The following is a 56,511-nucleotide window of genomic DNA, read 5'->3' as shown; positions in this document are numbered from 1 at the left end:
GCAGCACGGACGAAGGCGAGCGGTGGCGCCGCGGTCGAGGACCGCCCGACCCAGCTGATCGAGATCGCGTCCCGCCTCTTCGCCACCCATGGCTACGCCGGCACCTCGCTGCGCGACATCGCGCAGCAAGCCAACATCACCAAGGCTGCGCTCTACTACCACTTCCCCAACAAGGAAGCGCTTTACGAGCAGATCGTTGTCGACAACCTCCAGGCCCTGATCGATCGCGTGAGCGACGCGGTAGAGCAGGCCGATGGGGCCACCGAGCAGGTGCGCGCCTTTATGCTCACCGCGGCGGACGTCTTTGCGGAAGCGCCCGACGCCTGGATCGCCGCATCCAATGTCTTCTGGTCCAGCATGGGCCCACAGATCCGCGAAGCCGCGGTCGGCCGCCGAGACAGGTTCGAGAAGCTGCTGCGCGCCTGCATCGCCAAAGGGATTGCCTCGGGCGAGTTTCGCGAGGTCGAGGCGGCGACAGCGGGGCGCTTGTTGCTGTCGACACTCAATCAGATGACACGATGGATCAAGCCGGACGGGCGGCTGAAGCCGCGCCAGGTGATCGAGGAGTATCTCGACATCATCCTGGTCGGGATGAAGGCGCCGGGGGCGGCCAAGGGCGCGAAGGCCGCGGGCCGTCGGGCGGCGGCCAAGCCCTGAGGCGCCTCGCTTCAGAGATTGCTCGCTGACCCGGTGTCGTCCGGGCTGCGCGGGGGCTGCGTGGCCGCCAACAGCGCGTGGACCGGATCGTTGCCCCGCACCCCACCGATCGGCTGCCGCGGACCGAAGCGCTCCGCCTCGGTGCCCTCGGGCGTGCCCAGCGGCCGCACCCAGTCGTACACCACCGTGCGCTGCGCGATGCGCCACTCCTCGCCGCGCTTCTCGAAGCGGTCGAGGTAGCGGCCGGCCAGGAAGACCTCGCGCGCCGTGCCTTGCGCATCGCGGTCGCGCTGCAGCGCCGTGAAGTAGGTCTCCACCGCGGCTTGCGTGCCGCGCAGGGTGATCGACAGATTGGCGACGTTGTGCACCGAACGCTCGCCCTGGGTGCGCAGTTTTTCCAGGGCCCAGTCGATGAAGCCTGTGGCGCTGCCTTGGTAGGGCCCGTGGCGGTCGGTGGCGTCAGGCCAGTAGGCGCTGCGCAGGGCCGCCTCGTCCTGGCGGTCGATGCCGCGGCAATAGCGAAACATGCATTCGCGGATGGCCTCGCGGTCCATCAACGCGACCACGCTGGCGTACATCTGGTGACTATCCATAGGGTATCTCCTGATCTTTAAGGCTATGCGAACTTACTAACCGGCCGGTAGAATTTTCTGCAAATAGAGCACGGAAGACAAGCATGGCTTTACGCATGGAAGGCAAGGTTGCCCTGGTGACAGGCGGCGCACAAGGCATCGGACGTGCCATCTGCGATCGATTCGCCGCCGAAGGCGCGATGGTCGCGGTGCTGGACATCAAGGCCGACAATGCCGAGCGCGCTGCGCAGGCGATCCGCGAGCAGGGCGGGCAGGCCGTGGCCTGCACGGGCAATGTGGCCGAACGAGCCACCTTCGAGTCGGCGGTCGCCACCCTCGAAGGTCTGTACGGCCGGCTCGACGTGCTGGTCAACAACGCCATCTGGGTGCGCTACGGCCCCATCGACGCGATCACGCCCGAGGTGCTCGATCGCATGGTCGGCACCGGCTTCAAGTCGGTGGTCTGGGGCACGCAGGTCGCCGCGGCCTTGATGGCAAAGGGCGGGGGCGGCTCCATCATCAACATCGCCTCGGCCGCCGGCTTCCTCGGCATGCCAAACGGGCTGATCTATTGCGGCGTCAAGGCCGGCGTGCTGGGCCTGACGCGCGCCTCGGCGGTCGAGCTCGGGCCGAAGAAGATTCGGGTCAACGCCATCGCGCCCGGCACCATCATGACCGAGGGCGTGAGCATCAACGTTGACGAAGCCGGCATGGCGAAGCGCATCGCTCGCACGCCGGTAGGGCGCCTGGGTCAGGTCGAGGACATCGCGAATGCCGCCGTGTTCCTGGCGGGCGATGACAGCGGCTTCATGACTGGCGAATCGATGCTGATCGACGGCGGTGTGACCCACGCATTCCTCTGATCAGGCATCGCCCATGCATTCGCTCCATCCTCTCTTCTTTCCGTCGTCGGTGGCGATCATCGGCGCCTCGTCCGACCCCGAGCGCATCGGCGGCCGGCCGCTTCGCTTCCTGGTCGAGGCGGGCTTCGCCGGCGCGTTGTACCCGGTCAACCGCAGCGGCGCCGCCGAGATCCAGGGCCTGCCCGCATTCGCCAGCCTGGCTGACGTGCCCGGCGCGGTGGACCATGCCATCGTCGCGGTGCCCGTGCCGGGGGTCGAGGCCGCGCTGCAGGACTGCGCCCGCAAGGGCGTGAAGGTGGTCCAGGTCTTCACCGCGGGCTTCGCGGAGGCCGATGCCGCGGGTGCCGAGCTGCAGGCCCGGCTGGTGCGCATCTGCCGTGAAGCGGGCATGCGCATGGTCGGCCCGAATGCGCTGGGGCTGCTCAATCCGTCGGCGAAGTTCTTCGCGACTTTCTCCACCGCCCTGAACGGCCTGCGGCCCAAGCCGGGCGTGATCGGCATGGCCACGCAGAGCGGCGCCTTCGGCTCGGCCGCGTACGGCATGGCGACCTTGCGCGGCATCGGGCTCAGCCGTGTGATCGCGACCGGCAACGAGGCCGACGTGGACGTGGCGGAATGCATCGACTACCTGGTCGACGACGTCGACACGCGCGTGATCTGCGCCGCGCTGGAGGCCTGCAAGGACGGTGCGCGACTGCGCGCGGCACTGCGCAAGGCGGCCGCCGCCGGCAAGCCGGTGGTCATCATGAAGATCGGCCGGACCGAGGTCGGCGCGGCCGCTGCCGCAACGCACACCGGTTCCCTGGCGGGCAATGACGCGATCTACGACGCCGTGTTCGCCGAATGCGGCGCGCACCGCGCGGCTTCGATCGAGGAGATGCTCGACATCGCGCACCTGTGCGCCGTCACCGGCCGGTTGCCGGCCAACGAGCGCATCGGCATCATGACCGGCTCGGGCGGCATCGGCATCCTGATGGCAGACGACGCGTCCGAACTCGGCATGGCGCTGCCGCCGCTCACCACCGAGTCGGCCGACGCCCTGCGCGCGCTGCTGCCCTTTGCGGTGCCGGCCAACCCCTACGACACCACCGCGCAGGTGAGCTCGGTGCCCGACGGCGTCGCCCGCGTGCTCGAGGCGATGCTGCTGCCCGGCTCGCCCTTCGGCACCCTGTTCGCCTACCTGGCCCATGTCGGCCTGTCGCCGTCGCGTTTCGCGTCGACGGAGCAGCGCATGATCGAGATACGGGCGGCGCATCCGGACCGGCCGCTGGTGCTGGTGATGCTGTCCGAGCAGGGCGTGACCGAGCGGCTCGAGGCCGCGGGCGTCGCCGTCTTCGCCGATCCGTCCCGCGCCGTGCGGGCGGTCGCCGGTGCTGCGCGCATGGCGAGACTGCGGCGCGCGATGCGCGGCGACAGCGCAGCCGCAAGCGGCTCGCAGCCCCTGCCGCAGGCCGCGACGGAAGCCGAGGCCAAGGCGCTGCTCGGCGCGGCCGGCATCCCCGTGCTGCCCGAGCAGACCTGCACCAGTGCCGAGTCGGCCGCGCGGGCCGCGGACGGCATGGGCTACCCGGTGGTCGCGAAGATCGTCTCCGCCGACATCCCGCACAAGACCGAGGTCGGCGGCGTGCTCGTGGGCCTGGCGGATGCCGGCGCGGTCGCGGCCGCCTACGACACGCTGATGGCCCGTGCGGCCGAGCGTGCGCCGCAGGCCCGCATCGATGGCGTGCTGATCGCGCCGATGGTGCGCGGCGGCGTGGAGACCATCATCGGCGTCCACATGGATCCGGTGTTCGGCCCGATGGTCATGTTCGGCCTCGGCGGCACGGCCGTCGAGCTGTTCAAGGACGTGGCCTTCGCCTCCGCGCCGCTCACGCCCGCGCAGGCGATGTCGCTGGTCGACGCGGTCCGTTCGTCGGCCCTGCTGAAGGGCTGGCGCGGCGGGCCGGCCTGCGACACGCAGGCCCTGGCCGATGCGCTCAGCCGCCTGTCGGAATTCGCGCTGCGCCATGCCGACCAGCTGGCCGGCATCGACATCAACCCCTTCGTCGTCAAGCCCCAGGGAGCCGTGTGCCTGGATGCCCTGATTTCCGTGCGCCAAGCTCCCGTCAACCCCAGCCCGAGAGAACACACATGATGGACCTCAAGACACTCCTTCTGACGATCGAGGACGGCATCGCCGTCGTCACGCTGAACCGCCCGCCGGTCAATGCACAGAACGCCGAGATGCGCGCGGAGATCACGGAAGTGTTCGACACGCTCAGCGACATGGACGAGGTCGCCGCCATCGTGTTGACCGGCACCGGCAAGCTGTTCTCGGCCGGCGCCGACATCCGCGAGCGGCCCAACCTGGCGGCCACGCCAGGCGCCTATGGCCGCCACAACCGGCTGGTGCGCGAGTCGTACTACGCGGTGGTCGAATGCGCCAAGCCCGTGATCGCCGCCATCAACGGCGCCGCGCTCGGCGCGGGCTTCGGCCTGGTGATGGGATCGGACATCTGGGTCGCCTCGGAGGACGCCTATGTCGCGATGCCCGAGATCAACGTCGGCCTGGCCGGCGGCGTCACCTTCCTGCAGAAGTTCTTCAGCCAGTCGCGCGCGCGCCGCATGTTCTATACGGGCATGCAGGTGTCGGCGCAGGAGCTGTACCGGCTCGGCCTGGTGGAAGCCTGCGTGCCGGCCGCCGAGCTGATGCCCTATGCGATGGGCATCGCGCGCGAGATCGCATCCAAGAGCCCGATCGCGGTGCGCCTGGCCAAGGAAGCCGCACGCATGACGCTGACGATGCCGCCGCGCGACGCCTATCGCTACGAGCAGGGCAACACGGTGGCGCTGTCGAAGACCGAAGACACCAAGGAAGCACAGCGGGCCTTCTTCGAGAAGCGCAAGCCGGTCTTCACCGGACGCTGAGCCAGGCACTTCGTCCACATTCCACCGTTCCCCTCGCATCGCCATGTCCCAACGCCGAACCGCTTCATCGCCACCCGCCCGCGCGGGCGCGGCCGGCGCGCCGGACACGCGCGAGAACCAGTTGCTGGCCATCGCGCGCCGCCTGTTCGCGCGCGACGGCTACGAGCGCACCTCGATGCGGGACATCGCGGAAGCCGCGGACATCACCAAGGCCGCGCTGTACTACTACTTCCCGAACAAGGAGGCGCTGTACGAGCGGGTGGTGCTGGAGTCGATGCAATCCCTGGTGGACGACGTCTCCGCGGCCGTGGACGCAGAGAACTCGCCGACGGCGCGCATCCGCGCCTTCATGCAATCCTCGGCGGACGTCTTCGACCTGGCGCGCGATCGGTGGATCGCCGGCTCGCGGGCCTTCCGCGAAGGCGGCAGCGGAGGCCAGCACCTGGCCGCGATCGCGCTGCGCGACCGCTACGAGAGCCTGTTGCGGCAATGTATCGCCGAAGGCATCGCCAGCGGCGAGGTGCGCGCGATCGATCCCGCCATCGCGGGCCGATTCCTGCTCTCCGGCCTGAACCAGATGACCAACTGGCACCGGCCCGATGGCCGCCTGGGTGTCACCGAGGTGATGCAGCAGTTCCTGGATATGGCGCTGAACGGCTTGCTCGTCGAAGCGCGTCCGGCAGAAGCGGCAGACGCCAGGCCGCGCAACGCCCGGGGCCCGCGCGCGGCCCGTCCAGCCAAGGCCTGACCCATGAGAACCATGCTTTCCACCTTCTTCGCCTTCGTCACTGACCGGCCGGCAAGTCATCTCAGGCGCCGGGCTGTGGCGACCGCACTGGGGGCCGCGGCCGCGCTGGCCGCGGCGACCGCGCTGCCGGCGATGGCGCAGACCCCGCCGTTTCCCGGCGGACCCGTCACGCTGATCGTGCCCTATGCGGCGGGCGGCCTCACCGACAACCTGGCCCGCGCCCTGGGCCAGCGCCTGGCCGAGCGCTGGGGCCAGCCGGTGATCGTGGACAACCGCGCGGGCGGCGGAACGGTCATCGGCACGGCGGCCGCGGCCCGTGCGCCGGCGGACGGCAAGACCCTGCTGGTGACCAGCTTCGGCTTCACCACCAACCCGTTCATGATGGCCAACCTGCCCTACAAGCAGAGCGCGCTGGAGCCGCTGGCGATGATCGCCGTCGCGCCCGCCATCCTGTTCGTGCATCCCTCGGTGCCGGCCGACGACGTGCCGTCGCTGGTGAAGTACATCAGGACCTCGGGCAAGCCCTTCAGCTTCGCTTCGTCGGGCAACGGCTCGAGCCCGCACATCGGTGCCGAACTCTTCGCCTCGCAGATCGGCGTCAGCATCGTCCACGTGCCCTACCGCGGCAACGGGCCGGGCCTGAACGACCTGATCGGCGGCCAGGTGCAGGCCATGTTCGATTCGAAGGCTGCGCTGTCCTTCGTCAAGGCCGGCAAGCTCAAGGCGCTCGGCATCAGCTCGCTGAAGCCGTCGACCTTGGCACCCGATCTCAAGCCGATCGCGCAATCGGGCGTGCCCGAGTTGGCCAACTTCGCGACCGCGAGCTGGTTCGGCGTGCTGGTGCCCGAGGGCACGCCGAAGCCGATCCAGAACCGGCTCTACGCCGACATCCGGGCGGTGCTGGACACGCCGGACATGCGCGAGGCCATCGACCGCGCGGGCGTCGAGCCGCTGCCCATGACCCAGGCCGAATTCGCCGCCTACCTGAAGTCGGAAGCGGAACGCTGGGGCCCGGTGATCCGGGACAAGAACATCAAGTCGGATTGAGACCATGCAAGCACACGCACCCCTGGCGCTCGCCGACCTGAAGGTCGAGGGTCGCCTCAACGGCCGGCGCATTCTCGTCACCGGCGCTGCCTCCGGTATCGGCCGCTCGGTGGCGGAGCTCTTCCTGCGCGCCGGGGCGTGCGTCGCGGCACTGGACCGGCACCGGCCGACCGATCTGCCCGGCGAGGCGCTCTGCCTCGAAGCCGACGTGACCGATCACTACGCCGTGGAACGCGCGGTGGCCCAGGCCGTCGATGCCTTCGGCGGCCTCGACGGCCTCGTCAACGCCGCTGGCATCGCCAACACCGACTGGGCCGACCAGGTGAGCCTGGCGGACTGGAAACGCGTGCTGGAGGTGAACCTCACCGGCAGCTTCATCGTCTGCCGCGCCTGCCTGCCGCACCTGCGCGGGGCGGGCGCGGGCACCATCGTCAACTTCGCGTCGGGCCAGGGCCTGGCGCCCTTCAAGCAGCGCAGCGCCTACGCGGCCTCGAAGGCCGGCGTGATCTCGCTCACCCGCTCGCTCGCGATGGAATGGGCGCCGCAGGTTCGCGTCAACACCGTCTGCCCCGGCGCCGTCGATACGCCGATGGTGCGCGGCGGCTACAGCCCCGAGGAACTGCGCGAGCAGGTCGGCCCGCGCTACGCGCTGGGCCGCATCGGCGAGCCGCACGAGATCGCGCTGGCCGCGCTCTACCTGAGCAGCGCCGAATCCTCCTTCGTCACCGGCATTGTGCTGGCGGTCGACGGCGGGCGCAGCTACCACTAGATGAATCGGACCAAGGAGACTTCATGAACGGCCTGATGCAACAGCATCCCCTGCTGCTGTCCGGACTCATCGACCATGCCGCGGCCTTCCATGGCGAGCGCGAGATCGTCAGCCACATGCCGGACGGCAGCACCCACCGCAGCAACTGGCGCGAAGTGCAAGAGCGCGCGAAGCGCCTGGCCAATGCGCTGGCGCGCCTGGGCGTCGGCGCGGGCGACCGGGTCGCCACGCTGGCCTGGAACACGCACCGCCACCTGGAGCTGTACTTCGGCGTTTCGGGCATGCAGGCCATCCTGCACACGGTCAACCCGCGACTCTTTCCGGAGCAGATCGCCTACATCGTCAACCATGCCGAGGACGGCTATGTCTTCTTCGACAACAGCTTCGCCGCGACGCTGGCCGAACTGGCGCCCCAGCTGGGCCGCGTGAAGGGCTTCGTCGCGCTCTGCGAGCGTTCGCAGATGCCGGATGTGAAGCTGCCCAATCTGCTGTGCTACGAGGAATTGCTGGCCGACGCTTCACCTGATTTCGATTGGCCGGTGTTCGACGAGAACACCGCCTCGTCGCTCTGCTACACCTCGGGTACCACCGGCAACCCGAAGGGCGTGCTGTACAGCCACCGCTCGACGGTGCTGCATTCCTTCACCGCGTGCACGGCCGACGGCCTGGCCATGTCTGCGCGCGACAGCGTGCTGCTGGTGGTGCCGCTCTTCCATGTCAACGCCTGGGGAGTACCCTATGCGGGCGCGATGTGCGGCGCCAAGCTGGTGCTGCCCGGCCCGCATCTGTCGGGCGAAAACATCTATCGCCTGCTGCGGGAGGAGCGCTGCAATTTCTCGCTGGGTGTGCCCACCGTGTGGCTGGGCCTGTTCGACTACGTCGAGCGCAACCGCGCCTCGCTCGACCTGTCGGAGATTGCACTCAAACGGCTGATCGTCGGTGGCTCGGCGGCGCCGCGCGCCATGATCCAGAAGTTCGAGGAGCTCTTCGGCGCCTACGTGATCCATGCCTGGGGCATGTCCGAGACCAGTCCGCTCGCGACCATCGGCACGCTGCTCGACAAACACAGCGACCTGGCGCTGCCGCAGCGCTACGACGTGCAGGCGAAGCAGGGCCGCGCGATCTACGGCGTGGAGATCGAGATCTTCGGCGAGGACGGCCGGCCGCTGCCGCACGACGGCAAGGCCTTCGGCGACCTGAAGGCGCGTGGGCCCTGGGTTGCTTCGGGCTACTACCGCGCCGACGGCGACGCGACCGATGCCGCGGGCTGGTTTCCGACCGGCGACGTCGCCACGCTCGACGCCCACGGCTTCGTGCAGATCACCGACCGTTCGAAGGACGTCATCAAATCCGGCGGCGAATGGATCTCGTCCATCGACCTCGAGAACGCCGCCGTGGGGCATCCCGGCGTGCAGGAGGCCGCCGTGATCGGCGTGGCGCACTCGCGCTGGCAGGAGCGCCCGCTGCTCCTGATCGTGCCCAAGCCCGACACGCAGCCCACGCGCGACGACATCCTGGCCTTCATGTCAGACAAGGTCGCCAAGTGGTGGATGCCCGACGACGTGGTCTTCGTGGATGCGCTTCCCCATACCGCCACGGGCAAGTTGCAGAAGCTCAAGTTGCGCGAACAGTTCAGATTTCACCAGCTTCCGACCGACGTGGGCCCCAGCGGCCCCGCCGAATGAGGCGCGCGCCCTCCGCGCAGCACCAAGGCTCCCCACCCATGATCCATCTCGACGAAACCCAGACGATGCTGCGCGACAGCGTGCAGGCATTCCATGAGAGGCACCCGGCCCCCGCACGCGTGCGACGCCTCCGAGACCAGGCCATCCCCTTCGACCGAAGCGTCTGGCGCGACATGGCAGAGGCGGGCTGGAGCGGGGTGCTGGTCCCCGAATCGCTCGGCGGCCACGGTCTGGGCGCGGCGGAGGCGATGCTGATCGCCAGCGAACTGGGACGCGGCCTGGCACCGGAGCCCTATGTCGCCTGCGGCTTGATGGTGGTGCAGGCGCTCGTGCCGCTCGCCACCGGCTCGGCGCCGGCCCGTGCGCTGCTCGAGCAGGTGCTGGCCGGCCGGACGCTGGCGGCGCTGGCCTGGCAGGAAGCCGCCGGCGCGCTGGACATCGACGAGGTCCGGATGCGCGCCGTCCGCAGGGGCGAGGGCTGGCAGCTGGAAGGGGCGGTCAAGTGCTTCGTGCCGCTGGCCGACGCTGCCGACGGCTTCCTCGTCTACGCGCTGGAGGACGGCGCTCCGGCGCTGTTCTGGATCACGCAGCCCGCCGCGATCCGCACGACCCGCACCGTCGATGGATTGAACTTCGGCGAAGTGGATGTCGCGGGCCTTGCGCTGCCGGCCGAGGCCCGGCTCGCGAGCGGCCCGGCGGTGCGCGAGGCCGTCTCACAGGCCATCGAGCTGGCGCGGTTGGCCAGCGCCTTCGAACTCGTGGGAGTGGCCGAGCGCGCGCTGGACGCCACGGTGGCCTACACCTCGCAGCGGGTCCAGTTCGGCAAGCCCATCGCGTCGTTCCAGGCGCTGCAGCACCGCATGGTCGACATGTGGATGCATTGCCAGCTGGCGCGCGCCTCGGCCGAGAACGCACTGCTGGACTGGGCGCGCCCGGCCGACGAGTCGACGCGCATCCAGTCGGTGCGCGCGGCGCGTGCCCGCGCCGGCGCCACGGCCCTGCTGGTCGGGAAGAGCGCGATCCAGCTGCACGGGGGCATGGGCATCGCCGACGAGACCGACATCGGCCTGTGCCTGAAGCGGGCGCTGGCGCTGTCGGCCTGGCTCGGCAATCCGCTGTGGCAGCGCACCCGGTTCCTGGACCAGTTGATGAAGAGCGGCCGCGTGCGCCAGTCCGACAACTCGCCCCTGGTGGTGCCCGAGGACGTCGACGTGGCCGAGCTTCCCGACGACGAGTTCCGTCGCGTGCTGGCGACCTGGATCGCCGCCAACTACCCGCCCGAGAAGCGCTTCATGAAGAAGCGCGCCTACTACGCCGACATCTCCGACTGGTACCAGGCGTTGTCGAAAAAGGGTTGGCTCGCACCCGCCTGGCCCAAGACGGCCGGCGGCATGGGCCTGTCGGCGACCAAGCAGGTGATCTACGCCGAGGAGATCGCACGCCATGGCTGCGCGCGCATTCCGGATCACGGCCTCGCCATCGGCAAGCTCCTGCTGATGCACGGCACGCCCGCTCAGATCGACTACCACCTGCCGCGCGTGCTGAGCGGCGAGATCATGTGGTGCCAGGGCTATTCCGAACCCAACGCGGGCTCCGACCTGGCCAGCCTGCGCACGCGCGCCGAGCGTGACGGCGATGTCCTGGTGGTCAATGGCCAGAAGACCTGGACCACGCTGGGTCCGGGGGCGGACTGGATGTTCGCGCTGGTGCGCACCAGCAAGGTCGACGGCGCCAAGCAGCGCGGCATCACCTTCCTGCTGATCGACCTCAAGACGCCGGGCGTGAAGGTGCGGCCCATCGTCAACCTCAAGGGAGAGGGCGAGTTCAGCGAAGTCTTCTTCGACAACGTCCGCGTGCCGGTCTCGAACGTCGTGGGCCGCATCGACGACGGCTGGAGCGTCGCCAACTCCTTCCTTCGCGAGGAGCGCATCTTCTTCGGAACGCCTCGCCAGTGCGAATATGCACTGGCCCAGCTCGACCGGCTGGCCGAGGCCACGAAGGCACTCGCGACGGGCGACTTCCGCGACCGCTATGCGCAGCTCGTGCTCGATGTGCGCGATCTCAAGGCCGCGTTCGAGCTCTTCATGGGGCGACTGCGCGGCGGCGAAGAACTCGGGCCGGAGGTGTCCTACCTCAAGGTCTGGGGCACCGAGACCTACCAGCGCATCACGGACGAACTCGTGCAGCTCGCGGGCGACCACGGCGGCCAGATCGACGACGTGGTCATCGGCGGCATCGCGGCCGACGTGATGAACCAGTACCTGGACTCGCGCATGCCCGCCATCTTCGGCGGGTCGAACGAGATCCAGCGCAACATCCTCGCCAAGCAAATCCTGGCGCTGCCTTCGGGCCGCGCCTGATACCCCGGCCAAGCTTTCACCAACGACAGCAGGAGACACAGAAATGAAGAACTTTCGGCACTCCATCGCGGCCTTGCGTGCCGTGCTCGCCACGGCCGGCCTGGCCGCGATCGCCGGCCTGACGCATGCCCAGATCTCGGATGACATGGTGCGCATCGGCCTCATGGGCGATCTGAGCGGTCCGTATTCCGGCAACGGCGGACCCGGCTCCGTGCTCGCCGCCAAGATGGCCATCGAGGACTTCGGCGGCAAGGTCAACGGCAAGCCGGTCGAGCTGCTCACGATGGACGACCAGAACAAGCCCGACGTCGGTCTGAACGCCGCGCGCAAGTGGCTGGAGGCGGACAAGGTGGACGCGATCGTCGGCGGCTCGGCCTCGTCGATCGCGCTGGGCGTGCAGACCCTGATGAAGGAAAAGCAGAAGCCCTACCTGATCGCCGGCACCGTCACCTCCGACCTCACCGGCAAGGCCTGCTCGCCGATGGCCTTCCAGTTCCTGGTCGACACCTACTCGCTGCCCAAGGCCGGCGTGCAGACGCTGATCGACAAGGGCATCAAGACCTTCTTCTTCGTGACGGTGGACTACGCCTTCGGCGCGGCGCTGCAGACCGAGGCCACGCGCTTCATCGAGCAGGCGGGCGGCAAGGTGGTGGGTTCGGTCAAGCATCCGCTGGGCACCACCGACTTCTCGTCGTACCTGCTGCAGGCGCAGTCGAGCGGCGCCAAGGCGATCGTGATCCTGAACGCGGGGCTGGACCTGTCCAACTCGCTCAAGCAGGCGGCCGAGTTCCGCATCACCAAGGGCGGCCAGAGCGTGAGCGTGTTCGGCATGACGATCAACAGCGTCGCCGCGATGGGCCTGGAGACCGCGCAGGGCCTGAACATCACGGTGCCCTTCTACTGGGACCGCGACGAAGCCTCGCGGGCCTGGAGCAAGCGCTTCATGGAACGCAACAACGGGGTGGTGCCGACCTACATCATGGCGGGCGTCTACAGCGCCGTGACGCATTACCTCAAGAGCGTGCAGGCGGCGGGCACCGACGCCGGCCCGGCGGTGGTGGCGAAGATGAAGGCCACGCCGGTGAACGACTTCATGTCCAAGGACGTGAAGATCCGTGAGGACGGCCAGGTGATGCGCCCGGTCTATCCGGTCGAAGTGAAGAGCCCCGCGCAGTCCAAGGGCAAGAACGACTTCTACACGGTGGGCGCCGCCATCCCCGCCGAGCAGGTGTTCCGTCCGCTGTCCGAAGGCGGCTGCGATTTCGTCAAGAAGTAAGCACGACTGGGGCGGGGTGCCACATGAGCGTACGACACGAGATCATCGGCGACACGCGCGACAGGCTGGGCGAGTGTCCGCTGTGGGACGCACGCGACCAGTCGCTGTACTGGGTCGATTCCAAGGCCAGGCTGGTGCGGCGCATGTCGGAGGGCCGGTACAGCGAATGGGCCACGCCGAGTGACGTGGGCTCGATCGCGCTGACGCGCAGCGGCCGGCTGGTACTGGCGCTCGAGGACGGCTTCCACCTGATGGACCTGTCCACGGGCGCGGTGCGGCGGCTGGCGGAGGTGCGGCACAAGGGCCCGGCCATGCGCATGAACGACGGCCGCACCGACCGCCAGGGCCGCTTCGTCGCCGGCTCGATGGTGATGGGCCGGCACGACACCGATGGCGGCTACTACCGATTGGAGGCCGACGGCAGCGCGACGCCGCTCTTCGACGGCATCGCGCTGGCCAATGCCACCTGCTTCAGCCCCGACGGGCGCCGGCTCTATCACGCCGACAGCCTGAGCGGCAACGTCAGCGTGGTCGACTACGACCCGGCCACCGGGGCGGTCGGACCGCGCCGCACGCTCTTCAGCACCCAGGCGCACGGCTCGGCGCCCGACGGTGCCACGGTGGATGCCGAAGGTTGTCTGTGGATCGCGCTGGTCCAGTGCGGCAAGCTGGGCCGCTTCCAGCCCGACGGCACGCTGCTCGCGCTGCTCGACGTGCCGACGCCGTTCCCGACCTGCCCCTGCTTCGGCGGGCCGGACCTGGACGTGCTCTACCTGACCAGCATCCGCAACACCGGCAACCTGCTGCGCAGCGACCATCCGGATGCGGGCGCGCTGTTCGCCTTCCACGGGCTGGGCGTGCGCGGCCTGCCCGAGGTGCTCTTCGACGACCGGAGCCTCGCATGACGAACCCGGTGCGCGCCAGCGACTGCATCCTTCGCACCGAAGGGCTCAGCAAGGAGTTCCTCGGCTTCCATGCCGTGAAGAACGTGTCGCTGAACATCCGGCGCCACAGCATCCATGCCCTGATCGGCCCCAACGGCGCCGGCAAGACCACCTGCTTCAACCTGCTGACCGCCTTCATCCCGGCCAGCGCCGGGCGCATCTACTACAACGGGCACGACATCACGAAGAGCGACCCGGCCAGCGTCGCGATCGGCGGCATGGTGCGCTCCTTCCAGATCTCGGCGGTGTTCGGCCAGATGAGCGTGCTGGACAACGTGCGCGTGGCGCTGCAGCGCAAGGCCGGCGGCACCTTCGCCTTCTGGCGCAGCGCGCGGGTGCTGGAGCGCTTCACCGGGCGGGCGCGCGAGCTGCTGGCCGCGGTCAACCTCGAGCCCTATGCGGACCATGCCGCCGCCGACCTGTCGTACGGCCGCAAGCGCGCGCTGGAGCTGGCGACCACGCTGGCGCTGGAGCCCGAACTGATCCTGCTCGACGAGCCGATCGCCGGCCTGGGCCACGAGGACATCGGGCCCGTGACGCGCCTGATCGCGCAGGTCGCCAGGGACCGGACCGTGCTGATGGTGGAACACAACATGAAGGTGGTGGCCGAGTTGTGCGACCGCATCACGGTGCTGCAGGCCGGCGAGGTGCTGGCCGAAGGCAGCTACGACGAAGTCTCGAACGACGCGCGCGTGCGCGAAGCCTACGTGGGAGGCGCCCATGCCTGAGCTGAACGTGCCCTGCCTGGAGGTGCGCGGCCTCACCGGCTTCTACGGCGAGACGCAGGCGCTGCACGGCATCGATTTCGTGGTGCAGCCGGGCGAGGCGGTCTGCCTGCTCGGGCGCAACGGTGCCGGCAAGACCACCACGCTGCGCGCAGTGGTGGGCCTGCTGACAAAGCGCCGGGGCCACATCGCGATCAACGGCCGTCCTACCCAGGGAATGGCGCCCGAGGACATCGCCCGCCTGGGCGTCGCCTACTGTCCCGAGGAGCGCGGCATCTTCGCGAGCCTGGACGTGGAGGAGAACCTGCTGCTGCCCCCGGTGCTGATGCCCGGCGGCATGACGATCGATGAGATCTACACGCTCTTCCCCAATCTCAAGTTGCGTCGCAAGAGCCCCGGCACGCGGCTCTCGGGCGGCGAACAGCAGATGCTGGCGATCGCCCGCATCCTGCGCACCGGCGCCAAGCTGCTGCTGCTGGACGAACCCACCGAAGGCCTGGCACCGGTGATCATCGAGAAGATCGGCGAGGCCATCGGCATCCTGCGCCAGCGCGGCTTCACGATCCTGATGGTGGAGCAGAACTTCCGTTTTGCTTCGCGTGTCGGCGACCGCTTCTATGTGATCGAGGAAGGCAGGGTCGCCGAGCATTTCGACCGCCAGACGCTGGCCAGCGACCACGCGCGGATCGAGGCGCTGCTCGGCGTCTGACGCGAATCGACAAGAGAAGACGGAACAAAGAGACATCCTATGCCGGACACCTTGTTTGGATTCCCACTGGCCGCCGTCGCCGGCCAGGTGCTGGTGGGCATGATCAACGGCTCGCTCTATGCGTTGATGAGCCTGGGCCTGGCGATCATCTTCGGGCTGCTGCGCGTGGTGAACTTCGCGCACGGCGCGCAGTACATGCTCGGCGCCTTCGTCGCCTGGGGCCTGCTGGAGTACCTGGGCCTGAACTACTGGTGGGCGCTGGTGCTGGCGCCGCTGGTGGTCGGCCTGAGCGGCGTCGCGCTGGAGCGCACCCTGCTGCGCCGGCTCTATCACGTCGACCATGTCTACGCGCTGCTGCTGACCTTCGGCTTCGCGCTGATCCTCGAAGGCGTGTTCCGCTACAAGTTCGGCGCCACGGGCCAGCCCTATCCGAACCCGATCGCGGGCGGGCTGGACACGCCGATGGCCTTCTTCCCGTGGTATCGGCTGTGGGTGATCGTCGCGTCCATGGGCATGTGCATCCTGACCTGGTTCGTCATCGAGCGGACCCAACTCGGCTCCTACCTGCGCGCCGCCACCGAGAACCCGAATCTGGTGCGGACATTCGGCGTGCGCGTACCGCGCATGCTGATGCTGACCTACGGCCTGGGCGTCGCGCTGGCCGGCTTCAGCGGCGTGATGGCGGCGCCGATCTACCAGGTCAATCCGCTCATGGGCTCCCAGCTGATCATCGTCGTGTTCGCGGTGGTCGTGATCGGCGGCATGGGCTCGATCATGGGCGCGATCGTGGCCGGCTTCGGGCTGGGCGTGATCGAAGGCATCACCAAGCTGGTGTACCCGGACGGCGCCGGGATGGTGGTGTTCGTGGTGATGCTGATCGTGCTTGCCGTGCGTCCGCAGGGCCTTTTCGGCAGCTTGCGCTGAACCGGTAGAAGGAGACAATGTGACCGCAACCCCCTCGTTCTTCGAGCGTCACTGGATGGCCCTGCTGGTCGCCGCCGCGCTTGTGCTGCTGCTGGCGCCGTTCGTGGCGTATCCCATCTTCCTGATGAAGCTGATGTGCTTCGCGCTGCTCGCGGCCTCACTGAACCTGATGGTCGGCTACGTCGGGCTGCTGTCTTTCGGACATGCGATGTTCTTCGGCTCGGCCGGCTACGCGACGGCGCATGCCGTCAAGGTCTGGGGCTTCGATCCCGCGCTGGGCGTGCTCTTCGGGGTGGCCGTGGCGGCGGCGATCGGCGCCACCACGGGCGTGCTGGCGATCCGTCGCGCCGGCATCGCCTTCTCGATGATCACGCTGGCCTGCGCGCAGCTGGTCTATTTCATCGCGCTGCGCTCACCCTTCACGGGCGGCGAGGATGGCATCCAGAACGTGCCGCGCGGAAAGCTGCTCGGCCTGTTGAGCCTGCAGGACAACCTCACGCTCTACTACGTGGTCATGGTCACGGTGGTGGCCGCCTTCTGGCTGATCTGGCGCGTGGTGCATTCGCCCTTCGGCCAGGTGCTGACTGCGATCCGCGACAACGAGCCGCGTGCCATCTCGCTGGGCTACCGGGTCCATCGCTACAAGCTGCTGGCCTTCACGCTCTCCGCCGCGTTGGCCGGACTGGCCGGCGGCATGAAGAGCATCGTGTTCCAGATCGCCACGCTCACCGACGTGAGCTGGGTCACCTCGGGCGAAGCCCTGCTGATGGGCATCGTCGGAGGCCTGCAGACGATGCTCGGCCCGGTGGTGGGCGCCATGGTGGTCGTGACCATGGCCAACCAGCTGTCCGCCTTTGCGGAGGCGGTGCTGATCGTCCAAGGCGCCGTCTTCGTGGTGGTGGTCATGCTCTTCCGCCGGGGCATCGTCGGCGAGATCAATGCCTTCCTGGCCCGGCGCGCGAGACTCGGCGCGCCCCCCGAGGCGTCCGCGATGCCTCCCCGGACCTCGCGCGCCGGCCCGCCCACTTCCGCAACGGCGCCCGAGGGGACCCCATGACCCTGTTTGTCGCCACACGCACCGGAGCTGTCCATGTCTGAGCGTCCCGACGTCCTCCTGTTGCATGGCCGGCTCGCCCTCGTGACCGGCGCCGCCGGCGGCATCGGCCGCGCCATTGCCATTCGCTACGCGCGAGCCGGCGCCCGCGTGGTGCTGGCCGATCTGCGCGCCGAGGATTGCGAGGCCGCCGTGCGCGAGATCGTCGAAGCGGGTGGCAGCGCCTGGGCCTTCGCGCTCGACATCACCGACGTGCCGGCCTGCGCCGAGCTGGCCGAACGGATCGGACGCGAGATCGGTGCGGTGGACGTGCTGGTCAACAACGCCGGCATTCTCCTGCGCGAAGGCATCGACACGCCCGACGCCCATCGCAAGATCCGCCGCGTGTTCGATGTCAACGTGCTGGGCGGCTTCAACGTGCTGCATGCCTTCCTGCCCGCGCTGCGCCAGACCCGGGGTTGCGTCATCAACATTGCCTCGGGCGCGGCGTTCATCGCGCAGGCCGGCTGCATCGGTTACTCGGGCTCCAAGGGCGCCGTGAAGATGCTGACGCAGTCGATGGCGGTCGACCTCGCGCCGGATGGCATCCGCGTCAACGCGATCGCACCCGGCGTGATCGAGACGGCGATGACCGATGCCACCCGTGCCGATCCGCAGCGTCTGCAGGGCTTCCTGCGCCGCACGCCGCTGGGCCGCGTCGGCCGGCCCGAAGAGATCGCCGAGCCGGCGCTGTTCCTGGCCTCGGCGATGGCCAGCTACATCACCGGCGTCACCTTGCCGGTGGATGGCGGCGTGCTTGCCGCATGACGGGAGAAGCGATGGCCATGACCAAGGATTCCCACGGCATGCGGATCATCCTGACCGGCGCGGCGCGCGGCATCGGACGGGCGATGGCCGAGCGGCTGGCGCGCGATTCGCTGCAGCGCCACGGCCTGCCGGCGCGCATGGTGCTGGCCGATCTTCATCGCGATGAACTCGAATCGCTGGCCCGGGAGTTGCGCCAGGACGGCGCCGAGGTGCAGGCGATCGCGGCCGACATGGCCGACCCGGCGGCACCCGCGCGGCTGGTGGCGGCCGCGGCGGAGTTCGGCGGCCTGGACGCCGTCGTCAGCAACGCCGGCTTCGCCATTCCAGCGCCCTTGCTCGAGGCGCGCCTGGAGGACTGGGACCAGGTGTTCGCCGTGCACGTGCGCGCCGCCTGGCTGCTGGGACGCGCGGCCCACCCCCTGCTCAAGGCCGCCCGGGGCAGCATGGTGGTCACGACGTCGATCTCGGGCAGCCACCCGACCGCGCCGCTGGCCGCCTACAGCCCCAGCAAGGCGGCGGCGCTGATGCTGGTGCGGCAGATGGCGCTCGAATGGGGGCCCGACGGCATCCGCGTCAACGCGCTGTCGCCCGGCATCACCGAAACCCCGGGCACCGCGGCGGTCTATGCGGATCCCCAAGCCCGCGCCCAGCGCGAAGCCCGCGTGCCGCTGCGTCGCATCGCCCGGGCCGAGGACATGGCGAACGCGCTGTCTTTCCTGGTCGGCCCCGACGCCGGCTACGTGAGCGGCACCGACCTCTTGGTCGATGGCGCGCTGTCCAGCGTGCTGATGGGCAGCTTGAACATGGCCGGCTGGAACTCCGGCTGACCCGGCCTCGTGCCGAACGAAACCGCCCTGGCGCGGCAACCACTTGTTGACCAGAACCTCCATGGAGATGCGCATGAACGCCGACACTGCAAAGAATTCCCCCGCCGCCTTCGGTCAGAGCGAGCCAGGCACCCGACGCGTCGACGTCCTCGTGGTCGGCGGCGGCTTTGGCGGCATGTACGCCGTCTACCGCTTCCGCGAGATGGGCCTCAGCCTGCAGGCCTTCGAGGCGGGCGGCGACGTGGGTGGCGTCTGGTACTGGAACCGCTACCCGGGCGCACGGGTCGACCTGCCCAGCATCGACTACAGCTACTCCTTCTCGCCAGAGATCGAGCAGGAATGGACCTGGTCGGAGCAGTTCGCGGCCCAGCCCGAGCTGCTGCGCTACATCGACTTCGTCGCCCAAAAACTCAGCCTGCGCCCGCACTTCCAATTCAACACGCGCGTCAACCGGGCCAGCTGGGACGCAGCGCGCGCGCTGTGGGTGCTCCGGACCGACCGGGGCGAGACCTGGGAGGCGCCGTACTGCGTCATGGCGACCGGCCCGCTGTCGATTCCGAAGGAGCCGGACATCCCCGGCGTGAAACGTTTCAAGGGCCGCCTGCTGCATGCCGCCAAGTGGCCGCACGAACCCGTCAGCTACGAGGGCCAGCGTGTGGGCGTGATCGGCACCGGCTCGACCGGGATCCAGATCGTGCAGGAGATCGGCCCGCAGGCCGGCGAACTCTTCGTCTTCCAGCGCACGCCGAGCTTCACCATGCCGATGCGCAATGTCGACCTCGACGCCGAGTACATGGCCGAGGTCAAGCGGCACTACCCGGGCATCCGCGAGGCCGCACGCAACAGCGCCGTCGGCGGCACGCGGCCGCAATCGACGCGGGCCTTCTTCAGCGTCACCAGGGCCCAGCGCCAGGCCTTGCTCGAAGACGCCTGGAAGCAGGGGGGGCTGGCCATGCTCGGCACCTTCTCGGACCTGATGCTCAACGAGGAAGCGAATGAGCAAGTGGCGGAGTTCGTGCGCAACAGGATCCCCGAGGTCGTCAAGGACCCGGTGACCGCCGAGAAGCTCAAGCCCAAGGGCTATCCGATCTTCGCCCGCCGGCCCTGTCTGGACTCCAGCTATTACGAGACCTACAACCTGCCGAACGTGCATCTGAAGGATTGCCTCACCGACCCGATCGTCGAGATCACCGAAAAGGGCGTGCGCACCGAGTCGGGCGAGGTCGAACTCGACATGCTGATCCTCGCCACCGGCTACGACGGACTCACAGGCGCCATGATGGCCTTCGACGTGATCGGACGCGACGGCCGCAAGGTCAACGACAAATGGAAGGACGGCGCGCGTTCGTACCTGGGGCTGATGATGGAGGGCTTCCCGAACCTCTTCATGACCACCGGCCCCAACGGTCCGGCGGCGCTCGCCAACATCATCCGCATCAGCGAGCATGACGTGGACTGGATCGCCGGGGCCATCATGCACATGCACAAGAACGGTCTCAAGACGATCGAGCCCACCCCCAAGGCCGAAGAGGACTGGATGGGCGTCGTGCGCAACCTGGCCAAGCGTTCGCTGATCAACAAGGCCAAGACCTGGTGGGTCGGTGCGAACGTGAAGGACAAGCCGCAAGGGCTGACGCTGTTCACCGGGGGCTTCCATGCCTACCGGCAGTACACGGGGGCGGCCGTGCAGGACGGGTACGCCAGCTTCAGCTTCGGGCCGGCGAAGGCCGAGGCGGAGCCCGAGCCGCGATTCGCTGCGGCGGATCCGGTGGCGGGGGTCTAGGGCAGGCCCTGGCCGTCGCGTCACACGCGAGACGGCATCCTGGCGCCGGCCGCGTTCTAATCGCGGACACCGAGCGCCAGGACCGGACGCCACCCTCAAGAAGCGAAGGACACACCATGTTTGCCGAACCCTCCCCCAAGACACGCGATCTGCTGCAGCGCCTGCGGCAATTCTTCGACCAGCACATCTATCCCAACGAAGCGCGCTATCACGAAGAGATGAATGCTTTTCGTCGCCAGGGCGATGCCTGGCAAGTCTCGCCGCTGATCGAGGAACTCAAGCCGCTGGCCCGCGCCGCCGGACTCTGGAACATGTTCCTGCCGCACGAGCACCGCGGCGTGCCGGGAATCTCGAACCTGGACTACGCGCCGCTGTGTGAAGTGATGGGACGTGTCTCGTGGTCGGGCGAGGTCTTCAACTGCTCGGCGCCCGACACCGGCAACATGGAAACCATCGAACGCTATGGCACCGAGGCGCAGAAGGACCAGTGGCTCGAACCGCTGCTTGCCGGCGAGATCCGCTCGGGCTTCCTGATGACCGAGCCGGCCGTGGCATCCTCGGACGCCACCAACATCCAGTGCACCATCAGGCGAGACGGCGATGAATATGTGATCAACGGCCGCAAGTGGTTTTCGTCAGGCGCTGGAAGTCCGCGTTGCAAGATATTCATCGTGATGGGCAAGACCGACACCGAGGCGCCGCGCCATGCGCAGCAATCGATGGTGCTGGTGCCGCGCGACACGCCCGGCGTGAGCGTGCTGCGGCACCTCTCGGTGTTCGGCTACGACGATGCACCGCATGGCCACATGGAGGTTTTGCTGGAAAACGTGCGCGTGCCAGTCAGCAATATTCTTCTGGGCGAAGGCCGTGGCTTCGAGATCGCCCAGGGCCGCCTGGGCCCGGGACGCATCCACCATTGCATGCGTTCCATCGGCGCTGCCGAGCGCGCGCTGGAGATGATGTGCGACCGGCTTCGTTCGCGCATCGCCTTCGGAAAGCCTCTGGCCGAGCAATCCGTCTGGCATGAACGCATCGCCGAGTCGCGCTGCATGATCGATCAGGCGCGGCTGCTGACGCTGAACGCTGCGTACAAGATGGACACGGTCGGCAACAAGGAAGCGCGTGCCGAGATCGCCATGATCAAGGTGGTGGCCCCCAACATGTCGTGCAAGGTGGTCGACTGGGCGATCCAGGCGCACGGCGCGGCCGGTGTCAGCCAGGACTTCTGGCTGGCCGAGGCCTATGCGCACCAGCGCACCGTGCGCATCGTCGACGGTCCGGACGAAGTGCACCGCAATGCCATCGCCAAGCTTGAATTGTCCAAGCAGCCTGTGGCGTAAAGGAAAAGGCTTCGGCGTCACCCGGGGCCAAGGCGCGGCCGGCGACAAGGAAAACGTTACGGCCGTTCGAGCATCCGCAGCAACCCTATGAATCTTGGTGGTCCACCCGCCTGTGGATTTGCCGATGGACTGGGGGCCGTTCTTTTTAGCACCCCCGTGCCATCGGATGCACCTTCAAGCTTCGAACGATGAGACAGCCACCGGTGGCTCGAAGGCGCGGATTGGAGGCAGCGCGCCGTCATAGCGCTTGATCTGCACGGTGCCGAGTTGCCCCGCGCAACCCTGTGCCAGCGACGAGGTACCGATGTCGCGCGTCAGCACATTGGGATTGCCGTGCGCGCACATCGGGCGGCCCTGGTCGTCCAGCGCCGGGTCGTACCAGGCGCCGGTGGGCAGCTGCACCACGTCCTCGCGCATCTCAACCGACAGGTGGGCGCTGGCCAGGCAGGCGCCGATCTCGTTGAACAGCTGCACGATGTCGCCCTCCTGAATGCCGCGCGCTGCGGCCGTTGCCGTGTGCAGCGTACAGACCTCGCGGCCCTGGCGCTTGCTGACCTGGCTGTGCGCGCCGAAGTCGAGCTGGCTGTGCAGCTTGGTGTGCGGCTGGTTGGCGATCAGCCAGAGCGGGTGCTCGGCGGTCGGGGCGAACTTCGGCGGCAGCCACGCCGGGTGGCCGGGGCAGTCGGCATAGCCGAAGGCGGCGATCGTGGGCGAGCTGACCTGCACTTTGCCGCTGGGCGTGGGCAGCGGCGCGCCCACGGGGTCATCCCGGAAGGCGCGCAGGATGCCGCCGTCGTCGTCGCGCTGTGGCAGCATGAGCTTGCCGCGCTGCCAGAACTCGTCGAAGGAGGGAGCCTCCAGGCCCAGCCCTTCGAGCCCGGCGCGGGTGCGCTCATACAGGTGGGCCAGCCATTCGCGCGTCGTGCGGCCCTCGCTGAAGGCCTTGAGCCCGCCCAGGCGTCCGGCCAGATCGCAAAAGATGTCGTAGTCGTCGCGGCTCAACCCGTGCGGTTCGGCGATGCGGTGCATCGCCACCACCATCGGGTCGGTGGGCGTTGCGCCGATGTCCTCACGCTCCAGCGTCATGGTGCAGGGCAGCACGATGTCGGCGTGCCGGGCGGTCGCGGTCCAGGCGATCTCGTGCACCACGAAGGTATCGAGCGTCCGGAAGGCCTCGGCCAGCCGGGCCAGGTCCTGGTGGTGGTGGAACGGGTTGCCGCCGGCCCAGTACGCCAGGCGAATGTGAGGGTAGCTGCGGCGCTGGCCGTTGTAGTCGAAGGGCTGTCCGGGGTTGAGCAGCATGTCGCTGATCCGCGCGACCGGGATGAACTCCTTCACACCGTTGGTGCCCTGCGGCAGCGCGGCGGCCGGCACCGCGTTGTTGCGCTTGCCGTAGTGGGCCAGGGTGCCGAGCGCGTAGTTGTAGCCGCCACCGGGCAGACCCAGTTGGCCCAGCGCGGCGGCCAGAACCGCCCCCATCCAGACGGGTTGCTCGCCATGCTCGGCGCGCTGAAGCGAATGCGAGACCACGACCAGCGTGCGTTTGCCGACCAGCGAGCGGGCCAGATCCATCAACTGCTGCGCGGGAAGGCCGCAGATTGGGGCGGCCCACGCGCAGTTCTTGGTCACGCCGTCGCTGCGGCCCATGAGGTAGTCCTCAAAGGCTTCCCAGCCGTCGCAGTAGCGGGCGATGAAGTCGTGGTCGTGCGTGCCGTCGCTGACCAACTGGTGCACCAGGGCCAGCATCAGCGCCGTATCGGTATTGGGCACGGCAGGCAGCCATTCGAACTGCGCCTCTTCGGGCAGGTCGCTCTTGAGTGGGCTGATGGAAACGAAGCGGCAGCCGCGGGCCGCCGCGTCGCGCATGGCATTGCGCTCGATGTGGCGGCTGATGCCGCCCGAGGCCACGCGCGAGTTCTTCAGCGCCATGCCGCCGAACGCCAGCACCACGTGGGTGTGCTCGACGATCTGCTCCCAGGTCACGTTGCGGCGCGCCACCTCTTCCATCGTGCCGATGACGTGCGGCAGCATCGGGCCGGAGGCGCCGGCGCTGTAGCTGTTGACCGAGCGCACGTAGCCGCCCAGCGTCGTGTTGAGGAACCGGTGCACCTGGCTCTGCGCATGATGGAAGCGCCCCGCGCTCGACCAGCCGTAGGAGCCGCCGAACACTGCGCCCGCACCGTGCTGGTCCTTCACGCGCTGCAGTTCCTTCGCCAGCAGGTCCAGCACCTCGTTCCAGGGCATGGCGACATAGTCGTCCTGGCCGCGCATCGGGTCGGGCCCCGGGCCGCGCTCCAGCCACCCCTTGCGCACCATGGGCGTGGTGACGCGCGCCCGGTGGTGCAGCGCATCGGGGAAGTTGTCGATCAGCGGGTTCGGGTCCGGATCGTCCGGATTCGGCTTTACCGCCAGCGTATGACCGTCCCAGGCGGCTGAGAAGACGCCCCAGTGGGAGCTATGGGGCAGGAAGATGGGCGTCTCGGTACTCATGATTCTTTCGCTTGAAGCGTTGCGAAGGCTGGGGGCTGTGTCTCCTACTCGGCCTTCAGGTTCCCTCGCTCCACGGCGCGCTTGTAGTTGGCAATGTCCTTGACGATGAAGTCGCGGAACTGGGTCCCGGTCAGCGTGGCTTCCTGGGCGCCGTCGGCGCGATAGACCTTGAGCACTTCAGGATCCTTCATCGCCTCCTTGACTGCGCGCCCGAGGACGTCGATCACCTCCTTGGGCGTGCCGGCTGGCGCGGCCAGTCCGTACCACTGCGTCATCACGACGTCGATGCCGGATTCCTTGAGCGTGGGAACATCCGGCAGCGAGGGCACGCGCCTCGGGCTGCTCACGGCCAACAGCCTGAGCTTGCCGCCGGCGATCTGGCCCATCAGCGGGGTGTACGGCGCGAAGAAGCTCGACACCTGGCCGCCATAGAGGTCGTTGAGCGCCAGGCCCGAACCCTTGTAGGGGATGTGGAGGATGTCGAGTCCGGCGTCCTGCTTGACCATCTCCATCACGATCTGCGAGGAGCCGCCGGTGCCGGTGGAGGCATAGGTGAGCTTGCCGCTCTTGGCCGCGCTCAGGTAGTCCTTCATCGACTTGATGCTGGAGTTGCTTCCCACCATCAGGCCGAAGGGCGTCTCCACCAACTGCGCGATGGGCACGAAGTCTTCGGGCACCTTGTAGGACAGGTTGCTGCGCACCGCGGGGGCGCTGCCCATGTTGCCGCTCATGGCCAGGATCAGCGTGTATCCGTCCGGCCGCGCGCGCGCTACCGTTTCGGCCGCGATGTTGCCGCCGGCACCGGCCTTGTTGTCCACGATGACCGCCTGGCCGATGTGTCGGGCCAACGCGTTGGCGATGGTGCGGCCATACAGGTCTCCGCCGCCGCCGGGCGGGAATCCCACCACCAACTTGATCGGCTGCTCGGGGTAGGCGGCATGAGCGGTGCCGGCAAGAGCGACGAAGCCCGCCACGGCGAACAGGGCGGCCGAGCGGCGCAGGAACTGGCTCCTTGCTCTTGTTTGCATGAAAGTGTCTCCGGATTCATGAGGCTAGGGATAGCAAGCAGGAGCGACAGGAGGGCGTGTCAGGCCGCAGGGCCGGTCGCGATCGGCGCGCCGGGCTGGGCGCTCCACTCGCTCCACGAGCCGGGATAGAGCGCCGCCCCCTTCAGTCCCGCCACCTCCATCGCCAGCAGGTTGTGGCATGCGGTGACGCCCGAGCCGCACTGGTTCACCAGCGCCGATGCAGGCTTGCCGCCAGTGATGGCGTCGAATTCGGCGCGCAGCCGGTCGGCGGTCTTGAAGCGGCCATCGGCGACCAGGTTGTCTTTGAACAGACGGTTCTTCGCGCCAGGGATGTGCCCGCCGACCGGGTCCATGGTTTCGTTCTCGCCGCGGAAACGGTCGGGGGCGCGGGCGTCCAGCACCAGCTTCTCCCCGCTGGCGATGTTGGCCTTCATCTGCTCGTAGGACAGGGTGGAGACCAGGGGGGCGCGCAATGCAAAGTGGCCGGGCGGCCGCGTGGCGGGCGCCGCGGTCGAGATCGCCTGGCCGGCGGCCTTCCAGGCGGCAATCCCGCCGTCGAGCACGGCGACGTCACGGTGGCCGGCCCAGCGCAGCATCCACCACAAGCGCGCCGCATACATGCCACCGGCGTTGTCGTAGGCCACGACCTGGGTGTCGCCATTCATGCCCAACGCGACCATGGTGGCGGCGAAGGCTTCGCGGCTGGGCAGCGGGTGGCGGCCGTTCTTGCCGGTCTTCTCGGCCGACAGGGCGTGCTCCAGGTGAAGGTAGGCCGCACCCGGGACATGGCCCGCGTCGTAGGCCTGCCGGCCTGCGTCGAGATGGGTCAGCTCGAAGCTGCAGTCCAGCACCATCGGGGGCGTGGCACCTTTCTGCGCAGCGGCGAGTTGGTCGACCGAGATGAGGGTGTCGTAGCGCATGCGGTTCATTCCTTGAAATCAGCGAGGGGGTTTACGGGGAGATCTCCTTCATCAGCGCGGGCGTGATCGCGGCCTTGTAGCGCGCGATGTCCTCGACGATGAAGCTGCGAAAGCCGTCCATCGGCAGTTCGCGTTCGGAAGCGGCGTCCTTGCGGATCGCGTTGCGCACCTCCGGTGTGGCCAGTGCGCGGCTCAGGTGGTCGGACAGCACCTTCACCACGGCCTGCGGCGTGCCGGCGGGCGCCACCAGTCCGTACCACTGCGTCACCGGCACGTTCACGCCCAGCTCCTGAAAGGTCGGCACCTCCGGGATCGCCGGATTCCGCTTGGCACCGGTGATCGCCAGCAGCCGCAACTGGCCTTGGCGGACCTGGCCGACCAGCGGCGATGCGGTGGCGAAGAAGCTGTCGACCTGGCCGCCGAGCATGTCGGTGATGGCCGGGCCCGACCCCTTGTAGGGCACATGCAGCATGTCCACGCGGGCTTCTTGCTTGACCATTTCCATGCCGATGTGGGCCGCCGCGCCGGTGCCGGTGGAGGCAAAGCTCAGCTTCTGCGTTTTGGCCGCGTCGAGCAGTTCGCGCGCCGTCTTGAAGCGCGAGTTGTGTCCGACGAAGAGCCCGTGCGGCGCCTCCAGGATCAGGCCGATCGCGGCGAAGTCGTCCGGCACCTTGTAGGGGATGCTCTGCGGCCTGAGCGCAGGTGAGACGGCCAGGTTGCCGCTCATGGCAAGCAGGATGGTGTAGCCATCGGGCTTGGCCTTGGCGACGATGTCGGCGGCAATGTTGCCGCCGGCGCCGGCGCGGTTGTCGACCACCACCGTCTGTCCGAGCGTCTTGCCCATGGCATTGGCGATCAGCCGTCCGTACAGGTCGCCGCCGCCGCCGGGCGGGAAACCGACCACGAGCTTGACGGGCTGCTCGGGAAAGGCGACCTGGGCCGCCGGCGCCGCGCCGGCGATGACGCCGGCAAAGGCCAGCGCAAAGACACCGAGGCGGCGACGGGTCCGGGCAGTGGGGTTCATTTCTGTCTCCTGTCTTTTTGTGATCTGCGGGGCTGTGGTCTGAGGCCCCGCGCGCCGGGCGGTCAGCCCAGCCAGGCCTTCTGTGCGGCCACGACGCGGTCCACCGAGGTGCTGCACTGGCCCAGGTAGGCCGAGGGGTCGGTCAAGTCGCGAATCTCGTTGTCGCTCAGCAGCTTGCCGAGGCCTCGGTGCTGGCGCATGGCATCGGCGAAGGTGAGCTTGCTGGTGATGCCGTGCATCGAGGCCTCGTAAATCCACTCGTGCGCGGTTTGCTTGCCCACGCGTTCCGAGAGCTCCAGCATGACCCGCTCGCTCAGCAGGTAGCCGCGCATCTTGTCGAGGTTGGCGGCCATCGCGTCGGCGTTGACCTTGAGCCCAGCCAGCAGGTTCTTGGCCTGGAACAGCATGGCGCCGGCGATCATGCAGCATTCGGGCACGGCCTTCCATTCCATCTTCCAGGCGATGCCGTCGCGCTCGCCTTCCTGCACCATGCCCTCGACCATCATTGCGGCGTTGTAGCGCAGCGGGCGCGAGAGTCCGGCCAGGTTCTCGGCCGAGGTCGGGTTGCGCTTGTGCGGCATGGTGGACGAGCCCAGCTTGCCTTCGGAGAAGCCTTCCTCCACCTCGCCGAACTCGTTGCGCTGCATGTTGAAGAGTTCGTTGCCGATCTTCGACAGCGTGCTGCCGGCCATGGCGAGCAAGCTCGTGTATTCGGTGAAGCGATCGCGTGCCGGTGCCCAACTGATCATCGGTACACCCAGCCCCAGCTTCTTCAGCGTCAGGGCTTCGAGCTCGATCGCTTTGGGCCCCAGCGAGGCCTGGCTGCCCACAGCGCCGGCCAACATGCCGACCAGCACGCGTGGCGCGGCCTGTACCAGTCGCTCGTGGTGGCGGCCCAACTCGTCGAGCCATAGCGCGCACTTGTGGCCGAAGGTGATCGGCAACGCCTGCACGCCGTGCGTGCGTGCGGCCATCGGTGTGTCGCGGTGGGCCACGGCCAGGCGCTTGAGCTCCTGTCCCACCGCCTTCAGGTCGCGCATCACCACCGCATGGAATTCCTTCAACTGCAAGGCGACGCCCGTGTCCACCACGTCCTGCGTGGTGGCGCCGTAGTGCACCCATTCCCCGTTTTCATTGGAACAGGCGGCCTGCAGCTGCTTGAGCGCGGGCACCAGCGAATGCTTGATGCGGCGGATCTCGGCCGACATCTTGGCGATGTCGATGTTCTCGACCTTGGCCTTCTCGGCGATCTCCTTGGCGGCGGCGGCGGGGATGATGCCGAGCTCCGCCTGCGCGGCGGCCAGCGCGGCCTCGAAGTCGAGCCATTTCTGGATGCGGTTGTCTTCGCCGAAGATGGCGCGCAGTTCGTCGGTGCCCCAGAGATGCTGGAGCGACTGCATGTCGAATACTGAAACGGGCATGAAAATCCTCTTGGTGTTAGACAGAGGTGATGGAGTCCAGCAGCGCGCGTGGCAGCACGCGACCGGGGTTGAAGGTATTGGCCGGATCCAGCGCGCGCTTGATGCGCGCCATGGCCTCGAGTGCGACCGGGGGCTTGTAGTGCAGGAATGCGGCTTGCTTCTGCCGCCCGATACCGTGTTCGGCGGAGATCGATCCGTTCAACTGCGCAGCCGTCGCATGCACGATGTCGTGCACTGCGTCCTCCTGCGCGCGGAAGTCGGCGTCCGCCATGCCGGCGGGCTTGCTCTGGTTGTAGTGCAGGTTGCCGTCGCCCACATGTCCGAAGCAGACGATGCGGATGCCGGGCATCAACTGCTGCAGCGCCGCACCGGCCCGGGCGATGAAATCGGGAATGCGCGAGATGGCGACGGAGATGTCGTGTTTGATCGACGGACCTTCCAGTCGCTGGGCCTCCGGCACGTGTTCACGCAGCGCCCAGAAGGCATGGGCTTGGCTGTCGGAGGCCGCCAGCGCGGCGTCCAGCACCAGGCCGTCCTCCATCGCTGCACCCAGCATGTCCTCCACCGCGGGCTGCAGGTCCACACGCGCCGACACCTCGGACACGTCGAGCAGAACCGACCAGGGCGGCACATTGCCGAGGGGCGCGCGCATGCCCGTCGTGCCGTGCTTCAGTACCAGTCCCAGCGGGCCGTCACCGATCAGTTCGAACGCGGTCACGCGCTCGCCCACCGCATCGGTCAGGCGCGACAGCAGTTCCACCGCGGCGTGCGGGTCGCGCACCGCAACCCAGGCGGTGATCACCTTGCGCGGCCGCGCGAAGAGCTTGAAGGTGACCGCTGTGACGATGCCGAGCGTGCCTTCGCCGCCGATGAACAACTGCTTGAGGTCGTAGCCCGTGTTGTCCTTGCGCAGTGCGGTCAGCAGGTCGAGCACGCGACCGTCGGCCAGCACGACCTCCAGGCCCAGCACCAGCTCCCGGGTGTTGCCGTATCGCAGCACCTGTTCGCCGCCTGCATTGGTGGAGACCACGCCGCCCACGGTGGCACTGCCTTCGGAGGCGAGGGACAGCGGAAACAGGCGGCCAGCCTTCTCTGCAGCGGCCTGTGCGTCGAGCACGGTGCAGCCGGCCTCGACCGTGAGCGTGTTGTCCAGCGGGTCGACGTGCAGCACGGCGCGCATTCGGTCCAGGCTCACGACCACTTCGGTCCGCGAGCCGTCGGGCGTGGAGCCGCCGACGAGGCCGGTGTTGCCACCCTGCGGCACGATGGGCACACCCGTGGCGGCACAGGCCGCCACCACGCGCGACACCTCGCTGGTGGTGGCCGGGCGCACCACGGCGCGCGCGGCGCCGGGATAGGTGCGACGCCATTCGGCCTCGTAGCGGGCCATGTCGGCCGCGACCGTCAGTACATGGGCAGCGCCCACGATGCCGGCCAGTGTCTCAGCCAGCGCGTCAGTGCGTTGGGCGGCGGGATTGTCGATGGTCGTCGTCATGCAGGAACGCGGGTGGCCTGGCACAGCCGCCGGTCCGATGACCTTGGCGCACCGGAAAACACGCGATGTCTCCGTTGTAAAGAACGCTTCTTTGCCGCCCAGGTATGCTGCGTGCACTGCGCGCAAGGGCTGCTTCTTCTTGTCTCTTGGTGTTTCAATGAATGAAATGCATTTCAATTGATGAAATAATAGGCCGCGTGCCTGACCTTGTCAACGGTGTCGGCCCCAGGAGGGCGCGCGGACGCAATATCTACCCATGAGATCTACATCCCCTTTGAACAAGACGGCTGCCCCGACCTCGGCACGCAAGACCGCGCGGCTGGCTCCGGCTGCCACCTCGATCGAGGCACCAGCGGCCGACATCGGCACGTCGCGCCCACCCTCGGGGGTCCTGGAACGCGGCTTGTCCATCCTCGAGTGCTTTACCGAGGATCGGCTGCGCCTGCAATTGCGCGAGCTGGCAGAGTGCACCGGTCTGGACAAGGCCACGTTGTTACGCCTTCTGGGTGTGCTGGTACGGGCGCGCATGGTCCACCGTTTCGACAACGGAAGCTATTCGCCCGGCCCGGCGCTGCTTCACATGGGCATGCTCTACCGTCGCACCTTCGACGTCGGCTCGCGGCTGCAGCCAGCTCTGCTGGAGGTGATGCGGCAGACAGGGGAGACGGTGGCTTTCTACGTGCGCGATGGCGATGAGCGCGTCTGCCTGTACCGCGAGAACAGCAGCAATGAGGTCCGTCACCATGTGGAGGTGGGCGCACGGCTCAAGCTTTCGGCCGGCGGCTCGTCTTCGCATGTGCTGCGTTACTTCACCGGCGGCAACACGCCCCAGGCTGCGGCGATTGCGCGCGACGGCTTTGCCATCACCCGCGAGGAGCGTGTGCCGCAGATTGCATCGGTGGCCGTGCCGGTGTTCGACAGTGACGGTGTCTTTCAGGGCGCGCTGGTGGTGATCGGCCTCGCGCAGCGGCAGAGTGCGACGGCCCAGCGCAAGGCCGTCCAGGTGGCGCAGCAGGCCCTGGCGGAGCAGGGCTTCAGCAGCCGTCCGCCCCGCGACTGGCTTCGATAGGGCGGACCTTGCCAAACAGCGCGCTGGACGGTGCGCCGGCTGCAGCATCTTGCCCTGCATCCGTGAATCCTTCGCACCAGGCCACCAGCGCGGTGGCTTGACCGTCGTCCATCGCGGGCGCGAAGGTGCGCATGCGTTGCTGCACGCCATCCCAGGTATAGGGGTCTTCCGGATCGCCGCGACGCAGCTCGCGGTAGGACGTGAGCTTCCGTCCGTCGTGCAGCGTGATGCTCACGCGGCTCGGGCGTCGTTGCGGAAAGGCCCGCTGAAACTCATCGTTGGGCTGCACCGACATGCGCGCGGCCAGCGCACGCAGCGTGGCGTTGTCGATGTCCGGCGCCTCGGTGTCGGCGATGCCGAGCACGCCTTTTTGCAGCAGCACCGCCAGCACATAGCGCAGGCAAAAGCTGGCCTCGGCCGGCTTGGCGGGCCACTGCACCCCGGCGATCTTGAGTGCGTGCGGGAAGATATCGATCTCCATCGACTGCACATCGGCCGCACCGATGCCGTGCTCCTCGATCAATGCGCGCGTGGCGTCGAGCGGCGTGAACAGCATCGCGCAGGCTGGCCAGGCCTTGATGGTGGCGGTGTGCAGACGCTCCGGATCATCCAGTCCGCTGTCAATGGCGGCCAATGGCCCTTCGCCCGCCAACGCGGCGTACATGCCGCGCCGGCCGGTGAAGAATGCTCGGGCTCCCGGCAGGCCCGCCTGTGCCGCGTACGCGGCCGTCATGCCGTTGCGCACGGCGAACGCAGGGTGCAGCGACTTGGATTCGTGCGCGCCGTCGTCAACCAGTTGCCAGAGGCCGGCCGCCTGCGTGGCGGCGATGCCCAGCGCATGGTGCAGCCGAGGTGCGTCCAGACCCATCGCCATGCCGGCCGCAGCGGCGGCACCGACGGCTCCGGCCGTGGCCGTCGCGTGGAACAGGCCTGCATGGCGCGTGCCCAGCGCCTCGCCCAGCCGCAGCGCCACTTCGTAGCCTGCGACGATGGCCCGCGCCGCGCGTTCGCGTGTCAGGCGCAGTGGTGCCGCGAGCGCCAGCACCGGCGTGATGGCTACGACGCCGGGGTGCAGCATGGCGGCGCGGTGCGCATCGTCGATCTCGCGCAGGTGCGTGATGCCGGCGTTGACGAAGCCGGCTGCCAGCGGCGTGGCGCCTGCGGGGTCGCTGCCAAACAGCGCCGCGTCGCCGGCACCGGGCATCAACGTGCGTCCCAGGCCGCGCAACGTGGCCGCGGCCGGCATGTCCAGCGTCGACCAGCCGGCCGTGAACCAGTCCAGCAGAGCCTGCGCCAGTCGCGCGCGGGTGACGTCGGGCAACGGCTGCGCCGCCTGATCGTACAGATGCGTCACCAGCGTGGATTCGGGTAGCGCAACGGGAGTGGAAGCTGTGGTCACAGAGAACTCTGCATGTTTTATTCAATGAAATCGCTTTCATTATATAAAATGACGTCTCTCGACGGAGTTGCCATGAGCCTGTCCATCCATTCCTTTTTCGATGCGGCCACCGCCACGTTCTCCCATGTGGTCGATGACGGAGCCGGCGTCTGCGCGGTCATCGACCCGGTGCTGGGTTTCGACCAGACGTCCGGTCGCACCGATCCGCGCCCGGTCGAGGCTGTCGCCGCGTACCTGGAAGCGAAAGGACTGCGGGTGCAGTGGTTGCTCGAGACGCATGCGCATGCGGATCACCTGTCCGGCGCGCCCTGGCTGCAGCGCCGTTTCGGCGGTGCTTTGGCGATCGGCGCGGGTATCACCGCGGTGCAGCGTGGATTCCGTGGCATCTTCAACGCCGACGACATGGACGTGGACGGCTCGCAGTTCAACCGGCTGTTCGCCGATGGCGAGACCTTCTCCATCGGTACATTGCAGGCGCAGGCGCTGCACGTGCCCGGTCATACGCCGGCCGACGTGGCATACCGCATCGCCAATCCGACGGACGACGCGGATGCAGTCTTCATAGGCGACACGCTGTTCATGCCCGACCTGGGCACTGCCCGCTGCGATTTCCCGGGCGGCGATGCGCCCGGTTTGTTTCGGTCGATCCGCCGATTGCTGGCGCTACCACCGCAGACGGCGCTTTATCTCTGTCACGACTATCCGCCAAAGGGCCGCGAAGCGGCCTGCCGTACGACTGTCGCCGACCAACGCGCAAGCAACATCCACGTGCGAGACGGAATGGCCGAGGCCGACTTCGTGGCGCTGCGTCAAGCGCGCGACGCCACGCTTGCGCTGCCGGCGCTGATGTTGCCGTCGGTGCAAGTCAACATGCGCGCCGGCCGCATGCCTGCTCCCGATGCGAACGGCACCTCGTATCTGAAGATACCTGTCGATTTGCTGTAAGAAAGTGGCGCTTCAGCGCAGGCCGCTCGGAATGTCTGGCGGACCCTCAAGGCGTGGCGCTTTCGTTCGACGGAAGCGCACAACGTCGTGCCATTCAATAGGCGTCAGCGCCCACGTGGGCGCGATTGAGCAGTGGCGATGCCGCGCTAACGGCAGCAATTTCGTTGGCGGCCTCGATCAATGCCGGGGCGAGCGCCCGAAGCTTCTTTTCGTTCAGGCGCACGGTCGGCCCAGAAATGACCAACACGCCCACCGCGCCCTTGTTGGGGGGGCGGATGGCCACCGCGACGGACGCCAGCCCTTCTACATAGGTCTCGCTCGTGACGGCATAGCCATCCGCTCGGATTCGGCGTAGCGCTTTCAGCAGCGCGGCAATGGAAGCGGGGGCGTTGGGACCGAAGCGCTCCGGCTTCCCCAGCCCCTGTTTGGCAACGAGTGCAATTGCATCGTCGTCGCTCAATGTCGCGAGCCAGCACTGCCCTGAAGACGTACAAGACAGCTGGGCGTCGATCCCCATGTCGGGGTCGTACTTCAAGCCGCTGCGCGCGCCCTGTGAAAGCGCCACCCAGGTCAGGTGATCCACATCCACCACGCCGAGGCGCACCAGTTCGCCGCTGGATACCGCCAGCCGGTCCAGGATGGGCTGGCACAAATCCACCACACCGGAATACTTCAGGTAGTTGAGGCCGAGAGAAACCAGCTTCGTCGTCAAGACATAGTCTCCGCGCTCTCGCGACTGCCGAACGTAGCCTTGCTCTGCAAGCTCGAGGAGCAGGCGATGGGCCGCGCTGCGCGGCATTTCCAGCTCATCGGCGAGGGTGGCGAGGGAAACGCCGTTCACGTCGGCGGCCAGCCGTTCGAGGATCCCCAGGGTTCTTTGCAATACGCCGGACATTCGGATCTGCCTTCAGCCGCCTCGAGGCGCGCGTGGGTTGTTCAAATAGCCAAGCTTACCGGTTGTCGAGTCCGCGCCGCCTGAAGCACAGCCTGGACCGCCTGCAGGGTCCGCAACGCGTCGGGCCCCGAGCACACCGGCGTCTCCTGACCTTCCGCTACGGCCCGGAAATGGCGCAGCTGTTCCGTGTAGGGGTCAGCGGCGTGGACCGCCGTGCGTTCGTGCGTCAATGGCGCGTGCCAGCCGCGGCTGCCACGGTAGCGCCAGACGTCCAGCCGCGGCAAGGTCAGCGAGCCTTCCGTGCCGGATATGAAATGCGAGTTCACGTCCTGCTGCGCATAGTGTGATGCTTCTCCGGCGGCCAGATCCCAGTTCCACGGCGAGACTGCCGCGTCCGAAACGCACATCGTGCCGAGCGCCCCGTTGGCGAATCGCAGCGTCACTGCCGCAGTGTCCTCGACCTCGAAGCCGCGCAAGGCGTTGGAGGTGAGCGCCTGGACTTCTGCGATTTCGCCCAGCAGGTAGCGCAGCATGTCGATGTCGTGAATCAGATTGATCAGCACCGGGCCTCCGCCCGGCTGCCGCCGCCAAGCCAGGTCGTAGTAGCTGTCGGGCTTGAGCCAGGTCGCCATGGCGTTCACGCTGACCGGGCGGCCCAGCACGCCATCTGCGATGAGCGCCTTGGCCGCACGCATGATCGGATTGTGGCGCCGCTGGTGACCGACCATCAGCGGCACGCCGTGCGCCGTTGCGGCATCGCACAAGCGCTGCGCTTCCTCGGCGTTGTCGGCGACCGGCTTTTCCATCAGGACGGGAAGCCCGCGGGCGATGCAAGCCAGGCCGATTTCGGCATGGGTGGCGTTGGGCGTGGCGACGATCGCGCCCTCGACCGGCGCGCTCGCCAGCATGTCGCGGTAGTCGGCGAACCATGGCACTGCCAGGCGGTCGGCCAGCAGGCGAGCGCCGTCGGTCGGGTCGGCGATGGCGCCTAGCGCGACCGCCTCGTGTCGCGCAAGACGTTCGATGTGCATGCGACCGATGGCACCCGCTCCGATCACGCCGATGGGGAAGCGGGTATGAGGTTCGCAAGCAGATGAAGACATGTCGGATCCCCGATGCAGGTGTTGGAATAACGTTTAATGTCTGAATAGTATTCCAAAACACAAGATCGTGCAGTGGCGTCCTCGCTCTACGGCTTGAGCGTTCGCTCCGGGTGGCGCATGGCCTCGGCCGCGCGAGCTCGGAACTCGCGTGGCGTCATTCCGGTTCGCTTCCGGAAGAATCGACTGAAGTAGGCCTCGTCAGCGAAGCCGAGCCCGTCGGCCAACTGGCGGACGCTGCTCGCGGTATAGACGAGTTCCCGCTGGGCCTCGTGAATCAATCGGGCTTGCACGACGTCCAAGCCAGACATGCCCAGTGCGTCGCGGCAGAGACGTGTCAGTTGGCCCGGGGTGACGCCCAGCTGCGATGCGTACGCCTGCATCGGGAGGTGCTCCTTGAAATGCCGCTCGACGAGGGCCCGGAACTTTTTGATCTGCACGGCCTTGCGTGAAGCGAGCCGCACCGGTTCTGTCGCCTGGATCGCCTGCAGTCGTGCGATCTTCACGAGCAGGGCGATCAACAGCGACATGCCCGCCGCCACATGGCCGGCGGCGTGGAAGCGACTCTCGCGCTCGATCGCCAGGAAGAGTGGCATGAGTTCTTCAATGTCGCGTTCGCTTGGTAGCGCGGTGGCGCCTGGCTTGTGGACCGTCTGCAGCAACTCCGGCATGAGTACGCCGGCCAAGGATTCCAGCGGGCGTTGTGCAGCCGTGATCACCGGGCCGTCGACGTCGGGAGAAAAGTGAAATCCATGCACGGTTTGTGCAGGAATCAGAAGAATGCAGGGCGACGCCAGCTGGATCCGTGCCTGATCGAGCAGCACTTCGACCGAGCCCTGCGTCAGGCAAAGGATCTGGATGAACGCATCGTGCGTGTGGGGTCGGATCTCCCAGTTGTAAGGGAGTGAGCGCTCCGGGATCCATTCGAAATCGAAGAAGCTCTGCCAGGCTGGCAGTGCTTGGTCCCCGTAGAGGGAGTAGTTCGGAATGTCCCTCGCCATGTGATTTCCGTCGAAGCCTGCACGAATTGTCCTGACATTCGCTGGATTCGTCAAAACCAGTCAGCGCGGGCATGCCAACAATTTGGTCTTCGAAAAAGGAGACCTCATGACCCCCAACTCTCGGCCGCACTGGCTCGGCTTGGAAGGACAGGTGTGCGTCGTGACCGGCGCTGCCAGCGGCATCGGCGCTGCCGTCGCCCGCAGCCTGGCGCAGGCAGGCGCAAAGGTCGCGCTGCTCGATCGCGATCTTGCGGGGGCACAGGGCGTGGCCTCGGAACTCGGCGCCTCCGGTCTGGCCGTGCGCTGCGACATCGCGGACGAGGCCAGCGTGGAGGCCGCTGCGCAGCACGTGCGGGCCGAACTCGGCAACTGCCGAGTCCTTGTCAACAACGCCGGCCTGCTACGCCCGGGGGGGTTGGCGGATGTGAGCCTCGCCGACTGGAACCATGTCTTGTCGGTCAACCTCACGGGCTACCTGCTGTGCGCACGGGCCTTCGCAGCGCCCATGCGAGAGGCCGGGTGCGGCAGCATCGTCAATGTGGCTTCCATCTCGGCCCTCTTTCCGCAGACGGGCAGCGGCGCCTACAGCGCCAGCAAGGCGGGCGTGCTGCTGATGTCGCGCCAGATGGCGGTGGAGTGGGGGGCCGAAGGCGTGCGCAGCAACGCCATATGTCCCGGAATGATCCGAACGGCGCTTTCGGCCGGCTTCTACGAGGAGGCCGGCTTCGAGGCCCGTCGCGCCGCCGTGACCGCCAGTCGCCGGATCGGGGAGCCGCAAGACATCGCCGACGTGGCGCTATTCCTTGCCAGCCCGCGTTCGGCTTACGTGAACGGCGCTGAGCTTTCGGTCGACGGTGGCATGTCCTCCATGTTGATGGACATGGTCCCGCGCCCCGGCTTCAACAACGCTGTCGCCAAATGAACCCGCAAACGGAGATCGAGAAAATGTCCCAAGACTTCAAGTGCGATCTGATCGTGATCGGCTCCGGCGCGGCCGGCCTTGCCACCGCCATCACGGCGAGAAAGCGCGGCCTCGATGTGGTGGTGCTGGAGAAGGAGCCGGTGTTCGGCGGCACCACCGCACTTTCCGGGGGCGTGCTGTGGATTCCGATGGGCCCGCATGGCCGCGAGCAGAATCCGGCCGACACGCGGGAGGCCGTGCGAACCTACATGATGCAGGAGACGGGCGCGTTCTACGACGAAGCCGCGGTCGAAGCGTTCCTCGACTTCGGCCCGCGGATGGTCGAGTTCTTCGAACGCGAGACCGACATGAAGTTCGTGCCGACGCTCTATCCCGACTACCACCCCGATGCCGCAGGCGGCGCAGACATCGGTCGCTCGATCCTGGCGGCCCCCTACGACATCCGCGGCCTTGGCAAGGACATGGCGCGCTTGAAGCCCCCGCTGAAGACGATCACCTTCATGGGCATGATGTTCAACTCGTCGAACGCCGACCTGAAACACTTCTTCCAGGCGACGAAGTCACTGACCTCCTTCCTGTACGTCGCCCGGCGACTCGCAACGCACATGAAGGAATTGCTGCTCTACCGTCGCGGCATCAACGTGACCAGCGGCAATGCGCTGGCGGCACGTCTGGCGAAATCCGCGCTGGATCTGGGCATCCCGATCCGCACCAGTTCACCCGCAAGGCAGGTGCTGCTCGAAGGCGGCAAGACAGTCGGCGTGCTCGCGACAGGCCCGCAGGGCGACTACCGGATCACCGCACGCCATGGCGTGGTACTGGCCTGCGGCGGATTTCCGCGCGACATCCAACGCATCGCCAAGGCCTATCCACATGTTCAGCGCGGCGCAGAACACCTGTCGCCCACGCCTGTCGGCAACACCGGCGACGGCCTCGCGATGGCGGAGGCCGCCGGCGGCACGGCCGACATCCGCTTCGCAGACAGCGCGGCTTGGATGCCGGTTTCCCGCGTGGACGATGGCAAAGGCGAAATCGGCGTGTTCCCGCACCTGCTGGACCGCTACAAGCCGGGCGTCATCGGTGTGTTGAAGAACGGCAAGCGCTTCACGAATGAATCGAACTCCTACCACGACGTGGGCGCGGCCATGGTGCGCGCCTGCGCTGGGCAGAAGGAGACAGCGATGTGGCTGGTGTGTGACAAGGAGACGCTCGGCAGGTACGGCATCGGCTTCGTCAAGCCTGCGCCCATGCCAATCGGAAAACACCTTCGCAGCGGTTATCTGATCCGAGGGGCGACGCTGTCCGAACTCGCGAGAAACGCCGGCATCGACCCGGCGGGTCTGGAGGCGACGGTGCGCGCGTTCAACGTCGGCGCGGTCAAGGGTGAGGACCCGGAGTTCGGCCGCGGCACCACCTCGTTCAACCGCTATCTGGCAGACCCCGAGAACAAGCCGAACCCGTGCGTGGCGCCGGTCGAGAAGGGGCCTTTCTTCGCCGTCAAGCTCGTCATGGGAGACCTCGGAACTTTCGACGGCATCAAGACCAGCGTGGTCGGCGAAGTGCTCAAGCGCGACGGCACGCCAATTCCAGGGCTGTATGCCGTCGGCAACGATCGGGCCAGCGTGATGGGCGGAAACTACCCCGGGGCCGGCATCACGCACGGCCCGAACATGACTTTCGGTTTCGTGACCGGCAATCACATTGCCGACAAGGCAGCAGCGCGCAAGAGCGGTGGCCGGACATCTGCAGGCATGGATGCCCGCACCTCAGCGCACAGCGTCGAGGTTGTCTGATGAACGCGATGAACAAGCCGCTCGTCGATCACCGCATCTACACCATCGCGCTGCGCAAGATGCCCGAGTTTCTGGAGGTTTTCAACCGGCTCGCCATGCCGGTTCTGCTGGAGACGCTCGGCCATCCGGTCGGCTTCTACACCGCATGGGTCGGACCGCAGAATCAGTTCGTTCACCTTTGGGGCTATGACGATCTGGCGGATTACGAGCGCCGGTGCCAGGCCCGCGACGCGCACCCGGATTTCCCGGCCTACCTGGCGGCGTCGGGCCACCTGATCACCGCTCAGGAAACGCGGCTGATCAAGCGGGTGGATCTCCCGGGCTGGCGGTTACAGCCCAGCTAGGCTTCCGATGCCAGAAAGTGCTTCGCGGCCATGATCTCGACTTCCTTCGCCATCCTCGGCGTGAACCCCATCTGGTCAAGCACGTCGCGCTGCAGGTCGATGCCCGGCGCAAGCTCAAACAGCTCGATGCCCTGTCGCGTCAACCGAAAGCTGGCGCGCTCGGTCAGGAACAGCACCTGCTGTCCGCGCTGGAGGGCTTGAGGCCCACTGAAGGTGATCTGCTCCACTTGCGCGATGACCTTTCGCACGCTGCCTTGTTGGCGTACGTGCATCCGTCCATCGCCGGTTTCCAGTTTGACGCCCTTGGCCGCGAAGGTGCCGCAGAACACAAGCTTGCGCGCGTTCTGCGCGATGTCGATGAATCCTCCGGGGCCGACCGTCAATCCGCCCAGCCGCGATGCATTGACGCTCCCCTGGGCGTCGAACTCTCCGAAGCCCAGGAAGGCGATGTCCAGGCCGCCGCCAGCGTAGAAATCGAACTGCGTGGCCGCGTCGAGCATGGCGCTGGCGTTGCGCGCGTAGCCGAAGAGCACGCCGTCAAGCAGGGTGCCGCCGTAGGTCCCGTGCTCGATCGTCTGGTAGATGCGGCCCATTTCGCCGCGCGAGGCGATCAGTTTGGCCACGGCATCAGGCACGCCGACGCCGTAGTTCACGACCGGTCGAAGCTTTCCGGTGTTGAACAGCTCCAATGCGGCTCGGCGTGCGATGGCCTGGCGTTCGCCGAATGCCTCGGCCGCCGCCGCCTTCTCGGCTTCGTGGTCGCGCCGTTCGCTGGCGAGGCGTTCGGCGCCGGACAGTTCGCCGCTGAGGGCGGGGTCGAAGGGTATGTCGTAGCTGGCTCGCTGCTCGGCATCGACCACGATGGCATCGACCCAGGCGGCTGGGATCCGCACCTCGCGCGCCTTCAGTGCGCCGTGCGCCAGCCGCTCCTTGACCTGCACGATGACTTTGCCGCCGCTGTTGCGAGCCGCCAGCGCCAGCGATTGGGCATCGAGGTTGGCCGCTTCGTGCTCGAAGCTGATGTTGCCGTCTTCGTCGGCCGCGCTGGCGCGTACCAGTGCGACGTGGATCGGAAAGGGCTTGTAGCGCAAGTACTCGCGCCCGTCCATCTGTACCACCTCCGACAGGTCTTCCTTCGCCGATGCATTCATCTTGCCGCCGCCCTGGCGCGGGTCGCACACGGTGCCCAGGCCGACATGGGTGAACAGGCCGGGGCGGCCGGCGCCGATCTCGCGCATCAGCTGGCTGGAGACGCCGCCTGGCAGGATGTAAGCCTCGATCTTTTCGTCTTCCGCGAGCTTCTGCATCGCGGGCGACCAGACCCAATGTCCGCCGATCACGCGCGCGACCAATCCTTCGTGCGCAAAGCAGTTCATGCCCCTGGTCTTCTTGTCACCGATGCCCAGCGCGTGGATCAGGGTCAGGCGTCGCGGATGTTGCGTGGCAAGGTACCGGGCCTGGACGGCTTCGAACAGGCAGGTGGCTTCCATCAGGCCTCCGCCGCCGCCCATCAAGCCAACCGTGTCGCCGTCGCGGATCAGCGCTGCGGCCTGCGCAGCCGTCATGAATTTTTCGTTGTTCATGGCATTCACCGGTTCACGTCGAACAGCTGCGCACCCTTGCGCAGCGCGCTCTTGGCGATGACGCCGCGGTGAATCTCGCTGGTGCCGTCGAAGATTCGATAAATGCGCGCGTCGCGGTAATAGCGTTCGATCGGCAACTCCTTGCAGAATCCCATGCCGCCGAAGACCTGAACCGCTCGATCCACCACACGACCCAGCGTCTCGGCCGCAAGGACCTTGACCATGGCGATCTGTTCTCGTGCATCCAGGCCCTGATCGAGCATCCAGGCGGCGTGGTAGACCATCCACCGCGCGGCGTTGATCTCGATCACGCTGTCCGCAATCATCTGCTGAACCATTTGGAAGTCGCCGATGCGGGTGTTGAATTGCCTGCGATCGTTGGCATAGCCCACCATCAGTTCGCAGACATGCGTGGCTTTGCCCACCGCGCGAGCGCCAACTTGCGCCAGCCGCACCACGTTGAGAGCGCCCATGGCGAGCTTGAAACCTTGACCGGCTTCGCCGAGCAACGCCTCGTCCTCGAGTGCCACGTTGTCAAAGAAAAGTTCCAGGTGCGGTGTGCCGCGGATGCCCATCATCTTCTGGTCCTTGCCGACGGTGAAGCCGGCCAGGCCCTTGTCGACCATGAACATCGATATCTCCTTCTCGCCGGTCTTCGCCGAGACGAGGAAGAAATCGCTCCATTCGCCATCGCTGATGAAGTGCTTGCTGCCGTTGAGAACCCAGCCGTTGTCGGTCTTCTTCGCGTGGGTCTTGATGCCCGCGGCGTCCGAGCCAGCGCCCGATTCCGTGATGGCGATGGCGCAGGTTCGCTTTCCTTTCACCGAGGGTAGAAGCCATCGCTCCACCTGCGCGCCCTTGCAGTGCAGCAGCGGCTCGTACACATTGCCAAAGGCTCGACGAATCAGGTAGTCGCTGGTATGCCCGAATTGCTCCTCGCACAGGATGCGGTCGAGGTTGGAGAGGCCGCCTCCGCCCAGTTCGGCGGGCATGTTCAGCGCATACAGGCCGAGTTCCTTTGACTTTTGATGGACGGCTGCAGCCTTGGCGTCGTCAAGACGGCCCTGGTTCTCCAGTTCATCTTCGAGGGGGCGAAGTTCTTCGGCGATGAATCGACGCACCGTGTCGATCATCATTCGTTGCTCGTCGCTGAGGGCGAAGTCCATGGTTGCTTGTCTCTCTGGGTGATGTGTTTCGGGGAGGATGCTGCTCAGTTCTTCGGATCGGTGAACGGGCGGCTGTGAGCCAGGCATTGCCGCGCCCATTCGGTCTGTCCCACTTCGGCCATTCGCTCGAGGTGAACGACTTCTACGCTGATGGGCAGGTCGGCCGGCAAGGCCTGGAACAGCCCTTGCAAGTCGATGCCGCCCTCGCCGGGCTGCAAGCGCTCGCAGCGTGCGGTATGGATCATTTCTTCGATGGCGAATGGCCTGCCGTGCTGAGCCTGGGTCGGCGCGTCGCAGATTTGCGCGTAGTGCAGCAGCGAGCGCGGAATGGCCCGGATGTCTTCCAGCGTGGTGTCGGAGCGGTCAAAGTGCAATGCGTCGACCAGGATGCCGGCGTTGGCCGGGTTGTCTGCGGCCTGTACGACCCGCAGCGCGGCCTTGACGTTGGGCACCGCTGTCCAGGGCATGAACTCCAGGTCGGCGGTCATGCCGTAGGGACGCATCAATTCGCACAGGCGAGCGTAGCCTTCGCCGAGGCGCGCCGGGTTCGGGTCATCGCCGGCCACCAGCACGGCTTTTGCACACAGTGCCGCGCCGGTTTCCAGCAGCGGAAGGAAGCTTCGAGCTTCGAAGCCTTCGCCGATCCGAATGATCTCGAGGTCGAACACGCCGACGCCCGTATCGCGGAGTACCGAGACGGTTTCGCGCATCTGCTCGGGGCGGTCGATCAGGAATTGCTGCTGCGCGCCGGCTGCATTGGGCAGGAGGCGAAGGCCCACATGTTCATAGCCAAGCTGCGCAGCGAGGCGCGCGGCTTGCGGCGGAGAAAGCATGCAGGCGCTGAGGTAGGCCAAGGAATGCACGCGCGACATGATGCGTTTCTCCGACTTACTTCAACGGCGAGACCACAGTCGGCAACGCGATGATCGAGGTCATTTGCGTCGTCAGGTGCGCAGGTCCGCCTTTGGGCGGCCAGATCCCTTGCGCGACCGCCTCAGCGCGTGCCTTGCTGCGCGCGTCGAGTGTCGGGTAGGCCCAGATGTTGGTGAAACGCAGGGGACCGTCGAGCCCGACCATCGCCACCACGCAGGGCGAAATCTCTTCTCGCGCAGGCAGGTACTGCTGCCACAGATCCAGGGTCGGCTGAACGCCGCCCGGCTTGATGCCGTAAGTGCGTATCTCATACACCGGGCCGCCGATACCCGATTCGGTGGTGGGGCGCACCGGCTTCATCCAGCTGAAGCCCTGGTAGCTGTGCTGTTCCATGCCTTGGAAGATGTCACCGCAGCCGAACGGGCTTGCGTCACGTTGCGTGCGATCGCGTTCGAGCTGCAGCGTGGCCAGGTCGTCGAAGCCGCGCATGACGATCATCTGGTTGAGTGGGCCGATGTCAGTCGACCAGCAGGCGAGAAACTCGCCGTGGGCCTGGTTCGCCGTGGCGAAGGCCTGCGCGTTGGCTGCCGCCTGTGCGGCAGTGCCCATGGGCAGGGTCATGGTGGTGAGTTCGTAGTACATGGCGGTTCCTCAAAGTTCGGGATCAATGCTCGCGTGCTCGTGCTCCCCACGCGAGGGTTGCACGGTCTGTGGTTCTGGATGCTGCGTTGCGGCCGCGGCGTGGTGCGCGGCGATGAAGCCAAAGGTCATGGCTGGGCCGAGCGTGATGCCGCCGCTGGGATAGCGCCCCCCCATCACGCTGTTCATGTCATTGCCGCCTGCATAGAGCCCAGCGATCGGAATGCCTTGGGCATCCAGAACTTGCGCGCTGGCGTCGACCCGCAGGCCTGCGAAGGTACCGAGGCTGCCCGGCAAGATCTTGACGGCGTAGAACGGCGGCTTCAGGAGCGGGGCCATGCAGGGATTGGGATGGCCGGCAGTCACGTCGCCCTGGATGCGGTTGTAGGGCGTTTCGCCCTTTCGGAAGTCAGCGTCCTGGCCGTCCGTCGCTTGCGCGTTGTAGCGCAGCACGGTGGCTCGAAGCCTTGGCGCGTCGATGCCGCACACGCCGGCCAGTTCGTCGAGCGTACGGCCGCGCTTCAAGTAGCCGTTGCGAAGCAGGCCCCCGCGCGGCATTGGCGAGGGCTTGACGGCGCCAAGCCCGAAGCGGCGAAGGAAGCTGTGGTCGCAGACCAGCCAGGCTTCGACGGGATCGCCGGCGGGAGTGGCGGCCAGCAGGTCGCACATGAAGTCGTGGTACGAATCGGCTTCGTTCGTGAAACGCCGGCCGGCGCGCGTCACCGCGATCAACCCGGGTTTGGCGCGCTCGATCAGGTGAGGGAAGTGCGTCACCGTGCCATCGGCCCTCGGCACCAGGGACACTGGCGCCAGCGCCGCGGCGTGCGCCAGATCAGTCGCCACCACGCCGCCCGCCGCTTCGCCAAGGCGCAGGCCATCCCCGGTATTGCCGCGTGACGCAGCCGACCAATGTGCATGGCCGGCTCGGGCGTGCGGAAGCAGCACCCTCTTGCGCTGCACATCATGAGGGAAACCTCCGCAAGCCAGCATCACGCCGCGGGTGGCCCAGATGTCGACTTCGCCTGCTGGCGTCGCGATCAAGGCACCGGCCACGCGGCCATCGCGCTTCAACAGCCGAAGCGCCGGGCTTCCGACGCGGATCTCGACACCGGCGTCGAACGCCGAGGCCGCCAGACCGGCCACCAGGGCATTGCCATTCACGAGGCGCATGCCGCGCCGATGCACCAGCAGATCGCGCCAGTGGCTCAGCACGCGCCTTGTCACATGACGGAACGAAGCCGCGGATCGCATCGCGTTGAGGAAGTGGCGCAACTCACCGGATGCAATACCCATGCCCCACAAGGTCGTTTCCTCCAGCGCCGGCTTGAGTTGTGTGATGTGGTCGCCAAGCCTCCGTCCGTCGAAGGGAGCGGCGCAGAGCGAGCGGCCGCCGGTCGCGGCGTCGACCGTCCGGCCGTGGAAGTCGGGAACCCCGTTGCCGTCGATGAACTGCAGCGCGGTGCGCGAACTGAAGAATTCGACCATTCGCGGGCCGTTCTCCAGGAAAGCGCGGGCGAGCGACTCGTCGAACCGGGCGCCGAGTTCATGGCGCAGGTAGGACAGCGGCTTGCCGATGTCTTCGTCGATGCCGGCGGCGATCGCCAGCGGATTCCGCGGAATCCACATCCAGCCGCCAGACCAGGCGGTGGTGCCGCCGTACTGCGCCTCCTTCTCCACCACCAGCACCTTGAGCCCGAGGTGCGCCGCTGTCACTGCCGCGGAAAGGCCTCCGGCGCCAGACCCGATCACGAGCAGGTCGCAGTGGTCGACGGATTCTCGATGGGGCGCTGAAGGCATGGCGCGATCCTAACGATAAAAAGAATTCAGTTCAATACTTGAACACAATTCCATTTTAATCTACGATCAGCCCCAACGATCCCGTTCGCACAGGAAACATCACCATGACTCTCGACGGCGCCACACGCGTCCACTTCATCGTCGGAGACCCGATCGCGCAAGTGAAGTCACCGGCCGGCGTGACGCGGGCCTACCAGGACCGCGGGCACAACGCCATGGTCGTGCCGGCGCACGTTTCACCTGCCGACCTTGCCGCCTGGCTGGCCGGCGTCTCGCTGGCAAAGAACGTCGACGGCATCATCGTCACGGTGCCGCACAAGTTCGCATGCTTCGACCTGTGCGCCACGTCCTCGGAGCGGGCCGCATTTCTGCATACCGCGAACACCATGCGCCGCAATGCGAATGGCAGCTGGCACGGCGACATGTTCGATGGCTTGGGTTTCGTCGCCGCCCTGCGCGACAAGGGTTGCGCGCCCGAAGGCAAAAAAGCCTTGCTGGTCGGCGCGGGCGGTGCCGGCTCGGCGATTGCTCACGCACTGGTGATGGCGGGCGTGAGCGCGCTCGCCATTCACGACGAAGACGCGCAGCGCCGCCACGCGCTGGTGGCGCGGCTGGGCGGCCTGGACAAGTGCTCGGTCCACGAGGGCTCGGCCGATCCGGCCGGCTACGACATCGTGATCAACGCGACGCCCGCTGGCATGAAGGACACCGATCCACTGCCGCTGGCCACGGACAAGCTTGCCGCCAACACATTCGTGGGCTGCGTCATTACCGCGCCGGCTATCTCGCCACTCATTGCCGCGGCACGCGCCAAGGGCTGTCCCACCCTGACCGGCGCCGACATGTTCGCGAAGGTGAGCGACCTGATGGTCGACTTCCTCCTTGGAGGCTGAAATGAAACACCCCCCGAAGCGCCTGCGGCGCCCCGAGTCGCTGCCAGAGGCAGCGGCTCTTCGGGTCCGTCCAAGCCTGCGCAGGCAGGCTTGGAGCCGCGGACCTCAGCCCCCTCAAGGGGGGCGATACCGGCGGCCCGGCAAAGCCGGTTCCGCGGTATCCCTGGATTTTGGCTGCGCCGGTTTCATGCGTCGCGGGTCACGCGATCACGTGGTGGAGCACTGAGATGCGGATTTGCCAGAACGACCTCGCCGCCATCCACGACGGCGCGAGCTACGACATCGTTGTGATCGGCGCCGGCGGCGCCGGCATGGCGGCTGCGCTCTATGCCGCGATCGACGGCAAGAAGGTCCTGCTTGTCGAACGCACCGAGTATGTCGGCGGCACCACCGCTCGCTCCGCCGCAACGACCTGGGTGCCCGGCACGCATCACGCGGCCTCCGTGAATCCGACGGACACGCTGGAGGACGCCGCACGCTATCTGACAAATGCGATCGGCGAGCGCACGCCGGCGTCGATGCGGCAGGCCTTTCTGGACCACGGCGCGCAGGCGGTCAAGCAGATCGAAATGCATTCCGAAGTCAAGTACCGGCCGTACCCGAAGCATCCCGACTACATCTCCGACCTTGGCGGTTCAACCCTCAACGGTCGTGCGCTCGAGCCGCTGCCCTTCGATGGCCGCAAGCTCGGCCCGCTCTTGTCCTTGGTGCGGCCGCCGATCCCCGAGTTCACGGTCTTGGGCGGGATGATGGTCGATCGCAACGACATCAACCACCTGCTTGGCATGACGCAATCGATGGCGTCACTCAAGCATTCGGCCAAGATCATTTCGCGCCACGCGAAAGACCGGCTGACCCATCCGCGCGGCACGCGCTGGGTCATGGGCAATGCGTTGATCGGGCGCTTGCTGTATTCGCTGGCGCAGCACGACAACGTCACGCTCGCGTTGAACACATCGATCGAAGACATCGATCGTGCAGCGAACGGGGAGGGCGCCATCGACGCCGTCACGCTGGTGCGGAACGGCGAGCGGCGCAGGGTGCGCGTCGACGGCGGCGTCATTCTGGCCAGCGGGGGCTTCAATCGCCATGCCGACCTGCGCAAGACCCTGCTGCCGGGCATCGAGCAGGACTGGAGCCCGGCCGCGCCAGGCCACACGGGTGCCGCGCACGATCTGGTGCGCAAGCTCGGTGCGCGCTACGGCAATGGCGGCCTGTCGCACGCATTCTGGGCGCCGGTGTCGCTGCGCAAGCGCGCAGATGGCAGCATGGCGTCGTTCCCGCATTTCGTGATGGACCGCGCAAAGCCTGGCATGCTGACCGTGAATCAAGCGGGCCGGCGCTTCGTCAACGAAAGCACTTCGTACCACCTGTTCGGGTTGGCGATGCAGACGGCAAACGAAGTGTCGCCGTCGATTCCAGCCTGCCTGGTCTGCGACGCCGAGGCATTGCGAAAGTACGGCATCGGCATGGTGCGCCCCGGCGGCAAGGGCCTCGCGCCGTTTCTTGCCGATGGCTACCTCACGCAGGGCAAGACGCTCGATGAGTTGGCGGCCAAGCTCGGCATCGATGCCGCTGGCCTGAAGGCGAGCGTTGCCAAGATCAACAGCTACGCCGAAACGGGCATCGACCCTGACTTCCGGCGAGGCGAGACGGCCTACCAGCAGAACATCGGTGATGCCGCGTGGAGCGGCAAGAACCCCAACATCGGTCCGTTGAAGCAGGCGCCTTACTACGCGATACGGCTCTACCCGGGCGACATCGGTGCTTCCACCGGCTTGGCGACCGACGCCGACGCGCAGGTGCTGGGCGAGAACGATCGACCGATTCCCGGCCTGTACGCGGTCGGCAACGACATGCACTCGATCATGGGCGGCGTCTATGTCGCCCCTGGCATCACGCTCGGCCCCGGCCTCGTATTCGCCTATCTCGCGGTACGGCATGCCGTTGCGCGTGCCAGCACTCACCTAGGGAAAACCTGATTCGAGCGCGCACGAAAAGTCCTGCTTTTAGCCGCAATCGTCGACTGACGACGAGGCTCGGCAAAACATCATTGCCTATCGCGGCGCCGAGTTGAACGGCCTGCACGAGACCGAACAGGAGACAAAGAGAATGCAAGCCAAACGCCCGGATTTGATGCCGGAATCGGACCAGCCTCTGCCTGCACCGACCATGCAACGCGTCGCGGTCATCACCGGGGCCGCCGATGGCATCGGCTGGGCCACGGCGCAGCGCCTTGTCAGCGATGGCTGGCGCGTCGCGCTGCTCGACCTGCAGACCGAGGCGGTCGATGCGCGCGCTGGCGAACTCGGGCCGGACCACCTTGGCCGGGCCTGCGACGTGACCGATGCCTCCAGCGCGGACGCTGCCGTTGCCGCCGTCGTGGCGGGCATGGGCCGAATCGATGCACTCGTGAACAACGCAGGCATCGGCGACCAGACCCGTCCGACCCTCACACAATCGATCGAAGCTTTCGATCGGGTGCTGGCTGTGCATCTGCGCGGCACCTTCCTGATGAGCCAGGCCACGCTGCGTGTCATGCAAGAGCAGCCGCGCGACGGTCGCGGCAACCGCGGCGCCATCGTCAACTTGGGCTCGATTGCCAGCTTGGGTGGTATCCCCGGCCGCAACGCCTACTGCGCCGCCAAGACCGGCGTCGTGGGGCTGACGCGCGCATTGGCCAGCGAATGGGCGCGCGAGGGCGTGCGTGTCAACGCCGTGGCGCCCGGCTATGTGCGCACCACGATGGTGGCGCGATTGGTGCGCGAGCGCGCGATCGATGGCCTCGCCATCGCGCACCGCACGCCGTTGGGCCGCATGGCCGAACCGGCCGAGATCGCCGAGGCCATCGCCTTCCTTGCCTCGCCGCAAGCCAGTTACGTCACCGGCGCAGTGCTGCCGGTGGACGGAGGCTGGTCCGCCTTCGGTGCCCCCGACAGTGCGATGCCCGCACTCTGACTCAAACACCCAGGAGGCGAACCCATGCTCACCATCAACATTTTCAACGGCCTCGTATACGGCGCATTGCTTGTCGTGATGTGTTCCGGCCTGGCGCTCATCTACGGACTGCGCCGCGTCGTGAACTTCGCCCATGGCTCGCTCTATATGCTGGGCGCGTACCTGGGCTACTCGATCGCGCTGCACAGCAATTTCTGGGTGGCACTGGTGGCGGCTCCTGCCATCATGGCGCTGTTCGGCGTGTTGCTGGACCGCTATGGCTTTCGCCTGCTGCAGGATCGCGACCCTCTCACCGTGGTCCTGGTGACCTTCGGCCTGCTGCTGATCATCGAAGACTTCGTCCAGACGGTGTGGGGAAAGAGCAACCTGACGGTGGCCATGCCGAGCGCGCTGGCCACCTCGTTGGATTTCGGGGGTACGCCGCTGCCGGCCTATCGATTGGCAGTGATCGGCGTCGGCGCGCTGGTGGCACTCGGTCTGACGGCCTGGCTGCGCATGTCCAAGATCGGCCTGTTCGTGCGGGCCGCCAGTACCGACCCCACCACGACGGCCATGCAGGGCGTCAACACCGACGTGCTCAGCGCAGGCGTGGTCGGATTGGGCACGGCCCTCGCGGGCCTGGCCGGCGTGGTGGCTGCGCCTTTCCTGTCGCTGTCGCCCTCGATGAGCAGCGACGTGATCATCGATTCCTTCGTCGTGGTGGTTGTTGGCGGTCTCGGGTCGTTGGCAGGCGCTTTCATTGCCGCGATGGTGCTGGGCATGGTGCAGGCGCTCGGCGCCGTGTACGTGCCTGATCTGTCCGCGGTGTTGCCCTTCGTGATCATGGTCGCGGTGCTGATCTGGAAGCCATCGGGCTTCGCAGGCAGCCGTACCTGAGCCGCACAACCTGGAGACATCGCAATGACAAATCTTCGATTGGGAATGAGCGCCGCCGGCGCGCTGGCCGCAGGTGGCGTCGTGGCCGCATCGGTCGGCTCGGGCACCGTGTTGTCGCTGCTCACGCAAGCAGTCATCTTCGGCGTATTTGCCCTGGGCGTGGGTCTGCTGCTGCGCCAAAACGGCATGGTCAGCTTTGGCCACGCGCTGTTCTTCGGCGTGTCCGGCTACTCAGTGGGCATCGTGCTGGAATTGGGCTGGATGCCGGCCGAGCTGGCCATCCTTTGCATTCTCGCGATGGTGGCGCTCTGTGCCTTCGTCGTCGGGCTCGTGATCGTGAGGGTGCCGGGCGTGGCCTTCAGCATGATGACCCTGGCCATCGGCCAGATGTTCTTCCTCACCGCCTCGCGCTCGCGTGGACTGACTGGCGGAGCCGACGGCATGAACGTCAACTGGCCCGCCACCTTGTTCGGCGTTCCGCAGTCGCTGCTGCACAAGCCCGCTGTGCTCTTTCTGATCTGCTGGACGGTCCTGGTCCTGCTGATGCTGGCGCTCGCCTTTCTGCTGCGCAGCCGCTTCGGCAGCGTGACCGAGGCCGTCCGAGACAACGAGGAGCGCGCGCGCTTCATCGGTGTGCGCACGCTGCTGCCGCGCGCCGCGGTGTACGCGCTGTCGGCAACCGTGGTGGCGTTGGCCGGACTGCTGTCGGCGCTGAACACCGGCTTCGTATCACCCGAAGCGCTGCATTGGAGCGTGTCGGGCGTCGCGTTGATGATGGTGGTGGTGGGCGGCTACAAGGCGCTGTGGGGGCCGCCGCTCGGAGCCATCGTCTATTTCCTCTTCAAGGACGTGCTGGGCGACTACGCCAACCACTGGATGGCAATCTTTGGCGTCGCGTTGATCACCGTGATCGTGTTTTCGCCCACCGGCATCGCCGGTGCCTTCGAGCGCCTGACCAAGGGCAAGCACCGCAAGGCCGATGCCGCAGTGCAGCCGGCTGCGGCGCACTGACAGCCCAACAGGAGACGAATCAACCATGAACGACTACGTGTTGCAGGCCGAAGATGTGGCCATCCACTACGGCGGAGTCAAGGCCGTGGATGGCGTTGGCCTGACCTTGGAGCGTGGCCAGATCCGGGGGCTGATCGGTCCCAACGGCGCAGGAAAGTCCACCGTGATCGACGCCATCACCGGCCGACGCCGGCTGACGCGCGGCAAGGTCATGCTGGGCGGCCAGGATGTGACGGCCCTTGGCGTCGTGGAGCGGCGCATGCGCGGGCTTTCTCGCAGCTTCCAGCGCACCAGCATCTTTGGTCAGATGAAGGTGCGTAGGCAAGTCGAACTGGCGTCGCACCGCATGAACCCGGAGGGCTATCAGGCCGACGCTGAGGCGGTTCTCAAGGAACTGGACTTGTTGCCTCGCGCCGACGACGTTGCAGAGGACCTTGGCTATGGCGAGCAGCGCCGGCTCGACCTGGGGCTGGCACTCGTCGGCCGGCCGACCGTATTGCTGCTGGACGAGCCCATGGCTGGACTCTCGGTCAAGGAATCGCTGGACCTGGCTCGGCATCTCAAGGCGCTGACCGCGCGCTGGAACGTCTCGGTGCTGCTGGTCGAGCACGACATGGACGTGGTGTTCGGCATCTCGGACGTCGTGACCGTGTTCGAGCTCGGCCGCGTCATCGCAAGCGGCGAACCGGCCGCCGTGCGCGCCGATCCGCGCGTGCGAGAAGCCTACCTGGGGAGCGCGGCATGACGACATCTTTGCTCGAACTCGCGAAGGTCAACGCCTTCTACGGCTCGGCCCACATCCTGCACGACCTGAGCCTGGCAGTGCACCCGGGCGAGCGCGTGGCCCTGGTCGGGCGAAACGGGATGGGCAAGACGACGGTGGTCAACACCATCCTCGGCCTGGCCGCATTGCGCGGCGGGCGGGTGCAGGTCGGCGGGAAGTTGCTGGCGCGGCCGCGAACCTACCAGGCGGCCCAGCAGGGCGTGGTTGTGGTTCCGCAGGGACGCCGAATCGTGGCCAATCTCAGCGTCGAAGAGAACCTGCAACTCGGCGCTGCCGTCGGCCGCAAGGGTCCGTGGACCGTGCAGGAGATCTACAAACTTTTCCCCATCCTGAAGGAGCGCGCCCACACGCCCGGCACCGCGCTGTCCGGCGGCCAGCAGCAGATGCTGGCCGTGGGCCGCGCGTTGATGGCGAACCCCTCCCTCATCCTGCTGGATGAGCCGACCGAAGGCCTGGCTCCGGTGATCGTCGACCAATTGGCCGTCATCTTCAACCGGGTGGCCGACCAGGGCACCGCGCTGCTGCTGATCGAACAGAACATGAGTCTCGTGGTGCGCGTCGCCAGCCGCTACTACGCGATGGCAAAGGGCTCGGTCGTCGCACAGGGGCCGGTCCACAACAGCCGTGAAGGCCTGCACGACCTCGAAGGGCACGTGATGGTCTGAGACTGCGGCGGTCGATGCCCCGTTCTTTCGTTACGGCCGCCGGACCGCCTCCGGCGTTTGAATCAGGAGACTCACATGGTCGAGAAGAAACCCCTCTTGCAGCTCTGCGCTGCGTCCGTCCTTGCGCTTGGCGCGGTACTGCCCCTGGCGGCATTTGCACAGGGCAAGGAACCAGTCAAGGTCGGCCTCGTATCGTCCAAGTCGGGCGTGTTCGCCCAGCAGGGCGAGGAGGTGATGCGCGCAGTCAAGTTCGCCATCGAGGAAGCCAACAGCAAAGGCGGCGTCGACGGCCGCAAGGTCGAGGTGCAGGAGGGCGATGACGAAGGTACGCCCGATGCCGGGCGGCGCGTGGCCGAAAAGCTTGCGCGCGATGGCAACAACCTGCTGATCGGCGCAATCCCGTCGTCGATCTCGCTGGCCATCGCCCAGAATCTGGATCGCTGGGATGCTGCCTATTTCGTGGTGGCCAGCAAGTCCGACAAGCTCACGGGCGACACCTGCAAGCCGCGCAGCTTCCGCACCAATCATTCAGACGCGATGGACATCGCGATGATCAACGAGTGGGCCAAGGGGCTCCCTGAGAAAAGCTTCGCAGTACTCGCCGCCGACTACGTGTGGGGCCGCGATTCGGGTGAATCCTTCAAGAAGGCGGCCGAAGCCGCGGGCAAGAGCGTCAAGCTGAGCCTCTACGTGCCGCTGGGTACCAAGGATTTTTCGCCCTACATTGCACAACTGAAGGACGCCAACGTCGAGGCGATCTGGGTTGCGGAGACCGGCCGTGACGCGATCGCTTTCGTCAAGCAGGCCGAGGAGTTCGGCCTGATCCCGAAGACCAAGCTGATCGGCCATGCATTGATTCAGAACTTCATGATCAATGCGACCGGAAGGGCGCTCGAAGGAACTCCCGGCAACACCGCCTACACAGCGACGCTCGACAATCCGAACAGCAAGGCCTTCGTTGCGGCTTGGAAGGCCAAGTTCAACCGTGTCCCCACCGACAACGAAGGTCAGGCCTACAACGGCATGCAAGTGATGTTCGAGGGCGTCAAGAAGTCGGGGAGCGTCAAGCCTGCCGACGTCAGCAAAGCGCTGCGCGGCGCAGAGATCGAGACCCTCTACGGAAAAGTCACCATGCGCGCTGCCGACAACCAGCTCCTGTTGCCCAACTACGTCGCGCGCGCAAAGCTCGTCGATGGCGCGATCGTGCCGGTGATCGAGCATACCTACCCAGCCTCGCTCACTCCGCCACCGTCGCCGCTGTGCAAGATGGCCCAGGGCTAGACCTGGCGGCCATCACTGGCGCCCAAGCCGTGCCTTGTCGCCCCACCCATACCTCGGAGAAACGGAAATGAAGAATGTGCTGGTCACGGGCGGCAGCGGCTTTCTAGGCGCCTGGATCGTGCGTCGACTGAGTGCGCGCGGCATCCAGGCGCGCGTGTTCGACATTCAGGACAAGCGCGATACGGCAGCCGCCATTGTCGGAGACGCCATGGCTCGGCAACTCGACTGGCGAGTGGGAGACATTCGCCGGGCCGATCACGTACACAAGGCGATGACCGGGTGCGACGGCGTCGTTCACCTGGCCGGCGTGCTGACACCGGACTGCAGCGCCAACCCTGTGCGAGGCGCCGAGATCAACCTGATCGGCTCGCTGAATGTGTTCGATGCGGCACGCGCGCAAGGCGTCGGGCAGGTCGTCTACGCGAGCTCCGCCGGTGTCTATGGTCCGGATGATGCGCAACATCCATGGCCTGCAACGCACTACGGTGCCTTCAAGCTGGCTGTGGAAGGATCGGCCCGCGCGTACTGGCGCGAGCACGGCATCGGAAGTGTCGGCCTGAGGCCATTCGTCGTGTACGGACCGGGACGGGAAACCGGCGTGAGCGCCGGCCCCAGCCTGGCCTGTCGCGCTGCGGCACGCGGCGAAGCATTCACCATCGGCTACACCGGCGCATCGGGCCTGATCTATGTCGACGACGTGGCGCATGCCTTTGAACAGGCGCTGCTGACGCCGGCGAAGGGCGCCAATGTGTACAACCTGTTGGGTGAAGCAGCCACCGTCGACGAAGTGATGGCCGAGATTCGTCGCCAGGTACCTGGAGCCCAACTCGATGCAAAGGGCCCGCCACTGACCATCGCTTCCGGCATCGGTGAGGAGGGCCTCGACAGGCTGTTGCCCCGCGGCCAGCGCACCAGCCTTTCGCGCGGGATTGCGGCCACTCTCCAGCACCACCTCGAACGGGTCTCTTGAGAGCCGCCACAACCCCTATGCGTCCCATTCATGCCCTCGTCACTGGCGCCACCGGCGGAATAGGCCGCGGTATTTGCTTCGCGCTGATCGAGCAAGCGCGCAAGGATGGCGCGCCGATCCACATCAGCGCCGCCGCCTCGCAAGGGGGCGAAAAGCTCGATCGCCTGCTCGAAGAGCTTCGCGCCGCTGGGGCTTCGACCAGCGGGCTGACCGGGGACATCACCGACCCCGCGCAATGCTCGGCGCTGGTCACGCAGGCCGGGACCGAGGGAGGGGACCTGACGTCGCTGGTATGCAATGCCGGCGCCTCCGGCCCCGGGAACCTGGCCGACCTGCCGTTGGCCCAGTGGGACAAGACCTTCAATCTCAACACGCGATCGGCCTTCCTGTTGTCGCAGGCCGCCCGGCCGCAACTGATGCGCACGCGTGGCTGCATCACCGCAGTGGCCTCGATGTCGGGCTTGTTGCCGCACCCCGGCTACGGCGCGTACTCGGCGTCCAAGGCCGCGCTCATCATGCTGTGCCGCCAACTTGCGCAGGAGTGGGCGGTCGACGGGATCCGCGTCAACACCGTGTGTCCGGGAATGATTCGTACGCCGCTGACAGAGGCGGTCTATCAGGATGAGGCGAGCCTCAATCAACGCCGGGCGTTGGTGCCGCTGGGGCGCATTGGCACGGCGCAGGACGTAGGCGCCTCCGTTGCATGGCTCGCGAGCGCGGGTGCGGCATATGTGACGGGCCAGAATCTGACAGTAGATGGCGGTATCTCGGATCGAATCCTATCGCTCATCCCCGGTCGGCCCGGGAGGGGGCCAGTTTCGCGGTGAGGGGTGAATGTGTCGGGGCCGCGCATTGGGTTGGGCTGTTGTGTGGCTGCCGAGGCATTTCAGCAGCCTGTCAAACGCTCCAGCGCCCGAGTCCGATATTCCCTCGGCCCGAGGCCCGTGTGCCGCTTGAAAAAGCGGCAGAAGTAGGCGGGATCCTGAAAGCCGAGGTCGAAGGCCAACCTGGACACGGGCGCCGCTACGTGTACGAGCCTGCGGCAGGCTTCGCGCGCAAGCCGGGTGTGGATCAGGGACTGGGCGTTCTGCCCCGTCTCATTGCGTACCATCCGGTTGAGCCTTTCGGTGGAGAGTCCCAATTGTTCGGCATAGCGCGAGACGGGCCAGCAG

Annotated in this window: 51 protein-coding genes and 1 pseudogene (1 of these 52 only partly in view); 34 read left to right on the top strand and 18 right to left on the bottom strand. The window is 67.0% G+C overall.

The features are described 5' to 3' along the window. Window positions 1–657 carry the 3' portion of a TetR/AcrR family transcriptional regulator gene (locus AC1DYD_RS15730; protein ID WP_478173681.1) on the top strand. Its footprint begins 15 nt before the window's first position, so 657 of the gene's 672 nt are visible here — the last part of the coding sequence; its start codon lies beyond the left edge, outside the window; the stop codon is at window positions 655–657. An 11-nt stretch (window positions 658–668) separates the two neighbouring features. Here AC1DYD_RS15730 and AC1DYD_RS15725 read toward each other — a convergent pair whose 3' ends face one another. Then, a complete protein-coding gene (locus AC1DYD_RS15725; protein ID WP_478173680.1) occupies window positions 669–1,250 on the bottom strand; it encodes a nuclear transport factor 2 family protein in 582 nt (193 codons plus the stop codon). Between the two features lie 83 nt (window positions 1,251–1,333). Between AC1DYD_RS15725 and AC1DYD_RS15720 the strand changes: the two genes are divergently transcribed. The 18 genes from AC1DYD_RS15720 (at window position 1,334) to AC1DYD_RS15635 (ending at window position 21,997) form a co-directional block, all read left to right on the top strand. Further along, the gene (locus AC1DYD_RS15720) at window positions 1,334–2,092 is read left to right on the top strand and encodes an SDR family NAD(P)-dependent oxidoreductase (protein ID WP_478173679.1); all 759 of its coding nucleotides are present in this window, start codon (window positions 1,334–1,336) and stop codon (window positions 2,090–2,092) included. A gap of 13 nt (window positions 2,093–2,105) precedes the next feature. Then, the gene (locus tag AC1DYD_RS15715) at window positions 2,106–4,226 is read left to right on the top strand and encodes an acetate--CoA ligase family protein (protein ID WP_478173678.1); all 2,121 of its coding nucleotides are present in this window, start codon (window positions 2,106–2,108) and stop codon (window positions 4,224–4,226) included. Continuing rightward, the gene (locus AC1DYD_RS15710) at window positions 4,226–4,999 is read left to right on the top strand and encodes an enoyl-CoA hydratase/isomerase family protein (protein ID WP_478173763.1); all 774 of its coding nucleotides are present in this window, start codon (window positions 4,226–4,228) and stop codon (window positions 4,997–4,999) included. Before AC1DYD_RS15715 ends, AC1DYD_RS15710 begins: the two co-directional genes overlap by 1 nt. A gap of 43 nt (window positions 5,000–5,042) precedes the next feature. Next, window positions 5,043–5,747: a TetR/AcrR family transcriptional regulator gene (locus AC1DYD_RS15705; RefSeq protein WP_478173677.1), complete on the top strand. Its 705-nt coding sequence runs from the start codon at window positions 5,043–5,045 to the stop codon at window positions 5,745–5,747. A gap of 3 nt (window positions 5,748–5,750) precedes the next feature. Then, on the top strand, window positions 5,751–6,794 hold the full coding sequence (locus tag AC1DYD_RS15700) for a tripartite tricarboxylate transporter substrate binding protein (protein ID WP_478173676.1): 1,044 nt from the start codon (window positions 5,751–5,753) through the stop codon (window positions 6,792–6,794). A 4-nt stretch (window positions 6,795–6,798) separates the two neighbouring features. Beyond that, the gene (locus AC1DYD_RS15695; protein ID WP_478173675.1) at window positions 6,799–7,563 is read left to right on the top strand and encodes an SDR family NAD(P)-dependent oxidoreductase; all 765 of its coding nucleotides are present in this window, start codon (window positions 6,799–6,801) and stop codon (window positions 7,561–7,563) included. A gap of 23 nt (window positions 7,564–7,586) precedes the next feature. Then, window positions 7,587–9,248: a long-chain-fatty-acid--CoA ligase gene (locus AC1DYD_RS15690; RefSeq protein ID WP_478173674.1), complete on the top strand. Its 1,662-nt coding sequence runs from the start codon at window positions 7,587–7,589 to the stop codon at window positions 9,246–9,248. A gap of 38 nt (window positions 9,249–9,286) precedes the next feature. After that, window positions 9,287–11,608, top strand: coding sequence for an acyl-CoA dehydrogenase (locus AC1DYD_RS15685; protein ID WP_478173673.1), 2,322 nt, complete (start codon window positions 9,287–9,289; stop codon window positions 11,606–11,608). Between the two features lie 43 nt (window positions 11,609–11,651). Further along, on the top strand, window positions 11,652–12,884 hold the full coding sequence (locus AC1DYD_RS15680; protein ID WP_478173672.1) for an ABC transporter substrate-binding protein: 1,233 nt from the start codon (window positions 11,652–11,654) through the stop codon (window positions 12,882–12,884). 23 nt (window positions 12,885–12,907) lie between these two features. After that, window positions 12,908–13,789, top strand: a complete 882-nt coding sequence (locus AC1DYD_RS15675) for an SMP-30/gluconolactonase/LRE family protein (protein WP_478173671.1) — start codon at window positions 12,908–12,910, stop codon at window positions 13,787–13,789. Beyond that, complete coding sequence (locus AC1DYD_RS15670) at window positions 13,786–14,556, top strand: ABC transporter ATP-binding protein (RefSeq protein ID WP_478173670.1); 771 nt, start codon at window positions 13,786–13,788, stop codon at window positions 14,554–14,556. The genes AC1DYD_RS15675 and AC1DYD_RS15670 overlap by 4 nt, the downstream gene beginning before the upstream one ends. Continuing rightward, the gene (locus tag AC1DYD_RS15665) at window positions 14,549–15,262 is read left to right on the top strand and encodes an ABC transporter ATP-binding protein (protein WP_478173669.1); all 714 of its coding nucleotides are present in this window, start codon (window positions 14,549–14,551) and stop codon (window positions 15,260–15,262) included. The genes AC1DYD_RS15670 and AC1DYD_RS15665 overlap by 8 nt, the downstream gene beginning before the upstream one ends. Before the next feature lie 39 nt (window positions 15,263–15,301). Further along, on the top strand, window positions 15,302–16,186 hold the full coding sequence (locus AC1DYD_RS15660) for a branched-chain amino acid ABC transporter permease (protein WP_478173668.1): 885 nt from the start codon (window positions 15,302–15,304) through the stop codon (window positions 16,184–16,186). Window positions 16,187–16,241: 55 nt separating this feature from the next. Further along, window positions 16,242–17,243, top strand: coding sequence for a branched-chain amino acid ABC transporter permease (locus AC1DYD_RS15655; RefSeq protein WP_478173762.1), 1,002 nt, complete (start codon window positions 16,242–16,244; stop codon window positions 17,241–17,243). A gap of 33 nt (window positions 17,244–17,276) precedes the next feature. After that, window positions 17,277–18,047, top strand: coding sequence for an SDR family NAD(P)-dependent oxidoreductase (locus tag AC1DYD_RS15650; protein WP_478173667.1), 771 nt, complete (start codon window positions 17,277–17,279; stop codon window positions 18,045–18,047). A 17-nt stretch (window positions 18,048–18,064) separates the two neighbouring features. Then, window positions 18,065–18,874: an SDR family NAD(P)-dependent oxidoreductase gene (locus tag AC1DYD_RS15645; protein ID WP_478173666.1), complete on the top strand. Its 810-nt coding sequence runs from the start codon at window positions 18,065–18,067 to the stop codon at window positions 18,872–18,874. 73 nt (window positions 18,875–18,947) lie between these two features. Continuing rightward, window positions 18,948–20,657 carry a flavin-containing monooxygenase gene (locus AC1DYD_RS15640; protein ID WP_478173665.1) on the top strand — a complete coding sequence of 570 codons (1,710 nt, stop codon included), beginning with the start codon at window positions 18,948–18,950 and terminating at the stop codon, window positions 20,655–20,657. A gap of 116 nt (window positions 20,658–20,773) precedes the next feature. After that, entirely contained in the window at window positions 20,774–21,997 is a 1,224-nt protein-coding gene (locus AC1DYD_RS15635) for an acyl-CoA dehydrogenase family protein (RefSeq protein WP_478173664.1), read from the top strand. Between the two features lie 39 nt (window positions 21,998–22,036). Here AC1DYD_RS15635 and AC1DYD_RS15630 read toward each other — a convergent pair. The 7 genes and pseudogenes from AC1DYD_RS15630 to AC1DYD_RS15600 form a co-directional block, all read right to left on the bottom strand. Then, a pseudogene (locus AC1DYD_RS15630) lies at window positions 22,037–22,181 on the bottom strand (IS5-like element ISCARN85 family transposase); the annotation flags it as partial. Then, on the bottom strand, window positions 22,172–24,487 hold the full coding sequence (locus AC1DYD_RS15625) for a molybdopterin-dependent oxidoreductase (RefSeq protein ID WP_478173663.1): 2,316 nt from the start codon (window positions 24,485–24,487) through the stop codon (window positions 22,172–22,174). The pseudogene AC1DYD_RS15630 and the gene AC1DYD_RS15625, both read right to left, overlap by 10 nt. 44 nt (window positions 24,488–24,531) lie before the next feature. Further along, on the bottom strand, window positions 24,532–25,515 hold the full coding sequence (locus AC1DYD_RS15620) for a Bug family tripartite tricarboxylate transporter substrate binding protein (RefSeq protein WP_478173662.1): 984 nt from the start codon (window positions 25,513–25,515) through the stop codon (window positions 24,532–24,534). A 59-nt stretch (window positions 25,516–25,574) separates the two neighbouring features. After that, the gene (locus tag AC1DYD_RS15615) at window positions 25,575–26,444 is read right to left on the bottom strand and encodes a sulfurtransferase (RefSeq protein WP_478173661.1); all 870 of its coding nucleotides are present in this window, start codon (window positions 26,442–26,444) and stop codon (window positions 25,575–25,577) included. A 22-nt stretch (window positions 26,445–26,466) separates the two neighbouring features. Next, window positions 26,467–27,459, bottom strand: a complete 993-nt coding sequence (locus AC1DYD_RS15610; RefSeq protein WP_478173660.1) for a Bug family tripartite tricarboxylate transporter substrate binding protein — start codon at window positions 27,457–27,459, stop codon at window positions 26,467–26,469. A gap of 62 nt (window positions 27,460–27,521) precedes the next feature. Then, a complete protein-coding gene (gene purB, locus AC1DYD_RS15605; RefSeq protein WP_478173659.1) occupies window positions 27,522–28,880 on the bottom strand; it encodes an adenylosuccinate lyase in 1,359 nt (452 codons plus the stop codon). A gap of 16 nt (window positions 28,881–28,896) precedes the next feature. Further along, window positions 28,897–30,375: an FAD-binding oxidoreductase gene (locus tag AC1DYD_RS15600; protein WP_478173658.1), complete on the bottom strand. Its 1,479-nt coding sequence runs from the start codon at window positions 30,373–30,375 to the stop codon at window positions 28,897–28,899. Window positions 30,376–30,649: 274 nt separating this feature from the next. Between AC1DYD_RS15600 and AC1DYD_RS15595 the strand changes: the two genes are divergently transcribed. Then, window positions 30,650–31,444: an IclR family transcriptional regulator gene (locus tag AC1DYD_RS15595; protein ID WP_478173657.1), complete on the top strand. Its 795-nt coding sequence runs from the start codon at window positions 30,650–30,652 to the stop codon at window positions 31,442–31,444. On the opposite strand, the gene AC1DYD_RS15590 is transcribed toward AC1DYD_RS15595, so the two are convergent. Then, complete coding sequence (locus tag AC1DYD_RS15590; RefSeq protein ID WP_478173656.1) at window positions 31,410–32,843, bottom strand: MmgE/PrpD family protein; 1,434 nt, start codon at window positions 32,841–32,843, stop codon at window positions 31,410–31,412. The two genes, AC1DYD_RS15595 and AC1DYD_RS15590, sit on opposite strands and share 35 nt — an antisense overlap. 72 nt (window positions 32,844–32,915) lie before the next feature. Between AC1DYD_RS15590 and AC1DYD_RS15585 the strand changes: the two genes are divergently transcribed. After that, window positions 32,916–33,788: an MBL fold metallo-hydrolase gene (locus AC1DYD_RS15585; protein WP_478173655.1), complete on the top strand. Its 873-nt coding sequence runs from the start codon at window positions 32,916–32,918 to the stop codon at window positions 33,786–33,788. 94 nt (window positions 33,789–33,882) lie between these two features. Here AC1DYD_RS15585 and AC1DYD_RS15580 read toward each other — a convergent pair whose 3' ends face one another. From AC1DYD_RS15580 to AC1DYD_RS15570, 3 genes are all read right to left on the bottom strand, one after another. Beyond that, on the bottom strand, window positions 33,883–34,683 hold the full coding sequence (locus AC1DYD_RS15580) for an IclR family transcriptional regulator (RefSeq protein WP_478173654.1): 801 nt from the start codon (window positions 34,681–34,683) through the stop codon (window positions 33,883–33,885). A 41-nt stretch (window positions 34,684–34,724) separates the two neighbouring features. Beyond that, window positions 34,725–35,786, bottom strand: coding sequence for a Gfo/Idh/MocA family protein (locus AC1DYD_RS15575; protein ID WP_478173653.1), 1,062 nt, complete (start codon window positions 35,784–35,786; stop codon window positions 34,725–34,727). A gap of 86 nt (window positions 35,787–35,872) precedes the next feature. Next, entirely contained in the window at window positions 35,873–36,784 is a 912-nt protein-coding gene (locus AC1DYD_RS15570; RefSeq protein ID WP_478173652.1) for a helix-turn-helix domain-containing protein, read from the bottom strand. A 106-nt stretch (window positions 36,785–36,890) separates the two neighbouring features. On the opposite strand from AC1DYD_RS15570, the gene AC1DYD_RS15565 reads away from it, so the two are divergent. Genes AC1DYD_RS15565 through AC1DYD_RS15555 form a run of 3 tightly spaced genes read left to right on the top strand, consistent with a single transcriptional unit; the run spans window position 36,891 to window position 39,843 of the window. Continuing rightward, complete coding sequence (locus tag AC1DYD_RS15565) at window positions 36,891–37,706, top strand: SDR family NAD(P)-dependent oxidoreductase (protein ID WP_478173651.1); 816 nt, start codon at window positions 36,891–36,893, stop codon at window positions 37,704–37,706. Window positions 37,707–37,729: 23 nt separating this feature from the next. Then, entirely contained in the window at window positions 37,730–39,499 is a 1,770-nt protein-coding gene (locus tag AC1DYD_RS15560) for an FAD-dependent oxidoreductase (RefSeq protein ID WP_478173650.1), read from the top strand. After that, a complete protein-coding gene (locus AC1DYD_RS15555) occupies window positions 39,499–39,843 on the top strand; it encodes an NIPSNAP family protein (RefSeq protein WP_478173649.1) in 345 nt (114 codons plus the stop codon). Before AC1DYD_RS15560 ends, AC1DYD_RS15555 begins: the two co-directional genes overlap by 1 nt. Here AC1DYD_RS15555 and AC1DYD_RS15550 read toward each other — a convergent pair. The 5 genes from AC1DYD_RS15550 to AC1DYD_RS15530 are packed head-to-tail and all read right to left on the bottom strand — an operon-like array spanning window position 39,840 to window position 45,901. Further along, window positions 39,840–41,426 carry an acyl CoA:acetate/3-ketoacid CoA transferase gene (locus tag AC1DYD_RS15550; protein WP_478173648.1) on the bottom strand — a complete coding sequence of 529 codons (1,587 nt, stop codon included), beginning with the start codon at window positions 41,424–41,426 and terminating at the stop codon, window positions 39,840–39,842. The genes AC1DYD_RS15555 and AC1DYD_RS15550 overlap by 4 nt on opposite strands. Window positions 41,427–41,431: 5 nt before the next feature. Beyond that, window positions 41,432–42,691, bottom strand: coding sequence for an acyl-CoA dehydrogenase family protein (locus tag AC1DYD_RS15545; protein ID WP_478173647.1), 1,260 nt, complete (start codon window positions 42,689–42,691; stop codon window positions 41,432–41,434). Continuing rightward, complete coding sequence (locus AC1DYD_RS15540) at window positions 42,637–43,464, bottom strand: sugar phosphate isomerase/epimerase family protein (RefSeq protein ID WP_478173646.1); 828 nt, start codon at window positions 43,462–43,464, stop codon at window positions 42,637–42,639. The genes AC1DYD_RS15545 and AC1DYD_RS15540 overlap by 55 nt, the downstream gene beginning before the upstream one ends. A gap of 16 nt (window positions 43,465–43,480) precedes the next feature. Then, window positions 43,481–44,107: an NIPSNAP family protein gene (locus AC1DYD_RS15535; RefSeq protein ID WP_478173645.1), complete on the bottom strand. Its 627-nt coding sequence runs from the start codon at window positions 44,105–44,107 to the stop codon at window positions 43,481–43,483. Window positions 44,108–44,116: 9 nt separating this feature from the next. After that, complete coding sequence (locus AC1DYD_RS15530) at window positions 44,117–45,901, bottom strand: FAD-dependent oxidoreductase (protein ID WP_478173644.1); 1,785 nt, start codon at window positions 45,899–45,901, stop codon at window positions 44,117–44,119. 104 nt (window positions 45,902–46,005) lie between these two features. Between AC1DYD_RS15530 and AC1DYD_RS15525 the strand changes: the two genes are divergently transcribed. From AC1DYD_RS15525 to AC1DYD_RS15480, 10 genes are all read left to right on the top strand, one after another. Continuing rightward, complete coding sequence (locus tag AC1DYD_RS15525; RefSeq protein ID WP_478173643.1) at window positions 46,006–46,794, top strand: shikimate dehydrogenase family protein; 789 nt, start codon at window positions 46,006–46,008, stop codon at window positions 46,792–46,794. A 227-nt stretch (window positions 46,795–47,021) separates the two neighbouring features. After that, complete coding sequence (locus tag AC1DYD_RS15520) at window positions 47,022–48,776, top strand: FAD-dependent oxidoreductase (RefSeq protein ID WP_478173642.1); 1,755 nt, start codon at window positions 47,022–47,024, stop codon at window positions 48,774–48,776. A 130-nt stretch (window positions 48,777–48,906) separates the two neighbouring features. Next, entirely contained in the window at window positions 48,907–49,752 is an 846-nt protein-coding gene (locus AC1DYD_RS15515) for an SDR family NAD(P)-dependent oxidoreductase (RefSeq protein WP_478173641.1), read from the top strand. A 24-nt stretch (window positions 49,753–49,776) separates the two neighbouring features. Further along, complete coding sequence (locus AC1DYD_RS15510; protein WP_478173640.1) at window positions 49,777–50,628, top strand: branched-chain amino acid ABC transporter permease; 852 nt, start codon at window positions 49,777–49,779, stop codon at window positions 50,626–50,628. A 24-nt stretch (window positions 50,629–50,652) separates the two neighbouring features. Then, window positions 50,653–51,639, top strand: a complete 987-nt coding sequence (locus AC1DYD_RS15505) for a branched-chain amino acid ABC transporter permease (RefSeq protein ID WP_478173639.1) — start codon at window positions 50,653–50,655, stop codon at window positions 51,637–51,639. 25 nt (window positions 51,640–51,664) lie between these two features. Further along, a complete protein-coding gene (locus AC1DYD_RS15500; RefSeq protein WP_478173638.1) occupies window positions 51,665–52,384 on the top strand; it encodes an ABC transporter ATP-binding protein in 720 nt (239 codons plus the stop codon). Beyond that, the gene (locus AC1DYD_RS15495; protein ID WP_478173637.1) at window positions 52,381–53,088 is read left to right on the top strand and encodes an ABC transporter ATP-binding protein; all 708 of its coding nucleotides are present in this window, start codon (window positions 52,381–52,383) and stop codon (window positions 53,086–53,088) included. The genes AC1DYD_RS15500 and AC1DYD_RS15495 overlap by 4 nt, the downstream gene beginning before the upstream one ends. A gap of 75 nt (window positions 53,089–53,163) precedes the next feature. Beyond that, the gene (locus AC1DYD_RS15490) at window positions 53,164–54,369 is read left to right on the top strand and encodes an ABC transporter substrate-binding protein (protein WP_478173636.1); all 1,206 of its coding nucleotides are present in this window, start codon (window positions 53,164–53,166) and stop codon (window positions 54,367–54,369) included. 67 nt (window positions 54,370–54,436) lie between these two features. Then, window positions 54,437–55,339 carry an NAD-dependent epimerase/dehydratase family protein gene (locus AC1DYD_RS15485; RefSeq protein WP_478173635.1) on the top strand — a complete coding sequence of 301 codons (903 nt, stop codon included), beginning with the start codon at window positions 54,437–54,439 and terminating at the stop codon, window positions 55,337–55,339. Between the two features lie 17 nt (window positions 55,340–55,356). Continuing rightward, entirely contained in the window at window positions 55,357–56,166 is an 810-nt protein-coding gene (locus AC1DYD_RS15480) for an SDR family NAD(P)-dependent oxidoreductase (RefSeq protein WP_478173634.1), read from the top strand. A gap of 59 nt (window positions 56,167–56,225) precedes the next feature. Here the strand turns inward: AC1DYD_RS15480 and AC1DYD_RS15475 are convergent. After that, on the bottom strand, window positions 56,226–56,511 hold a 286-nt coding region (locus tag AC1DYD_RS15475; protein WP_478173633.1), incomplete at its 5' end, for a helix-turn-helix domain-containing protein.

It is taken from the genome of Variovorax sp. P4_B11, from assembly GCF_056402355.1.
Note: the sequence above shows the minus strand (reverse complement) of the source record. Positions and strands in the feature narration are given on the sequence as shown.

Coding starts and splice junctions, on each gene's coding strand:
- AC1DYD_RS15725 (WP_478173680.1), bottom strand. CDS start 1,250: ATGGATAGTCACCAGATGTACGCCAGCGTGGTCGCGTTGATGGACCGC.
- AC1DYD_RS15720 (WP_478173679.1), top strand. CDS start 1,334: ATGGCTTTACGCATGGAAGGCAAGGTTGCCCTGGTGACAGGCGGCGCA.
- AC1DYD_RS15715 (WP_478173678.1), top strand. CDS start 2,106: ATGCATTCGCTCCATCCTCTCTTCTTTCCGTCGTCGGTGGCGATCATC.
- AC1DYD_RS15710 (WP_478173763.1), top strand. CDS start 4,226: ATGGACCTCAAGACACTCCTTCTGACGATCGAGGACGGCATCGCCGTC.
- AC1DYD_RS15705 (WP_478173677.1), top strand. CDS start 5,043: ATGTCCCAACGCCGAACCGCTTCATCGCCACCCGCCCGCGCGGGCGCG.
- AC1DYD_RS15700 (WP_478173676.1), top strand. CDS start 5,751: ATGAGAACCATGCTTTCCACCTTCTTCGCCTTCGTCACTGACCGGCCG.
- AC1DYD_RS15695 (WP_478173675.1), top strand. CDS start 6,799: ATGCAAGCACACGCACCCCTGGCGCTCGCCGACCTGAAGGTCGAGGGT.
- AC1DYD_RS15690 (WP_478173674.1), top strand. CDS start 7,587: ATGAACGGCCTGATGCAACAGCATCCCCTGCTGCTGTCCGGACTCATC.
- AC1DYD_RS15685 (WP_478173673.1), top strand. CDS start 9,287: ATGATCCATCTCGACGAAACCCAGACGATGCTGCGCGACAGCGTGCAG.
- AC1DYD_RS15680 (WP_478173672.1), top strand. CDS start 11,652: ATGAAGAACTTTCGGCACTCCATCGCGGCCTTGCGTGCCGTGCTCGCC.
- AC1DYD_RS15675 (WP_478173671.1), top strand. CDS start 12,908: ATGAGCGTACGACACGAGATCATCGGCGACACGCGCGACAGGCTGGGC.
- AC1DYD_RS15670 (WP_478173670.1), top strand. CDS start 13,786: ATGACGAACCCGGTGCGCGCCAGCGACTGCATCCTTCGCACCGAAGGG.
- AC1DYD_RS15665 (WP_478173669.1), top strand. CDS start 14,549: ATGCCTGAGCTGAACGTGCCCTGCCTGGAGGTGCGCGGCCTCACCGGC.
- AC1DYD_RS15660 (WP_478173668.1), top strand. CDS start 15,302: ATGCCGGACACCTTGTTTGGATTCCCACTGGCCGCCGTCGCCGGCCAG.
- AC1DYD_RS15655 (WP_478173762.1), top strand. CDS start 16,242: ATGGCCCTGCTGGTCGCCGCCGCGCTTGTGCTGCTGCTGGCGCCGTTC.
- AC1DYD_RS15650 (WP_478173667.1), top strand. CDS start 17,277: ATGTCTGAGCGTCCCGACGTCCTCCTGTTGCATGGCCGGCTCGCCCTC.
- AC1DYD_RS15645 (WP_478173666.1), top strand. CDS start 18,065: ATGACCAAGGATTCCCACGGCATGCGGATCATCCTGACCGGCGCGGCG.
- AC1DYD_RS15640 (WP_478173665.1), top strand. CDS start 18,948: ATGAACGCCGACACTGCAAAGAATTCCCCCGCCGCCTTCGGTCAGAGC.
- AC1DYD_RS15635 (WP_478173664.1), top strand. CDS start 20,774: ATGTTTGCCGAACCCTCCCCCAAGACACGCGATCTGCTGCAGCGCCTG.
- AC1DYD_RS15625 (WP_478173663.1), bottom strand. CDS start 24,487: ATGAGTACCGAGACGCCCATCTTCCTGCCCCATAGCTCCCACTGGGGC.
- AC1DYD_RS15620 (WP_478173662.1), bottom strand. CDS start 25,515: ATGCAAACAAGAGCAAGGAGCCAGTTCCTGCGCCGCTCGGCCGCCCTG.
- AC1DYD_RS15615 (WP_478173661.1), bottom strand. CDS start 26,444: ATGAACCGCATGCGCTACGACACCCTCATCTCGGTCGACCAACTCGCC.
- AC1DYD_RS15610 (WP_478173660.1), bottom strand. CDS start 27,459: ATGAACCCCACTGCCCGGACCCGTCGCCGCCTCGGTGTCTTTGCGCTG.
- purB (WP_478173659.1), bottom strand. CDS start 28,880: ATGCCCGTTTCAGTATTCGACATGCAGTCGCTCCAGCATCTCTGGGGC.
- AC1DYD_RS15600 (WP_478173658.1), bottom strand. CDS start 30,375: ATGACGACGACCATCGACAATCCCGCCGCCCAACGCACTGACGCGCTG.
- AC1DYD_RS15585 (WP_478173655.1), top strand. CDS start 32,916: ATGAGCCTGTCCATCCATTCCTTTTTCGATGCGGCCACCGCCACGTTC.
- AC1DYD_RS15580 (WP_478173654.1), bottom strand. CDS start 34,683: ATGTCCGGCGTATTGCAAAGAACCCTGGGGATCCTCGAACGGCTGGCC.
- AC1DYD_RS15575 (WP_478173653.1), bottom strand. CDS start 35,786: ATGTCTTCATCTGCTTGCGAACCTCATACCCGCTTCCCCATCGGCGTG.
- AC1DYD_RS15570 (WP_478173652.1), bottom strand. CDS start 36,784: ATGGCGAGGGACATTCCGAACTACTCCCTCTACGGGGACCAAGCACTG.
- AC1DYD_RS15565 (WP_478173651.1), top strand. CDS start 36,891: ATGACCCCCAACTCTCGGCCGCACTGGCTCGGCTTGGAAGGACAGGTG.
- AC1DYD_RS15560 (WP_478173650.1), top strand. CDS start 37,730: ATGTCCCAAGACTTCAAGTGCGATCTGATCGTGATCGGCTCCGGCGCG.
- AC1DYD_RS15555 (WP_478173649.1), top strand. CDS start 39,499: ATGAACGCGATGAACAAGCCGCTCGTCGATCACCGCATCTACACCATC.
- AC1DYD_RS15550 (WP_478173648.1), bottom strand. CDS start 41,426: ATGAACAACGAAAAATTCATGACGGCTGCGCAGGCCGCAGCGCTGATC.
- AC1DYD_RS15545 (WP_478173647.1), bottom strand. CDS start 42,691: ATGGGCGCGGCAATGCCTGGCTCACAGCCGCCCGTTCACCGATCCGAA.
- AC1DYD_RS15540 (WP_478173646.1), bottom strand. CDS start 43,464: ATGTCGCGCGTGCATTCCTTGGCCTACCTCAGCGCCTGCATGCTTTCT.
- AC1DYD_RS15535 (WP_478173645.1), bottom strand. CDS start 44,107: ATGTACTACGAACTCACCACCATGACCCTGCCCATGGGCACTGCCGCA.
- AC1DYD_RS15530 (WP_478173644.1), bottom strand. CDS start 45,901: ATGCCTTCAGCGCCCCATCGAGAATCCGTCGACCACTGCGACCTGCTC.
- AC1DYD_RS15525 (WP_478173643.1), top strand. CDS start 46,006: ATGACTCTCGACGGCGCCACACGCGTCCACTTCATCGTCGGAGACCCG.
- AC1DYD_RS15520 (WP_478173642.1), top strand. CDS start 47,022: ATGCGGATTTGCCAGAACGACCTCGCCGCCATCCACGACGGCGCGAGC.
- AC1DYD_RS15515 (WP_478173641.1), top strand. CDS start 48,907: ATGCAAGCCAAACGCCCGGATTTGATGCCGGAATCGGACCAGCCTCTG.
- AC1DYD_RS15510 (WP_478173640.1), top strand. CDS start 49,777: ATGCTCACCATCAACATTTTCAACGGCCTCGTATACGGCGCATTGCTT.
- AC1DYD_RS15505 (WP_478173639.1), top strand. CDS start 50,653: ATGACAAATCTTCGATTGGGAATGAGCGCCGCCGGCGCGCTGGCCGCA.
- AC1DYD_RS15500 (WP_478173638.1), top strand. CDS start 51,665: ATGAACGACTACGTGTTGCAGGCCGAAGATGTGGCCATCCACTACGGC.
- AC1DYD_RS15495 (WP_478173637.1), top strand. CDS start 52,381: ATGACGACATCTTTGCTCGAACTCGCGAAGGTCAACGCCTTCTACGGC.
- AC1DYD_RS15490 (WP_478173636.1), top strand. CDS start 53,164: ATGGTCGAGAAGAAACCCCTCTTGCAGCTCTGCGCTGCGTCCGTCCTT.
- AC1DYD_RS15485 (WP_478173635.1), top strand. CDS start 54,437: ATGAAGAATGTGCTGGTCACGGGCGGCAGCGGCTTTCTAGGCGCCTGG.
- AC1DYD_RS15480 (WP_478173634.1), top strand. CDS start 55,357: ATGCGTCCCATTCATGCCCTCGTCACTGGCGCCACCGGCGGAATAGGC.